This window comes from Sphingomonas asaccharolytica NBRC 15499 (assembly GCF_001598355.1).
Lineage (GTDB): Bacteria > Pseudomonadota > Alphaproteobacteria > Sphingomonadales > Sphingomonadaceae > Sphingomonas > Sphingomonas asaccharolytica.
Map to the genome: position 1 here is coordinate 1 of NZ_BCYU01000029.1, position 51786 is coordinate 51786.

Genomic DNA, 51786 nt, shown 5'->3' on the forward strand with positions numbered 1-51786 from the left:
GGTGCCGCGGGCGGATCGCTTGCGGATAGGCCCCACCCCAACCCCTCCCCTAAAGGGGAAGGGCTAATGGAGGTCCGCACCACCTGCGCCTATTGCGGGGTCGGATGCGGCATCGTCGCGCGGCGGACCGGCGAGCGCAGCGTGGAGATTGCCGGCGACCCCGATCATCCCGCCAATGCCGGCCGGTTATGCTCGAAGGGCACGCATCTCGGCGAGACGGTCGGACTGGAAGGGCGCCTGCTCCATCCGATGATCGGGACCAAGCGCGTCGGCTGGGATCGCGCGCTCGACCTGGTCGCGCGACGCTTTCGCGACACGATCGCGCGGCACGGGCCGAACAGCGTCGCCTTCTACGTCTCCGGCCAATTGCTGACCGAGGATTATTACGTCGCCAACAAGCTGATGAAGGGGTTCATCGGCTCAGGGAATATCGACACCAATTCGCGGCTGTGCATGTCGAGCGCGGTCGCCGGCCATGTCCGCGCGTTCGGCGAGGACGTGGTGCCGGCAAGCTATGCCGATCTCGACGCTGCCGATCTGATCGTTTTGGTCGGGTCGAACACCGCCTGGTGCCATCCGATCGTCTATCAGCGGATCATGGCGGCGCGGGCCGCGCGCGGGACGAAGCTGGTGGTAATCGATCCGCGCCGCACCGAAACCGCCGCGGAAGCCGACCTCCATCTGGCGATCCGGCCGGGCAGCGACGTCGCGCTGATGAACGGGTTGCTCGCCTGGTGCCGCGATGCCGGGCTGATCGATCACGACTATCTCGCTGGGCACGTCAATGTTCCCGGCGATTTCTGGGACAAGCTTGGAGAGGGGAACGATCTGTGGTCGACGGCGCGGGCGTGCGACGTCCAACCCGCCGACCTCAGACGTTTCTACGATCTGTTCGCCGCCAATCCGCGCACGGTGACGATGTTCAGCCAGGGCATCAACCAATCGGTCAGCGGCACCGATCAGGTCAACGCAATCACCAACCTGCACCTCGCGACCGGCCGGATCGGCACGCCCGGCGCGGCGCCGTTCTCAATCACCGGCCAGCCCAATGCGATGGGCGGGCGCGAAGTCGGCGGGCTCGCCTCGACCCTGGCGGCGCATATGGACTTCGCGCCCGAAAATGTGGCGCGTGTCGGGCGGTTCTGGGCCGCGCCGAACATGGCGACCAAGCCGGGATTGAAAGCCGTCGACCTGTTCCGCGGCGTCGGTGAGGGGCGGATCAAGGCGATCTGGATCATGGCGACCAACCCCGCCGTCTCGATGCCCGATGCCGGCCAGGTGCGCGAGGCGCTGGCCGCCTGCCCGTTCGTCGTGGTGTCCGACGTGATCGCCGATACCGACACCGGCCGCTTCGCGCATGTCCGGCTACCGGCGACGGCGTGGGGCGAGAAGGACGGCACGGTGACCAATTCGGAACGCTGCGTCAGCCGCCAGCGCCCGATCTTCGCGCCCCCGGGCGAAGCGCGGCCCGATTGGTGGATCGTCAAGGAAGTCGGCCGCCGTATGGGCTGGCGGTCGGCTTTCGCTTTTGACCGCCCGGTGGACGTGTGGCGTGAGCACGTCCGGCTGAGCGCCTATCAGAATGACGGCGCGCGCCGCTTCCGCCTCGACCGCGCGACGCCCGGCAATAGCGATTACGAGACGATGGAGCCGTTCCGCTGGGGTGACGACGCGTTTGCCGATGGCGTCTATCCGACACCGGACGGGCGAGCGCGGCTGGTCACCGTCACCCAGCGTGCGGGCGAGCGGCCGCTCGAGCGCTGGCCGATGACGCTCAATACCGGGCGGTATCGCGATCAATGGCACACGATGACGCGCACCGGGCTCGCCCCCAGGCTCGCACGCCATCGCGAGGAACCGTTGGTCGAGATCCATCCCGACGATGCCGCGCGGTTGGATATCGCCGACGGCGCGCTGGCCCGGGTGTCGACGCCGCGCGGCGAGAGCCTTTATCGCGTTGCCGTGACGCACGCGCAGCGGCTCGGCGAATTGTTCGTCCCGATCCATTGGACCGATCGCGGATCGACCGGCGGACGGACGGGATTGCTGCCGCGCCCGCTGGTCGATCCGCATTCGGGTCAGCCCGGCTTCAAGACGACGCCGGCGGCGATCGCGGCGGTGGCGACCGAATGGCGCGGTTTCCTGCTGATGCGCGGCGAATCGGGCGCGATGCCCGATTGTCTGTGGGCGACCCGCGTCGCGGTGCCGCACGGGACATTGTGGGAACTGGCCGGCGACGGTGACGCCGCGGCGCTCGAGCGCCTCTTGCCGCAAGGCGACCGCATCGAAGCGTTCGATCCAGCCAAGGGGTCGCGCCGCATCGCCGTCATTCGTGACGGGCGGCTGGCGGCCTTGTTGTTCGTCACGTCGGACGGCGTGCTGCCGTCGCGCGACTGGCTGATCGCGCAATTGGCGGCGCCAGCGGTGGCCCCCACCCTGCTCGCGGGCCGCGCGCCGGGCCCGAGCATCGATCGCGGTCCGATCGTTTGCGTCTGTTTCGATATCGGCGCGCGCGCGATCAGCGATGCGATCCGCGCGGACGGCCTGGCGGACGTTGCCGCCGTCGGCGCGGCGCTGCGCGCGGGGACGAATTGCGGATCGTGCCGCCCGGCGATCGCCGGATTGATCGCCGATCACGCCAATCGGGAGAGTATCAATGCCAGTCGATGACTTTCCGCCGGGCAGCGTCTGGCTGGTCGGCGCCGGCCCCGGAGACCCCGATCTGCTGACGCGCAAGGCCGAGGCGCTGTTGCGCCGCGCCTCGGTCGTGTTCCACGACGCCCTGGTCGGACCCGGCGTGCTCGACCTCATTCCCGACCATGTCCGGCTGGTATCGGTCGGCAAAAGGTCCGGACGCCATTCGCGCGACCAGGGGGCGATCAACCGCTTGTTAGTTGAGGCATCCGGCGACGGCGAGCGCGTCGTCCGCCTCAAGGGAGGCGACCCGACGCTGTTCGCCCGATCCGCAGAGGAGATGACTGCCCTCTCTGCCGAGGGGATCGCCGTTCGGATATGCCCCGGCATCACCGCGGCAAGCGCCGCCGCGGCATCGGCGGGGTTCTCGCTGTCGCTGCGCGGTCATGCGCGCCGGGTCGAATTCGTTACCGCGCACGCCGCGCCCGGCCACCCGCTCGACCTCGACTGGCGCCGGCTGGCCGATCCGCAAGCGACGATCGCCTTCTACATGGGACGCGGTGCCGCGGCCGACATCAGCCGGAACCTGATCGCGGCCGGGCTTGCCGCGACGACGCCCGTGATCGTGGCGTGCGATATCAGCCTGCCGGGCGAGATGCGGCTGCAGACCCGGCTCGAACTGCTGCCGTTCGCGGTCGCGACGATCGCCGACGATCGCCCGACATTGATCATCGTCGGTGAGGCCGTCGCGCCGCCCGGAACGGCGATGGCGCAGGTCGCCGGGACGAAAACGATCGAGGCGCAAGGTTAACGGGCAATATCGTGGCGCGCCGTACGGGACCAGAACGCATGCGTCCCGACCCGTTTTGCCGGACGAAGGCCGTCGCGCGACATAGGCGTGGCGGAATAGGTTTCCGTACGTTTCTCGCACGAACCAATCAATCGACGGCTAGACTCTGTTTCAGCAAAGCTGAAAACGACTCTAAGCCAGGGAGAAATTGGCGCACCCGACAGGATTCGAACCTGTGGCCTCTGCCTTCGGAGGGCAGCGCTCTATCCAGCTGAGCTACGGGTGCGAGCCGGGTGCGCCTAGCAAAGCATCGCCGGCCGCGCCAGCGATTCTATTTGGCGCCTATTTGGTGATCGTGACCGGCTGGAACTTGCCCAGGCCGCAGCGCGGGCCGGGGCCGGCACCGCCCGATTGCAGCACCGTGATCGTATCGACCGAGCATAATTGGTTGGTCGAGACCGAATAAGCGAACCGCTCCTCGAAGCCGAGGCTTGGACACGAATTGGGCAAGGTATTTCGCAGGATCTTGCGGTTGTTCATCTCGAAATCGATCACTTGGTCGCTGCGCACATGCGTCTCCCGCACCTGGCTCAGATTGACGCAATCGACCGCGGGACCGGTGGGGGTCGCGGGCGGGACTTCCTTGTCCTTCGCGCTCAGCGGCGCGACGATCGCGGCGGCGGCGAGGGCGAACAGCAGCGGGCGCATTTGCTTCTACTCCAGTGTCAGGCCGGGCGCGATTTGGGCGCCGGCGTCTTGGGCTTGAACGCACAAAGATCGGCAACGACGCATCGCCAGCATTCGGGCGTGCGAGCCTTGCAGACATATCGGCCGTGCAGGATTAACCAGTGATGAGCATGTAGCCGGAACGGCTGCGGCACCGCCTTTTCCAGCTTGAGTTCGACCGTCAGCGGGGTCTTGCCGCGCGCCAGCCCGGTGCGGTTGCCGACGCGGAAGATGTGGGTGTCGACCGCGAAGGTCTCCGCGCCGAACGCCACGTTCATCACGACATTGGCGGTCTTGCGCCCGACGCCGGGCAGTTTCTCGAGTTCGTCGCGGTCGGCCGGCACTTCGCCGCCATGGTCGGCGATCAATTGCTCGGACAAGGCGATGACGTTCTTGGCCTTGGTGTTGAACAGGCCGATCGTCTTGATGTGCTCCTTGAGCTTCTCCTCGCCGAGCTGCACCAACTGCTCGGGGGTGTGCACTTGCTCGAACAGCGTGCGCGTCGCCTTGTTGACCCCGACATCGGTCGCCTGCGCCGACAGCACGACCGCGACGAGCAATTGATAGGGATTGCCCGATTCGAGCTCGGTTTCGGGATGCGGATTGTCGGCGGCGAGGCGGCTGAAGAACTCGACCACGTCGGCCTTGTTCATGCGGTCCTCACTGTTGGACTCACAGGCCCAGAACTTCGGGCATGGTGTAGCGCCCGGCGGGCTGGTCGGCGAGCCACAACGCCGCGCGGACCGCGCCGCGCGCGAACATCTCGCGGCTCTCGGCGCGGTGGATCAGTTCGAGCCGCTCGCCCGGTCCGGCGAAGATCACCTGGTGGTCGCCCGCGATCGATCCGCCGCGGATCGCGGAGAAGCCGATCGTCCCTTCGCTGCGTGCCCCGCTCAGTCCGGCGCGATCGACCACCTTGAGGTCGGCCAGCGCCGCGCCGCGTCCCTCGGCCGCCGCATCGCCGAGCAGCAAGGCGGTGCCCGATGGCGCATCGACCTTGTGGCGATGATGCGCCTCGACGATCTCGATATCCCAATCGGGGCCGAGCCGCGCGGCGGCATCGGCGATCAGCCGGGTGAGGAGCGTGATGCCGAGCGAGGTGGTGCTGGTCTGCAGCACCGCGACCCGCGCGGCGGCGTTGTCGATCAAATCGTGATGCTGCGGTCCCAGCCCGGTGGTGCCGACGACGATCGGCGTCCCCGCCTCGCATGCCGCCGCCAGATTGGCTTCGAGCGCGGACGGCGCGGTGAAATCGACCAGCACGTCGGCGCCGCGCGCGAGCGTTAGCGGGTCGCCGCCGGCATCGACGCCCCCCGCCACGGTCGCGCCGAAATCGGCGGCGATCGCGGCGATCGCGCGGCCCATCCGGCCCTCGCTGCCCAGAATCCCTATCGCGGTCATGGCTGTCCCCTTGCACCAAAGTCCGGCGGCGCGACAGGGGGTAACGGCGTCACTTCGGGCGCGCCGCCCAATACCAGCGACCAGGGCTGGGGAAGGTAATCGACCGACATGTAGAAATAGAAGGCGCAGCTGCCGTCGGGGCGATAGGTCGCACCCTTCAAGATGCCGAGCGCGGTCGTGCCGCTGAACACCGGCGATCCGCTGTCGCCGCCCTTGCAGGTCGGACCGGAGACGGTGACCCAGGTCGGCAGGCACGCGCCGCCGCAGAGATCGCCCGCCGGCGCGAAATCGGTCAGTTCGACGACCGCACAGCTATAGCCGGTGCGCTCGCCGCGATGACAGACGAAGTCGCCCGCGCGGGTCTGGTCGCGGGTGCGCGATCCGGTCACCGGGCGCTCGATCGTCTTGGCGGTGTCGGCGTAAAACAGCCCGGCGAGCGGCCCCGGGACGGTGCCGATCTGGACGTCGTGATAGCCCCACCCCCATTGCCCGACGAAGCTCAACGGCACTTCGCTGTGATCGGGCGCGATGAAGCTCATCTGGTCGAGGCAATGCGCCGCGGTGGCGATGCCGTAGCGGGCGCCGTCGGTGACGACGAAGCCGCTGGTGCACAGATAGCGCTTGCCATCGTCGGGACCGGTCCCTTCGAGCCGCGCGCCGCCGACCGGCGCACCCAGATTGACGTCGACCTGGTCGACCACGCGGATGCTGACGGGGACGCCCGCTACGCCCTCGACCTTCCTGCGCCATTGCTCGACGCCGCTCTTGGCCTCGCCGCTGGTGATCAGCACGACCAATTCGCCGGTGCGCGGGTCGAGCCCCATCGCGGGCGGGCGCGAGAACATCGCGCGGATTTGCGCCTGGTGCCAGGTGACGGCCCAGATCACCTTGTCCCGCGAGGCGCGCGCACCGGTACGGAAGGTGATCGGCACCGTCATCCCGCCCAGTAGCAATTGTTCGCTGGCGACGGGGTCGCTGCCGGTCAGATAGACGTTGATGCGGAAATCGGGGCGGTGCTGGATCGAGATGCCGGCGATGCGGTCGCGATACTTCGCTTCGATCGCGTCGGTGACGGGGATGCTGGCGTCTAGCGCGGTGAGGCGGCGTTCGGCTTCATCCGGCGGGACGGCGAAGAGCTTGGCGTATTCGGCGGCGTCGCGGGTGAGGGCTTGGGTAGGGGATTCGATGACCTGCGCCGCGGCTATGCGCGGCACGAATGCGAAGAGGAGTGCCAGGCCGATTAGCAGGATACGCATACAGCCGCCGCTACTACCTCGATTTCGTCATCCCGGGCTTGTCCCGGGATCCGCCGTGCCTCAATCGATCACGCTTGAGCCTCTTGTCCAGCCCTTGCCGCCCGGCGGACCCCGGCACAAGGCCGGGGTGACGATGGGAGAGGACGCCGCCGGTGCCACAAATCACCCCGCCGCCATCGTGCCCATCGTCACGTAATCGAGCTTGCCCGTCCCCAGCACCGGCAACGCATCGACCACCCGAATATCGCGCGGCACGGCAAGCTCGGCGATTCCGTTGGCCTTGCCCCACGCCTGCAACTCCGCCGCCTTCGCCCTCTTGGCCGTAGTGAACAGCACGAGCTGCTCGCCCTTGCGCGGATCTGCGCGGGTGACGACGGCATGGTCGGCGTCCGGCCAGACCGATGCTGCATAGCCCTCGACCGCGGGCAGCGAGACCATCTCGCCGCCGATCTTGGCGAAGCGCTTGGCGCGGCCGCGGATGGTGACGAAGCCCATCTCGTCGATCGTCACGATGTCGCCGGTATCGTGCCAGCCGCCCTCGGGCGGTTGCAGAACGCCGGGCCGGTCGGCCTTCATATAGCCGGCCATGATATTGGGCCCGCGGATCGACAATTTACCGCCTTCCCAGATGCCCTCGACCGGCTCGACCTTGGCCTCGATCCCCGGCAGCAGGCGGCCGACGCTGCCCGCCTTGAAGTGCATCGGCGTGTTGACCGCGATCACGGGCGCCGCTTCGGTCGCGCCATAGCCTTCGAAGATGCGCACGCCGAATTTCTCGGCCCACACCTTGCGCGTCTCGTCACGAACGCGCTCGGCGCCGGCGAAGACGTAGCGGACCGAATAGAAATCGTAATTATGCCCCATCCGCGCATAGCCGGCGAGGAAGGTGTCGGTACCGAACAGGATGGTCGCGTTGGCGTCATAGGCCAGCGCGGGCACGATCCGGTAATGGAGCGGGTTTGGATAGAGCAGGGTCCGGATGCCGCTCAGGATCGGCAGCAAGGTGCCGCCGGTCAGCCCGAAACTGTGGAACACCGGCAGCGCGTTGAGCACCAGGTCGGACGAGTTGAAGTCGATCCGCGCCGAGAGCTGCTGGCAGTTGGACAGCAGGTTGCGATGCGTCAGCACGACGCCCTTCGGCAGCCCTTCGGACCCGCTGGTGAACAAGATCACCGCGGCGTCGTCGGGCGAAACCTTGCGGCGACGGTGGAGCCGCCCCGCCCAGCGAGCCGCGACGAGCGCGCGTAGCTTGGCGATCGTGCCGATGCCAGCGCCGATGTCCTCGAGATAGACGATTGTGCGCCCGTCGCCCTCGAGCCCCTCGACGATCGGCTCGAGCTTTCCTTGCGTGATGAAGGCGCGTGCGGTGATGATCGTGCGCACCTCGGCCGCCTGGCATGCCGCCTTCAAATTGGTCAGCCCCGCGGTGTAATTGAGCATCGCCGGCACCCGCCCGATGCGTTGCAGCGCGAAGAAGGTCGCGACCACGCCCGCGACGTTGGGCAGCAACACGCCGACCGCTTCGCTTTGCCTGGTGATCGGATCGAACGCGCGGCCGAGCGCCATGCTGCCGACGACCAGCTTCTTGTAGGTCATCGGCTCGCGCTTGATGTCCTCGACGATCGGCGACTTGCCGCCATTGACGTCCTTGGCGTCGAGCAGCGCCTGGAACAGGGTTGTTTCGGTGTCCGACGTCGCGAAGATCATGCTGCTCATCTCGTCATAGAGACGGCGCCCGGCGATCGCGCGGCGGGCGCGCGCGGTCATCTCGCCTCTGATCTCGAAGCGCCGCGGCGGCAGCACGGTCAGCGTGATCTTGGGGAACGTCTTCAACCGCACCTTGCCGCGCAGTTTGGAGAAGGTCGAATATTGCGCGCCGTCGATGCGCACCGGGATGATCGGCGCATCGGCCTTGTCGGCGACCATGCCGGGCCCGTCGAACACCTTCATCAGCGCGCCGGTGACGGTGATCCGCCCTTCGGGGAAGATCACCAAGGTGTTGCCGTCCTTGACCGCCTTGACCATCGCCTTGGTCGACATCGGGTTGGTCGGATCGACCGGGAAAGCGCGGAACAGCTTGAGCGCGGGCTTGATCCACCAGCTCGCGACCACTGCACTATGTACCGCGAACACCGGCTTGCCCGGCAGGAATACCGCGAGCAGCAAGCCGTCGAGCCACGATACGTGGTTGACCACCACGACCGCGCGCTCGCCGGGCTTGGGCATATTCTCGGCGCCATGCACCTCCACCCGATAGGCGATCTCGAGCAGGGTGCGGATCAGCCGCTTGATCACCGTCTCGGGCAGCAGCCAGCAACTGACCAAGGCGACCATCAATGTCGCGAAGCCCATCGTTGCAATCACCGCGGGGATCGCCGCGCCGTAATGCGCCATCGCGATCACCACTGCCATCACCAGCACGATGACGAGCGAATTGACGATGTTATTGGCGGCGATGATCCGCGAGCGCTCGGCGACCGGGCTGTTGGTCTGGAGCAGAGCGTAAAGCGGCACGATGAACATGCCGCCGGCAAAGGCAAGGCCGGCGAGGTCGATCAGGATGCGCCAGCTGCCCGGCGCGGCCACGAAACGCGCGATGTCGGCGCCGGGCGCGGTGACGACGAAGCCGCGCGTCGCCGGCCACAGGTCGATCATGAACCCGGCCATCAGCAGCGCCGACACCGGCACGTAGCGCGCCGACACCTTGCCCTTGAGCAGCCGGTTGACCGCCAGCGAGCCGATCGCGATCGAGATCGAGAAGACCAGCAGGAACAGCGTCACCACCGGCTTGCCCGCGCCCAGCCGGTTGGTGACCAACGGCGCGAAATCGTTGAGGAGCACCGCGCCGACCGCGAAGAACCAGCTGATCCCCAGGATGCACAGCCAGGCGTCGCGCCCGTCATGCGCGGCCTTGAGCACTTGCCACGTGCTGCGGAACACGTTGCGGTCGACCGGCACCACGCCCGGCGGCGGTGGCGCGGGCGGGATCGCCAGGCTGGCGAGGAACCCCAGCACCGCCATGCCGGTCGCAACCAGCCCGGCTTCCCAGGGCGGGATGAAATTGGGCATCAACTGGCCGCCCAGGATCGCCAGGAACGTCCCCGCCTCGATCATCCCGGTGCCGCCCATGATCTCGTTGGGGCCGAGATGCTGGGGCAGGATCGAATATTTGACCGGGCCGAAGATGGTCGAATGGCAGCCCATCAGGAACAAGACGGTCAGCAGCAGCGGTACCGATTGCAGCGCCAGGCCGGCCAGGCCCAGCGCCATGAAGACGATCTCCGCCGCCTTCACGATCCGCATCAATTTCGCTTTGTCCCAGCCGTCGGCGATCTGCCCGGCGAGTGCGGAGAACAGGAAATAGGGCAGGATGAACAGCCCGGTGGCGAGCGCCGCAAGCGACGCCGCGCCATTCTCGTCACCTTTGTAGAGCGTGAAGGTGACGAGGAAGAGCATCGCATATTTGAGCGCGTTGTCGTTGAACGCGCCGATGAACTGGACGACGAACATCGGGCCAAAGCGGCGCTTCGCGAGCAGCGAGAAATCAGGTGCGGACATGTTACCCCCGGGTGTCGGCAGGAATGGTATCGGGCGAATGTGACGTATCGGTCAACGCGGCGTCGGGCAGGTAGCGGCTGTACAGCCAGCCCACCCCGATCAGGCTGAAGCCAAGCGCGGCGAACGACGCGATGCGCAACAGTCCGTCGAGCCCTGCGGCGTCGAACAGGAACACCTTGCCCACCGCCGCCAGCATCAGGACGAGCGAGACGATGCGCCAGTCGCGCGATGCGCGACGGATGCCCCATTGCAGGAAGCCGATCGCGATGACGATGGCAGTCAGCGAGCGGCCGATATCCTCGGCCTGGCTGGTACCCGGCTCGGACAGCAGCGACCCATGAAACGCCTGGCGCAGCAGCGACGCGGCGAGCAGCAGGATGAGCGCCATTCGCATCCCGTCGCGTGCGCGGTCCGCGCCCGGCTCGGGGAAGGCATGGCGCGACAGCCACAGCAAGGCAAACGCGATGCCGTATGCCGGCACCAGCCAGGGCCCAACCCATTGATCGGTCCACAAAGAATTGTGCAGCGCCGCGGTGAACCACGCGAAGTGGAGCAACGCCGCGATGCCGAGCCCGATAGCGATCCGCCGCGTGCCCAACCGCCAGGCACCGATCGCGGCGGCGGCGAGCAAAGCCTCCCACACGCTGCGCTCTGCCATGCCGGCGGCAATGAACTGCGCCGCATCGGCGATCGCGAACACGTGCTTCCACAGCGAATGCGCGGCGATCAGACTGAGCAGGATCGCGATGATCGAGCCAATTTCTCGCAGCCGCTCGGGGAGGATGTCGCGCAACAGCAAGGCGACCAGGACACAGGCGGGTGCAGCGACGCGGATCAGCGTCATGTCGATCGGTGGCGTCGCCGTGACGAGGAAAGGCACGCCGATGATCGAGCCGCCGGCACCCGCTGCCCAGATCAGCAGCGGCTGCACCGCCCAGCCGATCGACAGCACGGCCGCCGCCGGCGCCACGGTCAGCGGCGTGCGCCGTCCTGCCAGCGCAGCGCCGGCCAACATCGCCGCCGGCACCAGCGCCAGCCAGGTAGTGGGCACGATCTGCGCCGCGACGACATAGACAAGCAGGGTCGCCATTGCGGCACTACCTTGACGTGCACCCCAATCGATCGACCAGCGGGCGAAGCTCGCCGCCGCTGCCGCCCCGACCGTCCAGCGCAACAAGGCGATACCGGCATCGCGATTCCCTACCAGGCCGACCGCGCGGCCGATCTCATTGGCGTCATAGCCTATCAACAGCGCCAGCGCGGCCAGACCGGCGACGAGCGATGCATGGCCGATGCGGCCATCGTCCGCGGCGCGGCCGAGCAGCAGCATCGCGACCGCGGCCAAGGCGATAATCGGCCCGATCACCCACACCGGCGCGGCCAGGCTGGCGCCGAGCGCCGCCAGCCCGATCGCGCTGATGCTCAGGATCGCGAACCGTGCATCGTCGCGCCGGGCGGTCGCTCGCCAGCCCCAGCCGGCAGTGCCGGCCGTAACCACCGCAGCAAGGAGCGCCAGCGGCGCGAAATCGGCGCGGGGCTGCTGGAACCAGAAATGGCCCGCCGGGATCAGCACGCCGGCAAAACCGAGCGCCGCGATCTGCGCCGCATCACTCAACCGGCCATCGCTGCGCCATAGCCGCCACAAGGCGGGCAGTCCGTAAATCGCCGACCCGCCGGTCTGCACCAGTGCCAGCGTCATACCGTCGGGGTTCGGCCACGTCGCGGCGAGCAACAGTCCCACCACGAGGCCGGCAATCGGCAGTTCGGCAATGCTGGGCTCGCGCCGCGCCAACCAGATCATCGCCACCGACAGCAAGGCGAACAGGCCCCAGTCGAGCGGCGCGAAGCCGCCCGTTGCGACGATCGCCGCCATTTGCGCGCAACCAATCAACGCGGCGATGACGCGGACCGATCGCCCGGGATCGCCAGCCATCGCGAGCGGGAAGACGATCGCCAGCATCAGCGTCAGCATCCCGACCGACAGCGCCGCCGCGACGTCGTGCAACCCGGCGGCGATCAGCAACAGGCCCCAGCCGAAGCCGCCCGCTATTGCGAGCGCGCCGAGCCACCACCAGCCCTGCCGCCGTCCGAGCATCGACAATCCGCCTGCGGTCAGCGCGAGCCAGCTCGCCAGCAATGGCACGTCGGGGGAGGCCGATCCGACCAACGCCGGCGCGACGAGGCCGCCGACCAGCCCCAGTACCGCGCTCGGCGCGCCGAATCGGATCGACAGCAACCCGGCGAGCAAGGTGATCGCGGCCAGCCCGGCGAACGCTGCCATTGGCCCGATCAGATGATAGAGGTTCGCCGCGACCAGCACCGAAGCATAGAGCGTGGCGACGCCCGCACCCGACAAAGCCTGGCGGATGCGCGGGTCGCGCGCCACGTCGTCGCGGCGCAGCGCTAGCTCGGCACCGGCGATCAACCCGCTACCGAACACCAGCCCCAGGACCACACGGACAGGCGGCGACAATAGCCCGGCGTCGATCGAATATTTGACGATCAGGAACCCCGCCACCGCGAGCGTGATGCCGCCCGCCCAGATCGGCAGGTAGCGCCCGAAGATATCCTCGAATCCGAACCGCCGCATAGGGCGATCGAGGTCTTCCGCGCCCTGAGGCGCGGGTTCGACCGCCGGCGGATGGAGAACGGCTTCCGGCGTGGGCGCCGCTACATAATCGGGCAGTGACCGCGCTTCGGGCATGGGGACGGCCTCAGGTATCGACGGCGCCTCGGCGCTGGGCTGTGGCTCGGGTATGATCCAGTCGGCTTGCTCGAACCGTGTCGGATTCGGCATATCGCTCCGCGCAATCCGCTCGCTACGATCGAGCGCCAGCTCAAGCGAGGTGATCCGCAGCTTGAGCGCGTCGATGCGCTGCCACAGAACCGCTGCCACCACCATCAGACCGATCAGCGCCAATGCCGTCATTGTCCGAGTCTCCTCCAGGATGAACGCTGGATATCATAAACTGAGCGGTGTTCAATAAAAATATTAGACACTGTTCAATTTAGCTTCTAGGCCCATTCCATGGGACGGCGATCGGATCATACGAGAGATGAGCTGGAGGCGCTGATCGTCGGCGCCGGACACACCCTGCTCGCCGAAGTAGGCTATCAGCGCTTCTCCGCGCGCGAGGTGGCGAAGCGGATCGGCTATTCGGTCGGCACGATCTACAATGTGTTCGACAGTCTCGACGATCTGATGCTGGCGATCAACGGTCGCACCTTCCTGATCTGGGCGGAGACGGTCGCGCGCAATCTGGAGAAGGCCGGCGCGGATCGCATCGCGGTGCTGGTCGCGTCCTATTTCGATTTCGCGATGAGCAATCGTAATCTGTGGATGGCGATCTACGACCACCGCCTGCCGGTCGGTGTACCGCTGCCCGAGCGCTATGCGCGCCAGCGCGGCGTGCTGACCGACATCCTGCGCGAGGAGATCGCCGCCGTGCTGCCCGACGATCGCCGCGACTGCGCTGCGGCACTTGCCCGATCATTGCTGGCGACGGTGCACGGTCATTGCGTGTTCGCGCTCAACGGCACGTTCGCGCTACTCGGCGAAGACGACCCCCACGGTGCCGCACTGGCCCGGGTCCGCGAGGTGCTGGCGGCGGCGGGCGCGGAGATGAAGAGCGGGGATGTCGGCTGACGGGCTAGTCCCCGTATTGCAGCGCGACCTGGCGGCAATGTTCAAGGTAACCGGCCTCATGCGTTGCGGCCAGATCGACGATGCTGCGCCATAGCCAGGATGGGGCGTCGACATCGGTCGCGCTTCGAACAGTCAGAGCCTCGAGCCAGGCAAGACGTTGGTCGTCGCTCAGCTGGCGCGCATGCGCATTCCCGACCACGAAGGCCAGATATTGCGCGGCGGTGACTGCCTCCTTTCGCGAGAATTGCTCGACTTCCACTTTCAGGTCCTGCGGGGCGAGCTCGCGCAACACGACCGGCTTGCCGAACAGACGGGCCGAGATCATGCGATCGCCGAGATTCGGTGCGAGCGCTTGTGCACCTGCGACGACCCGCGCCGCTGGATCGCGGGGCATCGATGCCCCGCGTCGCGCCGGCGCGACCGAGGGCACTGCTTCCTTGATGTCGACCAGCGCCAGAAACTCGTGATCGGACTTGTTGCTGGAAACGCCGAGCAACACCGCGTAGCGAAGCCGCCCCAGCGAGCTGCATCCCTTGCGCCAATAAGCGGCGTCGACGACGCGCAGCCGGCTCTTCGGCCCCAACCCGGCAAGCTCGAGCGACCGCGCAGCGATGTCCGGTTCGCGGAACAAGGCGTCGATGTCTGCCCGTTCGCCGCGCGCCAATTTCCAGAACCTCTTGCCCATCGGGATATTGGGCTCGATCCCGTCAATCCGTTCCTTTGCGAGATGCTTCCAGCGCCGCCCGATCGCCTGTTTGCGAACCGACCGCACGGCATCGGGTTCGGGCGGCGCGTCCGACGCATCGGGCGTCAGCGCCCGTGCATAGCCGTCGATCATCGCGTCGATCATATGCGCGGTGGTGATGCCCGGCAGGTCCGAACTTCGCGCGGCGGTCTCGAGCGAAAGGCCGAGCCGGATCAGATCGAGCGCGGGATTGCCGATCACGGTCTGATCGAGATCGCGGATTTGCAGATCCACCCGATGGTCCGCGTCGGCGACTGGCCCAAGGTTACCGAGGTGGCAGTCGCCGCAAATCCAGATCGCCGGACCCTGCGGAATGTCGGCGGCGTGTGGGGAAGCCGCCAACCATTCGTAGAATTTGGCGGTATTGCCGCGCACATAAGCGTGGACCGATCGCGCCATCTTGAGCGCGCGGCGCTTGTCCAGCACCGCTTGGCGTTGCGGCCGGGTCATCGTCATCTGAGCGGGCCGGATCGGCGGGGAAGCGGCGTATCGGCCAAGGCGACTGTTTCGGACATCAGGCGGTGTATACCGTTTCGTCTTCAGAATGTTCCGGACGCTGGCCGGATATCCGCCTTCGACGGGTGCGCGGCCTGGCCCAATGCGACGACGCCTCACCGGCGATTACCGCGCCTGCTAACGACTCGCAACAAAGTGACGGCTGGAACGAACCCGGGCCCGGCACGGTTGTAGGGAGGACCCAAGGAGAGACAAGATGGCCGACAAACAGGATGCGATCGCGCTTTTGAAAGCCGATCACCGCAAGGTCGAGGAATTGTTCGAGCGGTTCGAAAATGCGCGCGGCGAAGGCAGCAAGCAGAAGATCGCGCTCGACATCTGCCTCGAACTGACGGTCCACGCCCAGATCGAGGAAGAGATTTTCTACCCCGCCTGCGAAGGCAAGATCGAACAGGATCTGCTCGAGGAAGCCTATGTCGAACATGACGGCGCCAAGGTGCTGATCGCCGAGATCGAGGCCGGTGCGCCGAGCGACGAGTTCTATGACGCCAAGGTCAAGGTGCTGTCGGAACAGATCGAGCATCATGTCGAAGAGGAAGAAAAGCGGATGGAAGGCATGTTCAGCCAGGCGCGCCACGCCGGGTTGGACATGGATGCGCTCGGCGATCAGCTGCGCGCCCGCAAGGAAGAGCTGATCGCCAATTACAAGGCGAACGGGCTCACTAAGCCGGAAACCACGACTCTAACCGAGGCCAGCGTCTGACGACCGCGGCGGCCAACCCGCCACGCGCCGGGACAGCGCACCATTATGCTTGATTGCGTGGTGGTGGGCGGCGGCCCGGCCGGGCTGACTGCGGCAATTTATCTGGCGCGCTTCCATCTCGACGTGCGTGTGGTCGATGCCGGCAACAGTCGCGCGGCAACGATCCCGATGACGCGCAATCATGCCGGTTTTCCCGACGGGATCGCCGGCGCCGATCTGCTCGACCGCATGCGGACGCAAGCTCGGCACTATGGCGCGGCGTTAGTGCGGGCTGAAGTGGCCGGGCTGGAGGCGTCTGTCGACGGCCTGCTGGTTTCGGTTGGTGATGAGATTATCGCCGCGCGGAGCGTTCTGCTCGCGACCGGGGTGGTCAATCGCCGTCCGCCGATGCCCGACGATCTGCATGCAACCGCGTTGGCGCGCGGGTTGCTGCGCTATTGCCCGATCTGTGACGGCTATGAAGTGACCGATCGCCGCGTCGGCGTGCTCGGCACCGGCGGCCATGGGACGCGCGAAGCGGTGTTCCTGCGCGGATACACCGCCGATGTGACGCTGATCGCGCCGGGGGGCCAGCACGATCTTGCCCCCGGCGAGCGCGCGCTGCTGGCACAAAGCGGCGTGGCGATGATCGATGGTCCGGCCACCGACTTCGCGATTCACGGCGACGCGATCGGTGTGCGGACGCCCGGCCACGACTGGCGCTTCGATAGCCTCTATCCGGCGCTCGGCTCGGACATCAATTCGGCGCTTGCCGCGGGTCTCGGCGCGGCGCGGTCGGACGAAGGCTGCCTGATTGTCGATGCCCACCAGCGGACCAATGTTGCGCGCCTTTATGCCGCGGGAGACGTGGTCAAGGGGCTCGACCAGATCAGTCACGCTATGGGCGAAGGCGGCGTGGCGGCGACCACGATCCGCAATGATCTGGCAAGCGAGCGCGCGCTGCTGCGCGCTGCACCGCCTGGATAGGGCGACAAGCTTAGCGCTGGCTTTCGTTGCTGGCCGGCATCGCCGGCTTCCCCACGACTCGCCTGAGATCGGCTACGTGCACGTCCATGCGGCCCGGACTGTCCGAACAATGCGCCGCATAGTAAAGCAGCCACGGCGTTCGCCGATCGATCGCCGCGCCGAGGACGAAGGGCGAGCAGCCGATACCCAGCGGACGCCGCGGCATCCAACCCGATCGCGTGCGATAGGATACGAACAATCGTACGTCGGCCGTCTCCGCGTCCATGTCGCCGGCGCTGAAAACAAGCGTGCGGCCATCGGGCGTGATCGCGGCATCGAGGTCGTCGAGCGGGCCGTTGATCGCATCGCCCAGATTGACCGGCCTGGCACCGGGCGTGCGAAGATCGACCTCGTACAGATCGTGCTTGCCGCGACCGCCCCAGCCGTTTGACGAGAAGATCAGCCCGCCCGATGGTGTCGGGGTGGCGGCCCATTCCTCTTTCGGCGTATTGACCTGCGGGCCCAGGTTGCGCGGCCTGCCGAAGCGGCCGCTAACCGGATCGATCGAGACTACATAGAGGTCACTGCCGCCAAGCCCGCCGGCGCGGTCGGATTGGAAGTACACCCAACGGCCGTCCGGCGAGAAAGCGGGATCGAATTCGGCTGCATCGGTATCGAACGACACCCGCGCCGGTGCCGACCATCCTGCGCGAACGCGATGGATTTCCCAGATGTCCTGCTGATCCGCCGCGGCATCGCGTCCGATCGCGCCCCACAGAATGCGTCTGCCATCGGGGCTATGAGCGATGCGCACTTCCGCCGCGGCGGTCGATATCACGCCGGGACGAACCAGCGCGTCGCGTGCCGGCGCCAGTGCGAGCGAGACGGCCAGGATGGAGATCATGCCGATTGCCGTCGCGCCGCCCGCAGCGGCCGATGATGAATATGTGTCATCGTCAATCTATGTAATTGGTGCTGGCTGTCGGCAAGAGTGGGCTGTTTCGGTCGAAGCACATCCCGCTCAAGCGAATCGATGTCCCAGGCTCTCGTCCTTCTTCACGAACGTCGGCAGGAGCGGCCCAAACCATATCGATGCTCGAATATCCTACCCCTGCGAAGCTGAACAGCGCGGCGCCTGTCGGATGCTCGCCCATCGGAAAGGGTAGCGATACCCATCGCGACTATTTCTTGATGTCGGAGAAATACTAAACGATCCAAAATGGTGGAGCATTGGGCTAGCTTAGCATTATGGATGATTCGCGCTTCTCTTCGTTGACCCCTCGGGAGATCGAATGTTTGAAGGGCGTCGCCCAGCACAAGCGCACCAAGGACATCGCGACCGACCTGCAACTCTCCCCCAAGACGGTCGACGCGTACATCGCCAATGCGGTGCGAAAGCTCGGTTTCTCCGATCGCGATAGCGCGGTACGAGCGTTGATGAGCAGCAGCGCGATGATAGAGGGTTTTTCCTCATCGGCAATTTCCGGCGTTGAGAAGGAGATTTCGACAGCGTCTTCCTCGTGGCTCGGACGGCTACCCTGGCCGTTCCCGACACGAGAAAGGCCGACCAATGACCTGAATTATTCTGGGACCATCGCCGCCATCCTGGTCGCGGCATCGCTGATGGTGACGGCAGTGTCTCTCTACATGCTCGCCATCCGCATGCTCACCGAGCGCCTCTAGGCGCACATCCCGCATTCGATGTTTGATTGGCCGGACCAGCTGGTTCCGGCGGAGGGGGAATCATGTCTATCGCACTTATACCAACCACCAATCTTGCGACTGCCCGTAAAATCATGAGGGCGCTTGTGCCCGCCGAGGACGGGATCGACGGCGCGATCGTCGCCAATACCGACCTCATCAGTTCGATCGTCCGCGGTCGCCAGGAAACGGGGGCGGCGCTCGAGGTCGGGCATGACGCTGCCCGGTCGGCCGTCAACTCGCTGGCCCGTCTGTTCGAGGCGCGCGATGAGGCTCTCAGATGCCATCAGCTCCTCGCGGTGACGCGAGATGCATTGGGGCTGGATGGATCCGATGTGGGATGCACAATGGGCAAGGTGAGTGGGGCCCGCCGCAAGTCGAGGGCTGCGTAATTTCGTCGACCGATATAGGGATCAGATCCTATGCAGCTGTACCTCTATATCGGTCTTGTCGTCTACGTCATTGTGTTTCCGAGCCTATGCGTATTCGCATGGTTTAGGGGCGGCGCGACCGAGCGACGGGTGGCAACCTCTTATATGGTTGCCGCCATCGCCTCGATTTTCGCCGACCTGTTCGGACACCATTGGCATGGACCCAATTGGGGCGTGATCGTCGTCGACGTCATATTCCTGGTCGTCCTCGTCGTGATCGCACGCCAAAGCACAAGGTTCTGGCCGCTATGGGCAGCAGCATCTCAATTGGGGGGGTGTCTCGCGCACTTTCCCGCAATCATGAATCCGGCATTTCCCAAGGAGCTCTACGTCAGCACGCAACCCTATTGGGCGCTGCCACTGCTGGTGAGCCTGCTGATCGGAGTGATTTCCGCGCATCGGCAGCGTCGAGTGTGGGAGAAATCGGGTGGCACGAATGCCGGGCCTCGCCCGCCGATAACAACCTGATCGCCTACGCCAAATTCCTGCTCAAGACGGCGGGGCGACGGACGAAGGTGGCCTCGGACCTCCGCCTGGTCAGCGCGCAATGGAGTATCCTGCTCGACCTGTTCATCTCCGCGTTCGAGCGGCGGGCGGTGCCGACCGGCGATGCCTGTCTCGCCAGCTCCGCGCCACATTCGACCGCGCTGCGTCACCTCATCTTCCTGATGGACGCGGGTTATGTCACCCGGGTGCCGGACCCGGACGATGCGCGCCGTACGCTGGTCGGATTGACGTCCAAAGGCGTGGAGCTCGTCGGCGGTTGCCTGCAAGCGGAATTCGATGCGCTGAAGGCGGCCCTGGGGGGACGGATCGATTGAACAGCCTCGGGAGGACGGCCGGTCGCTTACGACCAGCCGCCCGCCAGCGCGCGGAACACGTCGATCTGAGCATCGGCGATCCGGGCGTCCTGCTCGGCCAGTGTCGCCTCAGTTTCGGCATAGGTGCGCTCGGCGTCGAGCCAGGTGAGCGAATCGACGGCCCCTTCGCGCTGTTGCGCACGCGTGATCGCCGCGGCACGTGCCGCTTCATCGCGCGCCGCCTTGAGCGCGGTTCGGCGGTCGAGCGCGCGGGCGTAGCTGTTCAGCGCGGTCTCGGTCTCTTCGAGCGCGCGCAACACGGTGCCATCGAAGGTTGCGAGGGATGCCTGGGTATCGGCCTTGGCGGCGGCGATCTTGGCGCGCGCGCCTTCCTGGTTGGGAAAGGCCCAGTTGATCAACGGACCGAGCAGCCAGCGCAACGGCCCTCCGCCGAACACGTCACCGATATTCGGACCGGTCGAACCGATCGAGCCGCCCAGGCTGATATGCGGATAAAGATCGGCAGTCGCGACCCCGATCCGCGCGGTGTCGGCCGCGAGCCGGCGGTCGGCGGCGAGGACGTCGGGACGGCGTTTTAGCAGCGCGGCGCCGTCGCCGACCGGAATCGGCTGGGTGATTTCGAGCCCGACGACGCGCTCTCCGGCCGCGGCGGGAAGGTCGGCGGGCGGCCGACCGGTCAAGGTCGCGAGGCGGAACAAGGCGGCCTGGCGATCGGCCTCGAGCGCCGGAATGTCGGCCGCGCGCTGTTGGCGCAGCGTGGCGATGCGCGAGACGTCGAGTTGCGTCGCGAGGCCAGCCTCGTGCCGCCGCTGGGTGAGCAGCAGTGATTTGTCGAGCAGATCGACGATCTGGTTGGCGACCTTGAGGCGGGCGGCGCCCGACGCCGCATCGGCATAAGCGCGCGTGGTGTCGGCGACGACCGCGAGGCGGACAGCATCGGTATCGGCCGCGGCGGCGGCTTCGTCACCGCGTGCCGCCTCGATTCCGCGCTTGACGCGACCGAACAGATCGACCTCGTACGACACCGACAGGCCGGTATCGATCGACCAATCCTCGCGCGGGCTGCCCGGCGCGCGCTGGCCCTCGGGCAGACGGCCATAGGTCGCGCCGGCATTGAGCCCGGTCGACGGCAGCCGGTCGCTGCGCGCGCCGCGCAACGAAGCACGGGCGCGTTCGAGATTCGCGACCGCGACGCGGATGTCGGTGTTCGACTTGAGCGCGTCGGCGATCAGCCCGTCGAGGACGGGGTCCTGATAGAGCCGCCACCAGTTGGACGCCGCCGGATCGTTGCTGAGCGCGGGGGAGTTGGCCGAGACGAACTGACCGGCCGCGGTCGGCGGGGTGATCGGGGCGACATAGTTCGGGCCTACCGCGCAGGCCGCGAGGGCGAGGGCGGAGGCGGCGAGGGAAAGCAGGCGGAGCTGGGAGAGGAATGAAGAAGCACGCTGTCCAATCGGCTTCCTACCCCTCTCCCAACCTTCGCTCGGCGCGCCGACTGCGTTGGCTTGCCAAGCTGCGGTACCCCTCTCCCCTCCAGAGGGGAGAGGGAGTGAGTTCACATCAAACGAACGCATCGAATTGCTCCTCATTCGGCCGGCTGCAGCGAACCGGACAGGTCCGGACCGGCGGCAGGCCGCTTGCCGCGCGCGCGGGCGATGCGATCGCCCAAGGCGCGGCAGACGACGTAGAAAGTGGGGGTGAACAGCAGGCCAAAGGCAGTGACACCGATCATCCCGAAGAACACCGCGGTGCCCAGCGCCTGGCGGAGCTCCGACCCCGCGCCGCTCGCGATCAGCAAGGGAACGGTACCCAGGATGAAGGCGAAGCTGGTCATCAGAATCGGCCGCAAGCGGGTCTGCGCCGCCTGGATCGCGGCACGCGCCGGGCTCAAGTCTTCCTGCTCCTCGCCCTGTTTGGCGAATTCGACGATCAGGATCGCGTTCTTCGCTGCCAGCGCGATCAGGACGACGAGGCCGATCTGGGTCAGGACGTTATTGTCCATTCCCCTCAGGTTCACGCCGACCATCGCGGCGAGCAGGCACATCGGTACGATCAGGATGATCGACAGCGGCAGGACGAGGCTTTCGTACTGTGCCGCCAGCACCAGGAAGACGAACACCACGGCGAGCGCGAAGACCACACCGGCGGTGCTGCCCGCCGCCTTTTGCTGATAGGCGATGCCGGTCCACTCGGTGCCGTAATCCGCGGGGAGGTTATCGGCGGCGAGCTTCTCGAAGGTCTTGAGCGACTGACCCGACGAATAGCCCGGAGCAGTATCGCCATCGACCTCGACCGCAGGGAACAGATTATAGCGCACGACGCGATACGGTCCGGTGCGGTCGCTGAAATTGGCGACCGAGCCGATCGGTACCATCTCGCCCGAGTTCGAGCGGGTCTTGAGGTTGGCGATATCGGCGACGGTCGCGCGGAACGGGGCATCGGCCTGCGCGGTGACGTGATAGGTCCGTCCCAACAGGTTGAAGTCATTCACATAGGCCGAGCCGAGATAGACGTTGAGCGCTTCGAACACGCGCTCCGGTGGCACGCCGATCAGATCGGCCTTGGCGCGATCGATATCGGCGAAGACGCGCGGCGTGCTGGTGTCGAAGAAGGTATAGACCTGGTTCAACCCCGGCGTCTGGTTGGCCTTCCCGATCAGGCCGTAAGACTTGGCGGCAAGGTCGGCATAGCCATGCCCGCCACGATCCTCGACCATCAGGCGATAGCCACCGGCCGAGCCGATCCCCTGGATCAGGGGCGGCGGCACGATCAACAGCCGTGCTTCGTTGATGTCGGCGGTCGCCTTGCGCGCTTCGCCCATGATGCTGGCGAGCGTGACGCCGAGTTTCTCGCGATCCTCGAACGACTTGAGCGGGATGTACGCCGCGGCCGAATTGGGCGCGAGGGTCTGTGACGGTCCGTCGAACCCGGCGAGCATCACCGCTCCCTTGACGCCCTTCAGCGGCAGGATGCGGTTGGCAACCTTGCGCATCACCGCGTCGGTGCGCTCGACCGAGGCGCCGGGCGGCAGCGAGATGACGGTCAGGAAATAGCCCTGATCCTGCGCCGGGATGAAGCCGGTCGGCGTCGCGTAGAACAAAGCGGCGGTAGCGGCGATCAGCCCGGCATAGATAGTCATCATCCGCTTCGGCTTGGCGACCAGCCGCGCGGTAAGCCGCGCATAGCCGTTGCTCATCCGCTCGAAGCCGCGGTTGAAGCGATCGCCCGCCGCCAGCACGAGCTGGTGCAGGCGGCCACCGGTCTTTTCCTCGGCACGCGGGCGCAGCAGCAAGGCGGCGAGCGCGGGCGACAAAGTCAGCGACAGCAGCAGCGAGATGATCGTCGCGGTGGTGATGGTCACCGCGAATTGCTGGTAGAACGCCCCCGACAGACCCGTCAGGAACAGGGTCGGCACGAACACCGCGCAAAGCACCAGCACGATCGCGACCAGCGCCGCGGACACTTCGTCCATCGAGGTACGCGCCGCCTCCAGCGGGCTCAGCCCGTGTTCGAGGTTGCGCTCGACATTCTCGACCACGACGATTGCGTCGTCGACGACGATGCCGATTGCCAGCACCAGGCCGAACAGCGACAGGTTGTTGAGCGAATAGCCAAGCCCGGCAAGCACGGCGAAGGTGCCGATCAGCGAGACCGGGATCGCCACCACCGGGATGATCGCGGCGCGCCATTTCTGCAGGAACACGACGATCACCAGCACGACGAGCACGATCGCTTCGAGCAAGGTGTGCATCACGGCGGTGACCGATTGCTGGATGAAGTCGGTCGGGTTCCAGATGACGCTATAGGCAAGGCCCTTGGGGAATTTCAGCGCCATCGCGTCCATTTCCGCCTTCACCTTCTCGGCGGCGGCGAGCGCGTTCGACCCGGGTCGCTGGAAGATGCCCAGGACCACGGTCGGCTTACCCGACAGATAAGTGTTGGAATTGTAATCCGCGGCGCCGAGCTCGACCCGGGCGACGTCGGACACCCGGACCTGGCGGCCGTCGGGATCCGAGCGGACAACGACATTGGCGAATTGCGCCGGGTCGGTCAGCCGGCCTTGCGTCTCGACATTGAACTGGAAGGCATTGCCCTGGGCGTAAGGCGGCTGGCCGAGCGAGCCGGCCGCGACCTGGACATTCTGTGCGCGGAGCGCCTGGACGATTTCGCCGGCGGTCAGGTTGAGGGCGGCGGCGCGGTTGGGGTCGATCCAGACGCGCATGGCATAATCGCGGCTGCCGAACAGCCGGACGTCGCCGACGCCGTCGATCCGGCTCAGCCGGTCGCGGACCTGAGTCAGCGCGTAATTGGAGAGGTAGCCGCGATCGAGCGAATTGTCGGGCGAGACCAGGTTCACCACCATCAGGAAGTCGGGCGAGGTCTTGCGCGTGACGACGCCGAGGCGCTGCACTTCCTCGGGCAGGCGCGGTACGGCGATCGCGACGCGGTTCTGCACCAGCACCTGAGCGGCATCGAGATTGGTGCCGATCTTGAAGGTGACGGTGATGGTGACATTGCCGTCGCCGGTCGATTGGCTCGACTGGTACAGCATGTTGTCGACACCGTTGATCTCCTGCTCGATCGGCGCGGCGACTGTCTCGGCGACTGTCTCGGCCGAGGCGCCGGGATAGGACGCGCTGACGGTGACGGTCGGCGGGACGATGTCGGGATATTGCGACACCGGCAGACTGATCCAGGCGATCGCGCCGACGATGGTGATGATCACCGCGATGACCGCGGCGAAGATCGGGCGCGTGATGAAGAAGCGCGACAGGCGCATGATTCCTGTTCCTCGAAGAGAGAGGCGAAAATTCCGGATGTCTCCTCCCTCGTTCGTGCGGAGCCAGCGAAGCACGAGCCGGCTCGGCGCCCGTCGATACGCTCGGGCGAACGAGGGAAGAGTGGAGACTTACTGGGCGAGCGTGGCCTGACCCGCGGGCGGTGCCGCGAGTGAGGGTGCGGTGGCAGCGGGCGCGACCGGTGCGATCTTGCCGGCGAGCGTCTGCACCTTGGTCCCCGGCTGCGCCATTTGCGTGCCGACGATCACCACGCGGTCGTTCGTCGCAAGCCCGCCGCGGATGACGCGGAGGCCGTCGACCACCGGGCCGAGCTGGACTGGCTTGGCGGCGACGCTACCGTCCTTGGCGACGACCAAGACGGTCTTGCGCGCCTGGTCGGTGACGATCGCGGTGTCCGGCACCATCAGCGCGCGGCTGCGGCCGCCGGTCGCCAGGCGCATGTTGCCGAACATGCCGGGTGTCAGGAACAGGTTCGGGTTGTCGAGCACGGCACGGCCGCGGATCGTTCCCGACTTCATGTCGAGCCCATTATCGGTGAAGTCGAGCCTGCCCTTCCAACGATAATCGCTCTCGTCCTGCAACTTGACCTCGATCGGCGACGCGGTACCGGCACCGGCGCGCTTGGCCTTGAGGAACAGCGCTTCCGATCCGTCGAAGCTGAAATAGATCGGGTCGAGCGCATTGATCGTGGTGAGCAAGGTAGCGTTGCCGCCTTCGCCCGCCGCGACAAGATTGCCGGCATCGATCTTGCGGTCGGAGATTCGGCCTGAGATCGGCGCACGGACGACGGTGAACTCGACATCGAGCGCACGGGCGCGGACGCGGGCCTGGGCGGCAGCGACCGCGGCTGTCGTCGCCTGGACGCGGGCACGCAGGCGATCGATTTCGCTCTTCGACACGCCATCGACGTCGACCAGGCGCGAGGCGCGGTCGTAATCGGCGCGGGCGAGGGCAAGATCACTGGTCGCGGTGGCAATGCCGGCGCGTGCCTCCGCCAACGCGGCGGCATAGGGACGCGGGTCGATGGTGAAGAGCGGCTGACCCGCGCGAACGATCTGGCCATCGGTGAAGTGGATCGCGGTCACCGCGCCCGAGACGCGCGGACGCACCTCGACCGAACGGCTCGGTTCGAACCGGCCGACATAATCGTCCCATTCGGTGACGTCGCGTTCGAGCGGGTTGGCAACGGTGACGGTCGGCGGCGGTGGCGCGGCCATCGCCGGCGCCGAGCGATGGACCAGGCCGTAGCCGGCGGCGAGCAAAGCGACGGGAGCAGTGACCCAGGCGGCGCGCTGCCACAGCTGGCGGCGAGCCGGCGCGCTACCCTCGAGCGGATGCGCGGTGGCGTCTTCGTTGATCGGGGTGATCATGTTCATCGGCGGAAGCTCCGGGGAAGATTGGTGCGGATCGCGTTGATCCGGAAGAGCAGGGCCTCGTACTGGTCGAGCGTGAAGCCGGCGGCGAGGAAGGCGCGGACTTCGGCGGGCGCGACGGAGAAGCCGCGATACCAGCTCAGTACGGCGATGCGGCGCAACGCCTCGAGCCGCGGATCGGACAAGGCCGTCTTGACCACGCCGCCGAATGCCCAGCGGAAGGCCCGAGTGAGCGCGCCGGGACGATGGATCGACGACAGCCGATCGCGTTGCGCGAGATTGACGACCTGCCATTCGAGCGCGGAAAAATCGGCTGGCTTCGGCGTGAAGCTGCGGGGTGCCACGGGGGACCGATCGAGCAGCGCGCCGCCGCCGGCGGGGGCGAATTCGAGATAGGCCATGGCGTGTCCTCCTTGTTGTTGGGGCCGCCGCAGGGGGCGTGCGGCGGCCCATGCCCGGCGATGGGGTGGTCGCCGGGGTGATCCGATGAAGATGTGACAAGTCGTGCGCTCCGGCACCGCATCGGGTGCTCGGGGGCGAGGGCTCATCCCTGTACTACGCAAACGCTAGAAGAGGGTGTCCGTTCGGCCGTTCATCCGGTCTCTTCCCTTTGACCCAAAGGACGACCCTTGGCCATCCATCTTCTATACCGAGCAGTATAGAAACTCGGGCGGAACGGTTCAAGGGCTAATTCTATACCGAGCGATATTTTTTGCCGCAATAGCGTAAAGCCAAACTTTATTCAGCGGCTTGGCCACACCGCAAGCGTGGTATCGACCAGCCGCTGCAAGTCCCCGCGCGAGGCACCCGCGCCGGCCTGAACCGCCATACCCTGAAGGATCGCGGTGAGGTATTTGGTGATCCCCTCCGCATCCACCGGGGTGTGGAAATCGCCTTCGGCGACCGCACGCTCCATCCGCTCGATCAGCGCCTGGTGCGCGATCCTGCCACGTTCGAGCACTTCCTGCCGGATACAATCGGCTTCGGCGCCGCAAGCGACCGAACTGATCACGCCGAGACATCCTCGTGGGTCGTCGCGGCTGGTCTGGTTCTCCAGGCTGCCCTGGAGTAAGCGCTGTGCGACGCCGCGCGCGGTCGGTGCCTCGAGCGCCTGGCCCATATAGCACAGCTTCTCGCGTTCGTAGAGGTCGAGCGCTTTGCGGAATAAGGATTCCTTGTTGCCGAATGCAGCGTAGAGGCTGGGGCGGGTGATCCCCATCGCGTCGGTGAGGTCGGTCATCGACGCGCCCTCATATCCTTTGCCCCAGAACACGCGCAGCGCCGCCGTCAACGCCTGGTCGACGTCGAATTCACGGGGGCGGCCACGGAGGACGGCTGTTTCCATATCGGTCGGTAGATAATTGCGCGGCGCAGCTTTGTCCAGACTCGCTCCCTACCCAGCTTGGGCGCCCAGCTTGGACGCCCAGCTTGGACGGTTGTCAGCGCGGTGGTTCCCGGCATAGTCGCGTTATGACGAACAGGGTCGAGGAGCTGGCGTCTGACGCCCCCATCGTGCTGGCCGATCGCACGGCGCCGGCGGTTTTCCGCGGGATCGCCGCCGACTGGCCGGCGGTGAATGCCGCCGACCCTGGCGCCTATCTGGCGCGATTCGATACGGGCAAACCGATCGCTGTGGCGATCGCGCCGCCCGAGGCCAATGGGCGACTGGGGTATAATGCTGACATGTCGGCGCTAACCTTCGTCCGCGACTCGGGAACGCTTGCCTGGCTGTTTTCACGGCTCGACACCGCCGCCCGCGCCTCAACGCCCTCGGCGATCGCGGCGCAGGCGGTGGCGGTGCCCGAGGCGCTGCCCGGGTTCGAGGCGGAGAACCGGATGCCGCTGGCGCCGGACGGTGTGGCGCCACGCATCTGGATCGGCAATCGCGTGCGCGTCGCGACGCACCATGACATGAACAGCAATATCGCCGTGGTCATGGCGGGGCGGCGGCGCTTCACTTTGTTCCCGCCCGATCAGGTTGCCAATCTCTACATCGGTCCGATCGAGTTTACACCAGCGGGCACGCCGATCGGTCTGTTCGATCCCGACGAAGCCGATTTCAGCCGCTTCCCGCTGGCGCGTGTGGCGATGGCGCATGCCCAGATCGTCGAACTCGAGCCAGGCGATGCCCTCTTCATTCCGCATATGTGGTGGCACCATGTCCGCTCGCTCGACCCGGTGAGCATCCTGGTCAATTATTGGTGGGACGAGGCGCCCGCGCCGCAGCCGGGGCTCGCGCCGCTCGACACGATGGTCCACGCGATCCTGGCTTTTTCCGGCCTTCCCGAAAATCAGCGCGCGGCGTGGCGGGCGATGTTCGACGAATTCGTGTTCGGTCCGCCGCTCGATCATGTGCCGGAGGAGCGGCGCGGCATTCGCGGGACGCTGAGCGATGAGAGCAAGGCGCGCGTTCGACGGCAATTGGGGCAGATGATGTCGCGGTAGGACTGAAGTTATCTGGCGACCGCTGCCATAGGCCGCGTCACACCGCTTGGTTCACCGCCGATCCACGTCTCGCGGACGGTATAATCGTCGTCGAGCAGGACGAGATCGGCGCGCATGCCCGCGGCGATCGTGCCGGTCTGGCCGCTCAGTCCCAGAAATGCCGCCGGTGTCGCCGACGCCATCGCCACCGCCGCTGCGAGCGGGACGCGGCCGCGTTCGATCATGCCCTTGACCGCACCCACCATGGTCAGGGTCGAGCCGGCGAGCACGCCGTCCGCGCCATGCAAGGTATCGCCATCGCGCCAGATCTCGCGACCCTGAAGCACGAAGCGTGTCTCGTCCGAGCCGACGCTCGGCATCGCGTCGGTCACCAGCATCAGGCGATGTTGCCCCTTGGCGCGGACCGCGACGCGCAGCGTGGCGTCGTGGAGATGGTGGCCGTCGGCGATGATGCCGGCATAAGTGGAATCATCCTCCAGCGCGGCGCCGACCATGCCCGGCGCGCGGTTGGCGAGCTGCGACATGGCGTTGAACAAATGGGTGAAGCCGGTCAGGCCCGCGTCGATCGCAGCGCGCACGGTCTCATAGCGCGCATCCGAATGGCCGGCGCTGACGACGACGCCCTTGGCGGCGAGGTGCGCGATCTGCGCGGGGGTAGCGCATTCGGGAGCGAGCGTGACCATCGTCTTGCCACGCTTCGCCGAGGTCAGCAGGTCGAGATAGTCGTCCTTGAGCGGCTGCAGCTTGTCGACCGAATGGATGCCGTGCCGGGCGCTGGACAGGAACGGCCCCTCGATATGGATGCCGAGCACGCCGGGCAGCCCGGCATCGATCGCGGCATCGACCGCGCGAATACCGGCTTCGACTACCGACAGATCGTCGCTGATCAAGGTCGGCAACAGGCCGGTAGTACCATAGCGGCGATGCGTTTCGGCGATCACGCGGATCGTCTCGACGCTGGGATCGTCGTTGAACAGCCGGCCGCCGCCGCCATTGACCTGGGTGTCGATGAAGCCGGGGAGCAGCAATCGGCCGCCGAGATCGACGATCCGCGCGTCCTGCGGCGGGGTCGACGAGATCGCGCAAATCTCGCCGTCGCCGATCACGACGCAGACATCGTCGCGCAGGCCGGAGGGCAGCAGCACGCGGGCATTGGTGAGCGCGGTGCGGGTCATACCGTTTCGGTCACCTTGGCGAGATGCGGAGGACGGTCGGGATCGCGGCCGCGCGCGACGGCGAGCGCGTTGGCGAGTCGGTAGAAGCTCTGGACGAGCAATAACGGCTGGAGCACCGGGTGCGCGTCGAGGCTCGGCAAGCGGAGCCCGGGCGCATCCTTCAACCCGGCGCTCAGCACCAGCGCGCCGCGCTCGGCGAATTCGGGCGCGAGGTCGGCAACGCTGTCGCGCGATTCGTCGTCCTGGCCGAGCAGCAGGACGGGAAAGCCCTTTTCGACGATCGCCATCGGACCGTGGCGAACCTCGGCGGCGCTGAACGCCTCGGCATGGAAGCCGCAGGTTTCCTTGATCTTGAGCGCCATTTCCTGCGCGATGCCGAACGCCGGGCCACGCGCGACGACATAGAGGTTGGTGGCGTTGCGCAGCGGCTCGAGTGCTGGCGACCAATCGAGCGCCCAGGCCTGCTCGAGCAGTGCCGGCAGCCCAACGAGTGCGGCGAGCAATTCGTCATCCTCCGCCCAATCGGCGATCAGATGGACCAGCGCGGCGACGCTGGTAATGAACGATTTGGTAGCGGCGACGCTCTTTTCGGGGCCCGCGGCGAGCGGCAGGAAGGTGTCCGCCAGTGCCGCGAGCGGCGAGCTTTCGTCATTGACCAACGCGACCAGCCGCGTGCCACCCGCTTTGGCCATTTCGGCGGCGGCGATCAGGTCTGGGCTGCGGCCTGATTGCGAGATCGCCAGCATCAGCGTGCCGGCATAATCGGGCGCCGAATCGTAGACCGACGAAACCGAGGGCGCGGCCGAGCTGGTCAGCAGGCGAAGATGCGTTTCGACCAGATAGCGCGCGACGGTCGCGGCGTTATCCGAACTACCGCGTGCCAGGGTCACCACCGCGCGCGGCGGGTCCTGTCGCAGCGCGGCGGCCAAAGCCAGGCGCGCGTCGTGCTGACGCAACGTCTGACGCGCGACCGCGTCCGCCGCTTCGGCGGCTTCGGCGAACATCAGCGTATTCTGGGGAAGAAGCGGCACGGAATTCTCAGGCTGGCGGGACATTGAGTTCGGCGACGAAGTCGTAAGCATCGCCCCGATACCATGATTTGGTGAATTCGACCGTACGGCCGTCCTGGGTATAGCCGCGGCGTTCGATTTCGAGCCCCGGCGAGTTGCGCGGAATCGCCAGCAACTCGGCCTGCTCATCGGTGAACAGTACCGCACGGAAGCGCTGCAGCACGCGCACCGGACGGTCGTCGCCCAATGCGTCGTAGAGCGATTCGGTCACCGCCTCGAGCCCGGACAGCGAGCTCGCCGGAACGGTCGCATATTCGAGCGCCATCGACACACCATCGGCATAGCGGATGCGGGTGAAGCGATAAACCTGGCTGCCGGGGCTGAGACCCAGCGCCATCGCCTCCTCGGGCGCGACCGTGCCTTCGGTGCGCGCCAGCCACTCGCTGTGCGGCACGCGGCCGCGCGACTGCATGTCCTCGGTGAAGGACGAGATCGTCGCGAAATTCTTTTCGACCCGTGCGGCGACGAAGGTGCCCGCGCCTTGGCGCCGGGTCAGCATCCGCGCATCGACCAGCCCGTCGAGCGCTTTGCGTACGGTGACGCGTGAGACGTTATAGGCCTGGGCAAGATCGCGTTCGGGGGGCAGCGCTTCGTCGGGGGCGAGAACCTGGCGCTCAATCGCAGAGCGCAGCACGCGCTGCAGCTGCTGATACAGCGGCGCGGTATCTCCTTCCGGCAGCTTTCCTACGCGATCGACGAACATGGCGGACAACCCCCTGACGCGGCATTCTTTAAGCCATCATATAATGCCATTTCAATACCAAAGTGCGAAATATCTGCACTGGTATTGATTTTGGTATTGCAATTTAATGACCAATGAGCCTTTATGACACTCGCAACAGACCTGATCCGGGCCAAAAATGAGACCGGACAGGGCAGACAGCGACAGTTGGTCGTACTTTGGTACAGTCCAATCCAGGGGTTGAAGGGGAAGATCATGGTCACGTTCCAAGCCAAAACGCATCGGGCGATGTTCGCCTGTACCGCAAGCGTCCTCGCGCTGACTATCGCGGCGCCTGCTTTTGCGCAGACCGCTCCAGCAGCGGCGGCGCCTGCCGATGTCGGAGGCAGCGGTCAAGCCACCACTGCCGATCCGCAGGACCAAAGCAACGACATCGTCGTCAGCGGCATCCGCGCCTCGATCCAGGCGTCGCTCGATTCGAAGCGCGCCAACGACGTCGTCTCCGAAGTCGTCACCGCTCAGGATATCGGCAAATTTCCGGACAAGAACGTCGCCGACTCGCTCGGTCGTCTGACCGGCGTCAACGTCGTCACCGGATCGGCCAATGCCGGCGGCTTCGGCGAGAATCAGTCGGTGTCGATCCGCGGCACCGATCCGACGCTCAACCTGACCTTGCTCGACGGCCATTCGGTCGCGACCGGCGATTGGTTCGTGCTCGACCAGACCAGCGGCGGGCGCAGCTTCGACTTCAGTCTGTTGCCGTCGGAAATCGTCGGCAAGCTGGAAGTCTACAAATCGTCCGAAGCCGATCTGCCCGAAGGCGGCATCGGCGGCACGATCAATCTCCACAGCCGGCGCCCGCTCGACCTGCCGGCCAATTCGTTCAGCCTGACCGCCCAGGCCAATTACAATGACCTGGCCGACAAGGTGAAGCCGCAGGTCTCGGGTCTCTATAGCTGGAAGAACCAGGCGGGGACGGTCGGTCTGCTGATCGCGGGCTATTATCAGGAGCGCGAGTTCCGGCGCGATGGTCAGGAATTCCTCGGCTACACGACCTACAACAATTTCGCTGGCACCAATCAGACGGTCACCGCGCCCAACCTCATTGGCGCGGCCTATTTCAGCCAGAAGCGCGTCCGCAAGGGCGGCACCGTCGCGCTGCAATACAAGCCCAACGATCAGTTCGAAGTGACGCTGAACGGCATCTACACGCGGATGGACGCCAACAACGTCAACCGTAACTCGATGGCGTGGATCAGCCGGGTGATCGGCAGCAACTCGACGCCGGGAATCGACCCCGTAACGCATCTGCCGCGCCCCTATGCGCTCGGCCCGTACACCGTCACCAACGGGTATCTGACCGCGGCGTCGTGGAATGCGAAGGACGTCAACGGCAATCCGATCCAGGGCCGCGTCCAGGACGACATCTTCCGCGACGCTTATTCGTCGACCTGGGTGATCAATCTGGAGACCGAGTGGAAGCCGACCGATCGCCTGACTTTGTCTGGGGAAGTGGGTTATACCAAGGGCGAGGGTGCCACCAAGGATACCTATGCCTGGGAAACCTATTGGGACACCGGCGTCAATTATGCGCTCGCGGGCAAGGGTGCGACGGTCAATTATCCCGGGCTGCCGACCGACCCCAAGTCGGCCGCGTACCTCAACAATTATTACAGCTGGTCGTGGGGCGGCCGCATCCTGTCGCCCGACAAGGAAACCTATGTCCGCGCCGACGCCGAGTACAAATTCGACGGCGATTTCCTGAAGTCGATCAAGATCGGAGGTCGCTACACCGACCACACGCGTGAGGTGAACTACACCGCTTATTCCTGGGCGGGGAACGGTCTCTATTCGGGAACCAAGGGCGTCGGGCTCGGCACGGTGTTCAACGGCGGCACGACGCCGGACGATTTCCTCGATGGCCTGATTGCTTTCCCGCCTTACTCGATCGCGGACAAGGACAAGGTGCTGGCCGAGCTTGCCACCAATGGCGGGCGGCAATTCGCTTTCTATCCGCAGGCGAGCTTCTCGGTGAAGGAGAAGACCGAGGCCGTCTATGCGATGGCCAAGCTGGGCGGGGAGAGCCAGGGCTGGCGTGGTAATATTGGCGTGCGCGCGGTGCATACCGATCTCAACACGTTGCAATATTCACCCAACGCGCTTGTCGCGAACGCAGTCAGCCCGTTCTGCGGCACCTGCGGGACGGTGACGGTCGACCGCAGCTATTGGGATATCCTGCCCAGCGCCAACCTGACCGTCAACGCGATGCCCAATTTGCTGATCCGCGCGAGCGCCGCCAAGACGATGACGCGGCCTGGCTATGCCCAGCTCGCCGGCGCCTTCACCGTCAGCGACCTGGCGCTGACCGGGACCGCAGGTGGCAATCCTTACCTTGATCCTACCCGCGCCTGGCAGTTCAACCTCGCGGCCGAATGGTATTACGGGAAGCAGTCGCTGTTCTCGGTCAATTTGTTCTACCTCGACATCGACTCGTACATCACGAGCAATGAGACCGAGCGGTTCCTGATCACGCAGCAGCATCCTGCGGGGGCGACTTTCAAGATCACGGGCCCGATCAATGGCAAGGGCGGCACCAACAAGGGTGTCGAGGTCAACTGGCAGCAGCCGATCTATGGCGGGTTCGGCATGTTGGCGAACTACACTTATGCCGATGCCAAGGCGGCGGACGGCGGCGTCATCGACGGCAATTCGAAGCACACGTTCAACGTGACGGCTTATTACGAGAATTCGCTGATCTCGACGCGCTTTGCTTACACTTTCCGCTCGAAATTCCGGTCGGGCATCGATCGCTCGACACCGATGTGGCAGGCCGATTTCGGCACGCTCGACGGGTCGCTGACGCTCAACGTGACCAAATATTTCGCGCTGACCGCTGACGCGCAGAATCTGCTCAACCACAAGCTCTATTACTTCGTCGGCGATCCCTCGATCCCGCGCGCTTATTACAACAATGGCCGCACGTTCTGGGTCGGTGGCAAAGTCCACTTCTGACCTGTCGCGCATCGGCAAGACCGAATAGGATTACCCGATGCGCACCCCCCTGTTCGCCGCCGTCATGATCTCGAGCATGCCGGCGGCGGCATGGGCGTCACCTGACCTCCCCCTGCTGCCGATGCCCGCGACGGTGACGTCACAGGCCGGCAGCTTTTCTTTTGCCCGCGCGACGATCGTCGCCGACGATGCCGGCGGTACGGCCGCCGCGCGACGGCTGGCCGAACTCGTCGGGCGGACCGGCGGGCCCAAGCTTGTATTGGCGAAGAGCGGTGCGATCCGGTTCCGGCGCGATCCGGCGATCAAGGGCGAAGAGGCCTATCGTCTGCGGGTGACACCTGCTGGCGCGACCGTGTCTGCGTCGAGCGACACCGGACTGTATTATGGCGCGACCACTTTGTGGCAGCTGATCGCCGCATCGAGCGACGGCAGGATCGGCGCGGTGACGATCGACGACGCGCCGGCGTTCACCTGGCGCGGCGTGATGCTCGATTCTGCCAGGCACTTCCAGCCGCCGGCCTATGTCAGACAACTGATCGATCGCTTGGCGATGGAGAAGCTCAACGTCTTGCAATGGCATCTGACCGACGATCAGGGATGGCGGATCCAGATCGACCGCTATCCGCGCCTGAGCGCGATCGGAGCGTGGCGCCAGCCGGCGGGCGCGGCGGGCGTCGATCCCACGACCAACAAGCCGGTGCGCTACGGCGGTTTCTACACCAAGGCCGAGATCCGTGAGATCGTCGCTTATGCCGAGGCGCGCCATGTCACGATCGTGCCCGAGATCGACATGCCGGGACACGCCACCGCAGCGATCGCGGCCTATCCCGAGCTTGGCTCGACCCCGACCCCGCCCAAGACGCCCAGTTCGGACTGGGGGGTGCTGTACAATCTGTACAACACCGACGACGCCACCTTCACCTTCCTGACTAATGTGCTCGACGAAGTGCTCGAGCCGTTTCCGTCGCGCTACGTCCATGTCGGCGGCGACGAAGGGGTGAAGGACCAATGGAAAGCCGATCCGCGCATCCAGGCGCGGATCAAGGCGCTCGGCCTGAAGGATGAGGAACAGCTGCAGGGCTGGTTCATGGCGCGGATCGGCACCTACCTTCAGCAGCGCGGGCGGCGGCTGGTTGGCTGGGATGAGATATTGGAAGGCAAGGTGCCGCCATCGGCGACGGTGATGTCGTGGCACGGCGTGTCCGGCGCGATCACCGCCGCGAAGGCCGGGCATGACGCGATCCTGTCGCCGTCGCCCGATTTCTATCTCGACCATATCCAGAGCGATTCCGGCGACGAGCCGCCGGGGCGCGGCGGGGTGATGGACTGGAAGCATATCTATACGTTCGATCCGCTGCCGGCCGTTTTGAGCGCGGACGAACGCCGGCATCTGCTCGGGGTGCAGGTCAATCTGTGGACCGAGCATGTCCGCACCACCGCCTATGCCGATCGCATGCTGTGGCCGCGCGCGGCGGCGCTCGCCGAACTCGGTTGGACGCCGGCGGCGAAGCGCGACTGGAAGGGGTTCGCGGCGCGATTGCCGGCGGAATTCGCGCGCTATCGGCGGCTGGGGCTGGGGTACAACATGACCCCGCTCGAACCGCTGGCGAGTGTCGACGGCGGGGACGGCAAAGTGACCGTCAAGCTGCGCCAGCAGGCCGATGTCGGCGTGCTGCGCTATACGATCGACGGCAGCGCACCGACCGTCGCGTCGTTGGCCTATGACGGCACGCTGACCTTGCCGGAGGGCACACGGCTGCGCGTGCGCGCCTTTGCCGGCGGGGAGCCGCTCGGGACCGGGCGCGACTGGACGCTGACCGCTGCCTTGCTCCGCACTCGCACCGCGACCGAGATGGACTTGTGCGCCACCGCCGTGCCGTTGCGCCTTGAGGATGACGGCGCGACCGGCGGCGTGCGCAGGGTCCATTGGGGCGACATCTTCCATCCCTGCTGGATCTGGAAGCGCGCGCCGCTCGACGGCATCGCCTCGCTGTCGGCGGAGGTCGGCCAGGTGCCGTTCAACTTCTCGATCGGCGCCGATCTCGCCAAAGTGGGGTTCGACAAACCGCGCACGCCAACGGGCGAGCTGGTGGTCAGGCTCGATCGCTGCGATGGCCCGGTGGTTGCGAGCATCCCGCTCGGCGACGCGACGCGCAATGCAGGCGTCAGCACGATCGCGGGATCGCTCCCGCCGCAACAAGGACGCCACGATCTGTGCATGACCTTTACTCAGACCGGCCCCAATCCGTTGTGGATGCTCGACCGGCTGACTTTGGGCCCGGCGAAATGAGCCTGACCATCGCGAGCCCGCTGGCGGGCTGGGCGACTCGATTGGCCGACGTGCCCGATCCGGTGTTCGCCGAGAAGATGCTGGGCGACGGCATCGCGATCGACCCGGTCGAGGGGCGATTGCTAGCGCCGGGCGCGGGCGTGGTGGTGTCGGTCCATCCGGCGGGGCATGCGGTGACGCTGCAACTCGATTCCGGGCCGGTGTTGTTGATGCATATCGGGCTGGAGACGGTCGGGCTGGGCGGCGAGGGATTCGCGCCCAAGGTCGCCGACAGCCAGCGCGTGGCGGCGGGCGAGTTGCTGGTCGAGTTCGATCTCGATCGGCTGGCGCGGACGGCGAAGAGCCTGATCACGCCGATCATCGTCACCAACGGAGAGGCCTTCGCCGTCGAGGATCCAGTGAGCGACCGTGCGGTCGCTGCGGGCGAGACAGTGATGTGTTTCCGGGCGCTGGACGGTGCGGTCGCGATGGCGGAGCAGGCCGTATCGACAGCAAGTCGTACGCTTGAGCTGCCGCTCGAGCACGGGCTGCACGCGCGACCGGCGGCGCGGATCGCGCAGCTGGCGGCTAGCTACTCCGGGACGATCGAGGTCGTGGCGCCGTCGGGGCGTGTGGCCTCCGCGCGCAGCGCGGTGGCGATGCTGGCGCTCGCCCTGCCGCATGGTGCGGCGATCACGGTGCGTGGCAGCGATAGCGACGGCGTTGCGGCGGTCGCCGATTTGCTCGCGACCGGGATGGGCGAGCTAAAGCCGGTCGGCGGGCTTGCAGAACCGGCGCCCAGCACTCCCGTTGCCGGACTGCCCTCGGTCCTGAAGGGCGTTACCGCGGTGTCGGGAACGGCGATCGGGCCCGCCTTTCGCCCGATCGATCCGGTAGCCGATATTCCCGAGATCGGCTCAGGTATCGAGGCCGAGCGCGCGGCGCTGATGGGAGCGAAGGATAGCGTGCGCACCGAGCTGTCGGCGGACGCTGTGGGCGAAGGCGATCGCGCGGGCATCGCGGCAGCGCATCTCGCGTTGCTCGACGATCCCGAACTGGCGATCGCGGCGGATGCGACGATCGCGGCGGGCAAGAGTGCTGGGTTCGCCTGGCGGCAAGCGATCCGCTTCTATGTCGACCAGTTGCGCGGTGCGGGCGATGCGCGCTTTGCCGAGCGGATAGACGATTTCAATGATCTCGGGCGCCGCGTCATACTCGCGATCCATGGCGCGCCAGACCAGGCGCCACCACCGCCCGGCGCGATCCTGATCGCCGAGGAGCTCTATCCGTCGCAATTGATGGCGCTGGGCGAGGCGGGGCTGGCCGGGATCGCCACCGCGCGCGGCGGGACGACGTCGCATGTCGCGATCATCGCGGCGGGGATGGGGCTGCCGATGCTGGTGTCGCTCGGCGGTGCGCTGGCACAAGTCGAACCCGGTACCGAATTGGTGATCGAGGACGGCGCGCTTCGTATCGCGCCCGATACGACGGACGTCGCGGCGGTGCGCGCGCGTGTCGAGACGCGGCGGGCGCGGCGACAGGCGGCACTGGCGCAGGCCGAGCAGCCTGCGGTCACTATCGACGGCGTGCGGATCGATGTGTTCGTCAATCTCGGCTCGGCCGCCGATGCGCGCGCGGCGGTGGCCGAGGGCGCCGAGGGCTGTGGCCTGCTGCGCACCGAATTCCTGTTTCTCGACCGCGCCACGCCACCCGACGAGGAAGAGCAACGTACCGCCTATCAGGCGATCGCCGACGCATTGGGCGAGCGGCCGCTGATCGTGCGCACGCTCGATATCGGCGCGGACAAACCGGCGCCCTATCTGACGATCGCGGCCGAGGAGAATCCGGCGCTGGGCTTGCGGGGCATTCGCCTCCAGCTCGCGCGGCGCGACTTGCTCGACACGCAGTTACGTGCGCTGCTGCGGGTCAAGGCCCAGGCGCCACTCAGGCTCATGCTGCCGATGGTCGCCGATCGCGCCGAACTGATCGCGGCGCGTGAGGCGCTGGCGCGGCATGCCGCCGATCTCGGCGTCGCGGCCCCCGAACTCGGCATCATGGTCGAAACGCCGGCGGCCGCGCTGACCGCGGCGGCGCTCGCGGCCGAGGCCGATTTCTTCTCGATCGGCAGCAATGACCTCTCGCAATATGCCCTGGCGCGCGACCGCACCAATCCGGCGGTCGCAGCAGGGCTCGACGGGCTGCACCCCGCGGTATTGCGGCTGATCGACGAAACGGTGCGCGGCGGCGTGATGCATAAGCGCTGGACCGGCGTGTGCGGCGGGCTCGCCGCCGATCCCGAAGCCGTGCCGTTGCTGATCGGCATGGGGGTGACCGAATTGTCGGTGCCCGGTGCCGCGGTCGCCGAGACCAAGGCGCTGGTTCGCATGCTTGATCTCGCCCGATGCCGGACGGTCGCCGCGCAAGCACTGAGCGCGCCCGATGGCGATGCCGTCCGCGCGCTCGTCTCTTCTCTGTCGGAGCAAGGCCAATGAAGCTCTCGCTGCAATCGCTCCAGCCGCTCGGCCGCGCACTGATGCTGCCGATCGCGGTCCTGCCGATCGCGGGTTTGTTGTTACGCCTGGGCCAGCCCGATCTGCTCGACATCCCCTTCGTCGCCGCGGCGGGCGGGGCGATCTTCGACAATCTCGGCTTGCTGTTCGCGCTCGGCATCGGCGTCGGCATCGCCAAGGACAATAATGGCGCCGCAGGGCTCGCCGGGCTGGTCTGTTTCCTGGTCGCGACGCGCGGGGCGATGACGCTGCTTCATGTGCCGCCCGACGTCACCGCCAATATGGGCAAGGATATCGCCGCGCTCGCCGAGGCGGCGTGGCGCGACAAGGCGATCTCCAAACTGGCGGTGCCGATCGGCATCGCCTCCGGGCTGATCGCGGGAGCTTTCTACAATCGCTATTCGACGATCAGGCTGCCAGATTATCTGTCGTTCTTCGGTGGCCGGCGCTTCGTCCCGATCCTGGCCGGGTTCGCCGGGCTGGCGCTCGCGGCCTTGGTCGGCTTCGGCTTCGCGCCGATCGACGCGGGGGTCGACGGGCTGAGCTATGGCGTCGTCCAGTCGGGGACGATCGGGCTGTTCGTCTATGGCGTGCTCAACCGGCTGCTGATCGTCACCGGGCTGCACCATGTGCTCAACAACGTCGCCTGGTTCATCATCGGCGATTTCCACGGCAAGACCGGCGACCTCAATCGCTTCTTCGCCGGCGATCCCAGCGCGGGCGGGTTCATGTCGGGCTTCTTCCCGGTGATGATGTTCGGCCTGCCGGCGGCGTGCCTCGCAATGTACCGCTCCGCCTTGCCTGAGCGGCGCCAGGCGGTGGGTGGCATGCTGACCTCGATGGCGCTGACCGCGTTTCTGACCGGGGTGACCGAGCCGATCGAGTTCACCTTCATGTTCCTCGCGCCCTTGCTATACTTCATGCACACGATCCTGACCGGCGTGGCGATGGCGCTGATGCACGTTCTGGGCGTGCATCTGGGGTTCGGCTTTTCGGCCGGATTCTTCGACTATGTGCTCAATTTCTCCAAATCGACCCGGCCGTTGCTACTGCTCCCGGTCGGGCTCGCCTATTTCGCGATTTATTACGGCACCTTCCGCTGGGCGATCGTGAAGTTCGACCTGAAGACGCCGGGTCGCGAGCCCGAGGAGGCGGAGGAGGACGGCACGGCCCCGCTACCCGCCGAGCGCGGGCTGGCGTTCGTCGAGGCATTGGGCGGGGCGGGTAACCTCGCCAGCATCGATGCCTGCACGACGCGGCTCAGGTTGGTGGTCAACGATCAGGACAAGGTCAGCGAGGCGCGGCTCAAGAAGCTTGGCGCCAGGGGTTTCATCCGGCCGAGCGCACAGGGGCTGCAAGTGGTGCTCGGTCCGATCGCGGATTCGGTGGCGATGGAAATGCGCGCGGCGGCCGGGCCGTTGTCCGCTGCTGTGCCGGTGGTCGAGAGCCGGCCGACCGCGGCAGCGGCCGATCCGGCGCCATGGCTCGCCGCCTTGGGCGGACGCGACAATATCTCCGCATCGGGTGCGGCATCGAGCCGCTTGTGGGTCGACCTCGCCGATCCGGCGCGCGCCGATGAGGCAGCGCTGCGGCAACTCGGTGTGCGGATGATCGCGCGGCCCTCGGCCAATGCGCTGCAACTGATCCTGGGCGCCGATGCCGCGTCGGTCGCGGCGGGACTTCAGGCGGCGTAACCGCCCCGGGCGATCGTCTCGGCCAGGATGGCGCGTGCCGGCGCGAGTTCGCGCCCATAGTGCCGCCAGCGCCCGATCGAACGATCGTTGAGCGGTTCCTGGACCTGGGCATAGCTCGGGGTCGGGGCGAAGCGCTGGCTTTCGTGGAAAGCGAGCTGGGCGGGCTCCATCGGCAGACCGATATGCGCCATCAGCGCTTCGGTTTCGCCCCGCTGCGCCGCGACGAAATTTTCGTAACGTAGTCGGTGCGGCGCGATCCCTGGCAGCTTCCGCCACTCGGCCATCAGGGTGTCGATCAGCGCATAATGGCGCGCGGCATCCTCGAGCCGGTAGCCGCAATTGAAGCCATGAGTGAAATCGTGGCTCATCGCCGAGACCATCACGTCGAGCGGATGACGCCCGACGGCGACCAACGGCGCGGCGGGAAAAGCGACGCGCAGCAGCGGCAGATACACTTCATTGAGCGGCATCTTGTCGGTGAAGAAAGACGTTCCGGGCGCGAGCAGCCCGAACGCCTCGGCCCGGGCGAGATAATGGTCGCGCAGGTCGGTCGCCAGCGTGGCGCGGGTTGCGGCGTCGAGGTCGTTGACATGCGAGGGAAAGGCTCCGCGGGTCCGTTTCGTCGCGATCGCCGCCAATTCGCCAACGAAGGGCAGCTCGCCGCCAGCGCGAAGACGCGAATGGCTCGCCAGCACTTGTTCGGTCAGCGTGGTGCCCGACCGTGGGAAGCCGAGGACGAAGATGGGTTGCGGCACATCGTCGCGAACCGGCGCGGCGGTCAGTGCGGCGAACCGGTCGGGCGCGAAGAACGAGGTCAAGTCGGCGATCAGGCGCTCGACCTCGGCGCGCGCATAGCGACGGCCCGACGCGGCGGCGAGAGCGGCCTTGCCCGTTTCGAAGTCGTGCCACGCCTCGGAATATCGGCCAGCACGATCGCGCAGGCGGCCGCGCTGGAGCAGGGCGGCTCCCGATAGTTTAGGTTCGGCGTCGAGCAGCGTCAGCCCGTCGCGCCAGTCCTCGGTACGCGACAGCAAAGCCGCGCGCTGTAAGGTGACGTCGCTGCCCTGCGCCCGCGCCAGCCGCTCGGCGCGATCGAGCATCGCCGATGCCTCATCGAACCGCCGCGCCTGTTCGAGCAACTCGGCCAGCCAGGCCAGCGGCGGCAGCGCGTCAGGCATCGCGGCGACAGCGCGGCGCAGCAGCGGCTCTGCATCTGACAGCGCACCCTGTCGCTGCAGATTCCGGCCGAGATTGGCGAGCAATTGCGGATGCTCGCCGGCCAGCGCAATCGCTCGGCGCAGATGGGCTGCGCCGGCGACCAGTTCCTCGCGCTCGGACAGGATATTGCCGAGCATCATTTCGGGTTGCGGATTGCCGGAGTCCGCGGCGATGGCGGCGCGGCAGGCTGCCTCCGCCTCGACGATCCGTCCGCCGTCGAACAGCATCATGGCAAGGTCGTCATGCGGCCAGCGCGGGCGGGGATCGATCGCGATCGCTTCGCGCAGCAGGCGTTCGGCACCGGTGTCGTCGCCGCGCGCGCGATGCGCCAAAGCGAGGATCTCGATCGCATCGAGCGATGCCCGATCCTGCGACCGCGCTTCGGCCGCCAGCTCTTCCGCCTCGGCATGGCGCCCTGACTGAAACGCGGCGCGGGCGCGGGCGATCAGATCGCTGGCGGAAGAAAAAGGGGGCATGGCGTCGGATAACGCCATGCCCCGCTCTAAGGAAGCCGATGCGAAAAGGGAGGCTCGGCTCTGGACTAGGGTATTCAGACTGCCGGCAAACAATCTGGGGGCCGGAACCGCCCGCCCTTGCGATGCAAAGGGAAGCTGGGGGCGGACGGTTCCGGTAAGACCGGGATAGTGGCGGGAGGTCGGCGCTGCGTATCCCGATCGTAACGAAAGATTGCCGGGGCAATCCTACGCGGCGAGGCGAGCGAGCCGCCCGTCGGCGCCGAGCAGGGTGACACTGGCCCCGCTCGCGCGCCGCCGCGCCAACCACTCGCGGAACAGTTCCGCGCAACTGTGATCGACTGCGGCCAGATTGCGGACGTCGATCGTCAGCGGCTTGTCGGCAGGCGCCTTATCGAGCGCGTCGCTCAATCGCGGCAGTTGGACGAAGGTCGCGGTGCCCGACAGGCTGATCGCGGCATGCTCGTCCGCTTCGTGGTGATCGACGCCGAGCTTGAGGCGCTTCACATGCGGGATCACCTCGATCAGCGACAGCCCGATCCCGACCAGCACGCCGGTCAACAGGTCTTCGGCGACAACGATCACCAGGGTGGCCGCCCAGATCACCGCGGGCAAGATACCATGATGGCGGAAGAGCTCACGGACATGCGTGACATTGACCAGTTTCCAGCCGGTCACGACCAGCACCGCGCCGAGCGTCGCCATCGGGATCTCGCGCAGCAGCCAGGGCAGCAGGGCGACGAAGCCGAGAATCCACACGCCGTGCAGGATCGCTGACAACCTCGTCACCGCACCGGCCTGGACGTTGGCCGAGCTGCGCACGATCACGCCGGTCATCGGCAGCGCGCCGGCTGCGCCGCATAACAGGTTGCCGATGCCCTGCGCGCGCAATTCCTTGTTATAGTCGGTGCGCACGCCGTCGTGCATCTTGTCGACCGCGGCGGCCGACAATAACGTCTCGGCGCTGGCGATGAACGCGATGGCGAGCGCCGCGACCAGGACCGACGGGTCGAGCCACTTCGCGAAGATCGACGCATCGGGCAGGGCGACGGCGGCGGCGATCGATTCCGGGACGTTGACGCGGGTGACATCGAGGCCGAATAGGAAGGCGACCAACGTACCGGCGACCACGCCGAGCAAAGCACCCGGCACCAGCCGCAGCGCGGCCGGACGAAATTTCTCCCAGGCGATCATCACGCCGATCGTCAGCAGCGCGATGACGAGAGCGAGTTCGGTCGCGGTTGCGTTGCTCGGATCGAGGCCGAGCAGGCGGCCCGGCATCGCGGCGAGATTGTCGAGTCCGCTCGACATCGGCTTGGCGTCGAACAGCACGTGGAACTGGCCGACCACGATCAGCACGCCGATGCCGGCGAGCATGCCGTGGACCACGGCGGGGGAGATCGCGCGGAACCAGCCGCCGAGCTTGAAGATGCCGGCGACGACCTGGATCAGGCCGGCCAGAATCAGGATCGGCCCCAGCGCGGACAGGCCCTGATCGCGGATCAGTTCGAACACGATAACCGCCAGGCCGGCGGCGGGGCCGCTGACCTGGAGGGGGGAGCCCGCCAGCGCACCGACGACGATGCCGCCGATGATACCGGTGATCAGGCCCTTTTCGGGGGGCACGCCGGACGCGATCGCGATGCCCATGCAAAGGGGCATCGCGACCAGGAAAACGACGATCGAGGCGGTGAAGTCGCGGGCGAGAAAACCGCCCGCCGGCTTGGCCATACTCATTCGGCAGCCTCCGCATATTCCTCACCCATCGCCAGGCGCTGGGCGGCGGCGAGCGCCACGGGAAGCGGGCGATCGTCGCGGATCGGCAGGAAACGCCCGGTTTCGCCGTCGAGCCCGAGCATCACGCCCTGATGGATGTCGACGAACCAGCCGTGCAGCGAGATCTCGCCGCGCGCGATCCCCGCGGCGACCGCGGGGTGCGTGCGGAGATGCGCGAGCTGGACGACGACATTCTCCAAGCTGGCGGCGCGAACGCGCTCGTTATTGGCGAGTGGGCCATAGCCGGCGCGCACGACGCCTTCGGCGGCGTGGCTGTGGCGCAGCCAGGCGGCGACATTGGGCATGCCCTCGAGCAATTCGGGGTTCATCAGCGCCTTCATCGCGCCGCAGTCGGAATGGCCGCAGACGATGATGTCGCGCACGCCGAGCGCGAGCACGGCATATTCGACGGTCGACGACACGCCGCCATTCTGCGTCGCGAACGGCGGGACGATGTTGCCCGCATTGCGACAGACGAACAGGTCGCCGGGGTCGGCCTGCATGATCAGCTCGGGGACAACGCGGCTGTCGGCGCAGGAGATGATCAATGCCTTGGGGCTTTGCCCGTCGACCGCGAGCTTGGCGTAGAGGTCGTTGCTGGGAAATACGCGCTTTTCGAAATCGAAGACGCGTCCGATCAGATCGTTCACGGCAGATACTCCTCTTGGCTGGTTGCCGGGAAGAGCTAGGGCCTGCAATTTTCCGCAGTGCAGCGCGGGCGTAAGGAAATGTTGCCGAGGTCGAGGACCCGCGTCCGGGCCCCGCTATTCGGACGGGAGAGCGTTCTTCGGTCTTCGGTCGGGCTTAAGCGAGGGGCCGGCAGGAGAATCGTTGTTCACCTCGCCAAGCGACGAAGGTCACTCCGTCTCCCATTTCTGGTCGGTCGGTTTGAAGACGATCGAGCGGCCGTAGCGCTCGAACGTCAGCGTCTTGCCCGTGATGTGCAGCGGCGTCTTCGCGAAGGCCACTTTGCCGAGGTCATTGGGGTCGAAGCGGACATGGAGGATCGACGCAGCACTGCCGTTGAGATGGAAGCTGTCGCTCGCGATGTCATAGACGTCCAGCCGCACGCGCAGCGACACCGGTTTGTCGTTGGGGGCGAGCTGGATCACGTCGCTATCGTCGGACAATTGACCGCCCGCGACGCGTCCGTCGGCCAGACCGATCTCGGCATCGAGATATTGCCGCGTCCAGCCCCGCGGCAGATCGAGTATGAGGTGCATCTTGCCGTCGCTCGCGGGTTGCTGCCCGAGAAGGGTGAATCGCGGTGGCGTGACGGGATCGCTGGTCAGATAGACGGTATCGTGATCACTGGTCCAACGGCCGCTCGCGCTTTCGTCCAGCGCACCATAGGCCAGCATGTAATCGAACCGGCCATTGGGCTGCAGCCGCAGGCCTACACCCATCTCCATCTGGCCGCCGTCATAGATTCCGACCAATTGCGGGGAGCTCGCCGGCGCGGTTTGTCCGGCTACGCGAGAAGAGGGGATCGCTATGGCGGACAGCGACAGGCAACCGAACACTGCGATCGTGGCGCGAGAGGGCCGGTGGCGGGCGATGAACCCCATTCGGGGATGCTAGGCGCCTTTTCGGCCATGGTATAGCGTCAGATGACGTCCCGCCTGTTTTCGCGCCGCAGCCGACGAAAGAGCAGGACTAGCCCGGCCAGAACGAAACAAAGCCACGGCACCGCCAGCCAGTCGATCCAGTCGGGGCCGGTCGGCGCACTAACCTGGCTGTCGGTATAGACGGCCAGCAGCATCAGCGCGACAGCGTGCGCCAAGACCAGCCACAGGCTATAGGAAGTGATTGTCCAGGAACGCTTGTCTGCGGGTTCGATCATCAATGTCCGGATCGCCGATAAGAGCGCGGCAACGACGAATATCCCGCCGCCTGCGACGAGGACCAGCCCGAACAACAGGCCGTCTAATCGGATCGCGATGTCGCTCAATTGCCCTCCCTGGCGTCGGCCCCGCTCAATGAGCCGGTCGCACGAATATCATCGGTCGAATTCAACCGTCACGTTTCTGGCCGCGCAACGCCTTGAACACCTCAGCCGGCCCGGCTGCGAGGATGGCGGCGATGACGAACGCCGACAAAAACGGCGCCAGGATGATCCCGATATACGTGCTCTTCAGCACGGATTTCTTGATCGGATCCGGCTCCATGGTCGATTCATATCAGTTTCGTCGACCGCTGGGCAGCCCGCTGGGCGCGCTACTCGGCGATCGCCGCCCCGCGCGGCAGCGTGATCCGCGCGCTGAGCCCGCCCGACGGCGCAGCGTCCAGCGCGAACTCGCCGCCATGCGCTGCAACCGCGCGCTGGACGATGGCGAGGCCGAGGCCGAACCCCTGCGTATCGCGGCCGCGCGCGTCGTCGAGGCGGACGAACGGTTCCAGCGCGCGGGCACGATCCTCCGGCGCGATCCCGGGGCCATTGTCCTCGACCGCGATCGTCACCTGATCGGGAGTGGCATCGAGACGGATGTCGACGCGCTCTCCATAGTGAAGCGCGTTCTCGACCAGATTGGTGACCGCACGTTTCAACGCGACGCGGCGGACGATCAGCTCGCAATGATCGGGGCCGTGATATTTCGCCTTGCCGCCGCGATCGACGACGTCGTCGGCAAGCGTCGCGCACATCACCGCGAGGTCGGTCGCGCTCGGCGCTTCGCCATCGGCTTCGTTCTCTCCCGATAGATAAGCGAGCAGTGACGCGACCATCTGATCCATCTCGACCACGTCGTGCTGGATCGCATTGCGCAGATCGTCCTCGTCGATCGCGTCGGCGCGCAGATGGAGGCGAGCGAGTGGCGTGCGGAAATCGTGGCCGACCGCGGCAAGCGCCTGGGTGCGGTCGGCGATCAAGGTGTGGATGCGGGCCTGCATCGCGTTGAACGCGACGATCACGTCGCGCACTTCGCTCGGGCCGCGTTCGGGCACCGCTTCGACGTCGCCATGGCCGACGCGGTCGGCGGCGCGGGCGAGATCGCGCATCGGACGCAGCATCTGGCGCACCAGCAATCCGCCGATCAGGATCAGCGCGACCGCCGGAGTCAGCGCGAGCAGGATGCGGCTGACCGCCATGTCGAGCGCGCGCACCGGCTGGCGCGTGCGAAAGGTGATCCAGCTGGCATCGTCGAGCCGGAACGCGCCGGTGATGAAGCCGTCGCGCCCCGGTGAGGTCAGATTGAGGCGGAGGTCGCGCCCGTCGAGGTCGGGCTCCCAGGCGAGCACCTGCTCGGTCAATTTGTCGAGCGACGGTGCTACCGCCGGCGATTTGGGCAGTACCGCGCGCCAGGCGACCGCATAGCGCGATGTGGTGAGCTCGGACGCCATGGTGGTGCGCTCGCCGATCGGTGCTTCCTCGATCAGCTTGCTGGCGATGACGAGATGTTCGGCGAGCCGATGCGCTTCGTCCTGGCGCACTGAGAACTGGCTGGCGCGCTCGTACAGGAAGGTGCTCGCGCCATATTCGACGAGCACCGCGAGCAGCAGGATCGCGAAGACGCGGCCGATCAGCCCCAAGGTTAGGTGGGGCAGGCGCCTCAACGCCGCTCCACCGCGACGTTGAGCATATAGCCGACGCCGCGCACGGTGATGATCGGAGCGGGCTTGCCCGCGCTCGACAATTTTCGCCGCAATCGGCTGATCAGCACGTCGACGCTGCGGTCCGAACTGTCGCCGAGCCGGGTGCGCGACAGCTCGATCAGCCGTTCGCGCGCGATCACGCGCTGAGCGTTGTCGCACAAGGCGACGAGCAGATCGAACTCGGCGCCGGTCAGCTCGACCGCGGCCCCGGTCGGCGACAGCAATTCGCGGCGTGGCAGATTGACCGTCCAGCCCTCGAAGCTGAGTTCGCCTTTCTCGCGATCGGCGGGGCCGCGCTCGATCGAATGGCGGCGCAGCACCGCGCGGATACGCGCGACCAATTCGCGGGTGCCGAACGGCTTGGCGAGATAATCGTCGGCGCCGAGTTCGAGCCCGACGACGCGATCGGTCTCGCTGCCTTTGGCCGAGATGAAGATGATCGGCACCTCGCTCGTGCGGCGAAGCTCGCGGCACAAATCGATGCCGCTGGTGCCGGGCAGCATGATGTCGAGCAGGACGAGATCGACCGGACCCTGTTCGAACGCACGCCACATTTCGGGCGCGGTCGCGGCGGGCCGGACATTATAGCCATTCTCCTGCAACGCGCGGGTCGTGAGCGTGCGGAGCGGCGGGTCGTCCTCGACCAGGACGATGTTTGGGGCGGTCATCGAACGGCCTCTATCGGTGTCATGCGCTGGACCTAGTCGCGCTGCGCTCCGCCCTCAAGCTTACCGCCCCTGGCCGGCAATGATTTGTTACGGAGCGGCAAGGCGGCGCGACGGGCCGAATGGCAGGAAGCGGGTTCTTCAAAAGGAGTCCGATGTGAAATCCGCCCTGATCGCTGTGGCCGCCGCGCTTGTCCTGCCGCTGCCCGCCGCCGCCCAATCGTTCAATGACACGCACGAAGTTGTCTGGCACCCGGCCGGCAAGACCCCCGCGGCGATCCATCGCATGCGCGATCGTCCGGCGTGCACCCCGAGCGCGGGTCACCACCAGTCGGGCAAGTCGGCTATGCCGTCGAAAAAGGCTTGCGTTGCGCAAGTAGCGAAGGCGCCGGCTGCACCCAAAGGTGGAGAACCAGCGTTCGCGCAATAATTCGGTTCCCCGACCCGCCACGTCCAAAGGCTTTCTCGCTCGCCTGACAGCTTAAGGCGTGGCGAGTTGCGCCTTGGCGACCTGTTGCAGTTGGACGGCGACCCGGGGATCGATGCCAAGATCGTCGGCGGCGCGCTCATTGGCGCCCAGCCTGGTCGGGTCGAGCCCCGTGACGCGGCCGAACACGACCAGCGCTTCCAGGTAATAGCCAAAGATGCTGGCGTGGTAATGGTCGTAGGTCCACAGATCGACTTCGCCGAACGCGACGCCGTTATAGGGATCGGGGTCGGCGATTCCGCTCGCGATCGCACGGTTCCACGCCTCGCCGACGGGGATTACGCCTCGGAATGCGGGCGACAGCGCGCGCACCCCGTCGGCCGCGCGACGCAAATCCTGCGCCATCGCCGTGATCGGCTTGCCCGACCAGGGACTGCCCGGCTGATAGACCAGATCGGCGCGGCTCCAGGTTGCCATCAGATAGACGTCGACCCGCGGATTGTTGCGGGCGAACATCGCGGCGAATTGCGGGGCATAGGTGCGGTAATCGGTCGCATCGCCCGGACGCTCGCGGTCGAGCGTGCTCAGTTCCTGGAGGACGACGACATCCCATTGCCGGGAAACCAATTGGCGGCGCTGGTTCCAGTGGAAGCCCAGCGTCTTCCCGCCATCGGTCTCCAGCGCGACCGTATAATTGAGCCCCGATTCGGCGGCGAACAATTTGAATAGCGCCGGCACGCCGCCATAGCCGTCGCCGTTGAGATCGATGACGGTGTTGTTGCGATAGCGTTTGACCGCCGAATGCGCCCCTTGCGTGAAGCTGTTGCCGATGAACAGGATCGAGCGCGGTCGAGCGGCCGTCGCGGCCTGGGGCGCGGCGACCCTGGCCGGCGGCGGCGAGACCACCTGCGCCGACGCCGGGATGGCAGCAACGGCGGCAATCGCGGAACCTAGCATGGCGCCAAACAGGGCAAGTCGCTTCATCGTCAGAACTTCTTCCCGATCTGCAGTAACGCACCTCTCTCCCGTAAACGGGAGAGGGCTGTAATACCCCCACTCACCAGACGTGAACGCGATCCTCCGGTGCCAGATACAATTTGTCGCCCGACTTGACCCCGAACGCCGCGTACCAGGCGTCCATGTTCCGGACGATGCCGTTGACGCGATATTCTTCCGGGCTGTGCGGGTTGGACAGGAGCTGGGCGCGCAACGCGCCTTCGCGTGCCTTGCCTTGCCAACTCTGCGCATAAGCGATGAAGAAGCGCTGGTCGCCGGAATAGCCGTCGATCACCGGCGGCTCGCCATGGCGTGATACATAGCGGCGATAGGCGGCATAGGCCGCTTCGAGCCCGCCGAGATCGCCGAGATTCTCGCCCAGGGTCAGTTCGCCCTTGATGTGGACCCCGGGGATCGGCTCGTAGCCGTTGAACTGCGCAACCAGCTTTTGCGCGTGCGCGGTGTAGCGGTCGGCGGATTCCTTGGTCCACCAGTCGCGCAGCTTTCCGGTCGCGTCGAACTGGCGGCCTTCGTCGTCGAAACCATGACCCATTTCGTGGCCGATCGTGGCCCCCGTCTCGCCGTAATTGACCGCAGGGTCGGCGGCGGGATCGAAGAAGGGCGGCTGCAGGATCGCCGCCGGGAAGGTCACCTGGTTCATCAGCGGGTTGTAATAAGCGTTCACTTCCTGAACGTTCATGTCCCACAGGCCGCGGTCGACCGGCTTGGGCAGCCGCGATAGCTGCAGCTTCCACTGAAAGTCCTCGGCGGCGATCGCGTTGCCGAGCGGGTCGGTGCGCGACACCGTCATCGCCGAATAGTTGATATATTTGGCCGGGTGCCCGATCCGCGGATCGAATGAGGCGAGCTTGGCGAGCGCTTCCTTGCGGGTCGGCTCGTCCATCCAGGCGGCGTTGTCGATCTTCTCCTTATACGCCGCGCGCAGGTCGCCGATCAGCTCGGTCATCTGCTTGTCGGTATCGGCGGTCCAGTGATGCTGGGCGTAGATCTCACCCACCGCCTCGCCGAGATAGTCGTTGAGCAGACGCACGCCGCGCTTCCAGCGCTCCGGCTGGCTCTGCACGTCCTGCATCGTGCGGCTGTAGAAACCGAACCGCGTATCGTCGAACGCCTTGGGCAGATATTGCGCATGGTCGCTGATGAAGCGGAACGTCATCCAATCCTTCCAGGTGGCGAGCGGCGTGGTTTCGATCGCCTTGCCCGCCGCGGCCACCGCGCTCGGCTCGGCGACGACCACGATCGGCATCTTGCCCAGGCCGATCTTGGCGAGGACGGGAGTCCAGTCGAATTGCGGCGCGAGCTTGGTCAGGCCCGCGCGGTCCATCGGATTGTAGGTCTTGACCGGGTCCCGGCGCGCCTCGGGTGTCCATTGGTCCTGTGCCAGCCTGGTTTCGAGCGCGATGATCGTATCGGCCTTGGCCGCCGCGTCGGAAATGCCGGCGAGTTGCTGGATATGGACGATATAGTCGTGATAGGCCTTGCGATACGCGACATATTTGGCGTCGGGCAGCAGATAGTAATCGCGCGTCGGTAGGCCGAGCCGGGCCTGCCCGGTATCGACCGTATAATGGGTCGGGTCCTTGGAATTGGGGCTCACCCCGATATTGATCGGCGCGGCATAGCCGGGCTCGGCCATCAGCGCGACGAGCTGGTTGGTTGTCTTGACCGCGGCGATCCGCGCGAGCCACGGCTTGAGCGGCTCGGTGCCGCGCGCCTC

41 protein-coding genes and 1 tRNA gene are annotated in these 51786 nt (G+C 66.4%); 15 read left to right on the top strand and 27 right to left on the bottom strand.

What is annotated here, in order from left to right:
* Positions 1-66 precede the first annotated feature (66 nt).
* Together SAS01S_RS09865 and cobA are read left to right on the top strand one after the other, a co-directional pair.
* Positions 67-2670 carry a nitrate reductase gene (locus SAS01S_RS09865; RefSeq protein WP_066807517.1) on the top strand — a complete coding sequence of 868 codons (2604 nt, stop codon included), beginning with the start codon at positions 67-69 and terminating at the stop codon, positions 2668-2670.
* Positions 2657-3445: a uroporphyrinogen-III C-methyltransferase gene (cobA, locus tag SAS01S_RS09870; RefSeq protein ID WP_066807518.1), complete on the top strand. Its 789-nt coding sequence runs from the start codon at positions 2657-2659 to the stop codon at positions 3443-3445. The genes SAS01S_RS09865 and cobA overlap by 14 nt, the downstream gene beginning before the upstream one ends.
* Positions 3446-3633: 188 nt before the next feature.
* Here cobA and SAS01S_RS09875 read toward each other — a convergent pair.
* From SAS01S_RS09875 to SAS01S_RS09905, 7 genes are all read right to left on the bottom strand, one after another.
* Positions 3634-3710 (bottom strand) — tRNA-Arg (locus SAS01S_RS09875).
* A gap of 56 nt (positions 3711-3766) precedes the next feature.
* On the bottom strand, positions 3767-4132 hold the full coding sequence (locus SAS01S_RS09880) for a hypothetical protein (protein WP_066807519.1): 366 nt from the start codon (positions 4130-4132) through the stop codon (positions 3767-3769).
* 17 nt (positions 4133-4149) lie between these two features.
* Positions 4150-4803: an endonuclease III gene (nth, locus tag SAS01S_RS09885; protein ID WP_066807520.1), complete on the bottom strand. Its 654-nt coding sequence runs from the start codon at positions 4801-4803 to the stop codon at positions 4150-4152.
* A gap of 19 nt (positions 4804-4822) precedes the next feature.
* A complete protein-coding gene (gene dapB / locus SAS01S_RS09890; RefSeq protein ID WP_066807521.1) occupies positions 4823-5551 on the bottom strand; it encodes a 4-hydroxy-tetrahydrodipicolinate reductase in 729 nt (242 codons plus the stop codon).
* The gene (locus SAS01S_RS09895; RefSeq protein ID WP_174544954.1) at positions 5548-6807 is read right to left on the bottom strand and encodes a chymotrypsin family serine protease; all 1260 of its coding nucleotides are present in this window, start codon (positions 6805-6807) and stop codon (positions 5548-5550) included. The genes dapB and SAS01S_RS09895 overlap by 4 nt, the downstream gene beginning before the upstream one ends.
* 162 nt (positions 6808-6969) lie before the next feature.
* Complete coding sequence (locus tag SAS01S_RS09900; protein ID WP_174544955.1) at positions 6970-10365, bottom strand: acyl-[ACP]--phospholipid O-acyltransferase; 3396 nt, start codon at positions 10363-10365, stop codon at positions 6970-6972.
* A gap of 1 nt (position 10366) precedes the next feature.
* A complete protein-coding gene (locus SAS01S_RS09905) occupies positions 10367-13294 on the bottom strand; it encodes a DUF2339 domain-containing protein (RefSeq protein ID WP_066807522.1) in 2928 nt (975 codons plus the stop codon).
* Between the two features lie 99 nt (positions 13295-13393).
* On the opposite strand from SAS01S_RS09905, the gene SAS01S_RS09910 reads away from it, so the two are divergent.
* Positions 13394-14011, top strand: a complete 618-nt coding sequence (locus SAS01S_RS09910) for a TetR/AcrR family transcriptional regulator (protein WP_066807523.1) — start codon at positions 13394-13396, stop codon at positions 14009-14011.
* Between the two features lie 4 nt (positions 14012-14015).
* Here SAS01S_RS09910 and SAS01S_RS09915 read toward each other — a convergent pair whose 3' ends face one another.
* Complete coding sequence (locus tag SAS01S_RS09915; protein ID WP_369405733.1) at positions 14016-15212, bottom strand: DUF2252 family protein; 1197 nt, start codon at positions 15210-15212, stop codon at positions 14016-14018.
* A gap of 256 nt (positions 15213-15468) precedes the next feature.
* Here SAS01S_RS09915 and SAS01S_RS09920 point away from each other — a divergent pair, with 256 nt between their 5' ends.
* Together SAS01S_RS09920 and SAS01S_RS09925 are read left to right on the top strand one after the other, a co-directional pair.
* Complete coding sequence (locus tag SAS01S_RS09920; RefSeq protein WP_066807524.1) at positions 15469-15975, top strand: hemerythrin domain-containing protein; 507 nt, start codon at positions 15469-15471, stop codon at positions 15973-15975.
* 45 nt (positions 15976-16020) lie between these two features.
* Positions 16021-16941, top strand: coding sequence for an NAD(P)/FAD-dependent oxidoreductase (locus tag SAS01S_RS09925; RefSeq protein WP_066807525.1), 921 nt, complete (start codon positions 16021-16023; stop codon positions 16939-16941).
* 10 nt (positions 16942-16951) lie between these two features.
* Here SAS01S_RS09925 and SAS01S_RS09930 read toward each other — a convergent pair whose 3' ends face one another.
* Positions 16952-17824 carry a TolB family protein gene (locus SAS01S_RS09930; protein ID WP_066807526.1) on the bottom strand — a complete coding sequence of 291 codons (873 nt, stop codon included), beginning with the start codon at positions 17822-17824 and terminating at the stop codon, positions 16952-16954.
* 344 nt (positions 17825-18168) lie between these two features.
* On the opposite strand from SAS01S_RS09930, the gene SAS01S_RS09935 reads away from it, so the two are divergent.
* The 4 genes from SAS01S_RS09935 (at position 18169) to SAS01S_RS09950 (ending at position 19873) form a co-directional block, all read left to right on the top strand.
* Positions 18169-18603 carry a helix-turn-helix domain-containing protein gene (locus tag SAS01S_RS09935; RefSeq protein ID WP_066807527.1) on the top strand — a complete coding sequence of 145 codons (435 nt, stop codon included), beginning with the start codon at positions 18169-18171 and terminating at the stop codon, positions 18601-18603.
* Positions 18604-18716: 113 nt separating this feature from the next.
* On the top strand, positions 18717-19013 hold the full coding sequence (locus SAS01S_RS09940) for a hypothetical protein (protein WP_157082756.1): 297 nt from the start codon (positions 18717-18719) through the stop codon (positions 19011-19013).
* 30 nt (positions 19014-19043) lie between these two features.
* On the top strand, positions 19044-19520 hold the full coding sequence (locus tag SAS01S_RS09945; RefSeq protein WP_066807529.1) for a hypothetical protein: 477 nt from the start codon (positions 19044-19046) through the stop codon (positions 19518-19520).
* A gap of 47 nt (positions 19521-19567) precedes the next feature.
* The gene (locus tag SAS01S_RS09950; protein ID WP_157082757.1) at positions 19568-19873 is read left to right on the top strand and encodes a helix-turn-helix domain-containing protein; all 306 of its coding nucleotides are present in this window, start codon (positions 19568-19570) and stop codon (positions 19871-19873) included.
* 26 nt (positions 19874-19899) lie between these two features.
* On the opposite strand, the gene SAS01S_RS09955 is transcribed toward SAS01S_RS09950, so the two are convergent.
* The 5 genes from SAS01S_RS09955 to SAS01S_RS09975 form a co-directional block, all read right to left on the bottom strand.
* Positions 19900-21447, bottom strand: coding sequence for an efflux transporter outer membrane subunit (locus tag SAS01S_RS09955; protein ID WP_084238779.1), 1548 nt, complete (start codon positions 21445-21447; stop codon positions 19900-19902).
* 11 nt (positions 21448-21458) lie between these two features.
* Positions 21459-24653, bottom strand: a complete 3195-nt coding sequence (locus SAS01S_RS09960) for an efflux RND transporter permease subunit (RefSeq protein ID WP_066807531.1) — start codon at positions 24651-24653, stop codon at positions 21459-21461.
* Between the two features lie 129 nt (positions 24654-24782).
* On the bottom strand, positions 24783-26048 hold the full coding sequence (locus SAS01S_RS09965) for an efflux RND transporter periplasmic adaptor subunit (protein ID WP_066807532.1): 1266 nt from the start codon (positions 26046-26048) through the stop codon (positions 24783-24785).
* On the bottom strand, positions 26045-26446 hold the full coding sequence (locus tag SAS01S_RS09970; RefSeq protein ID WP_066807533.1) for a hypothetical protein: 402 nt from the start codon (positions 26444-26446) through the stop codon (positions 26045-26047). The genes SAS01S_RS09965 and SAS01S_RS09970 overlap by 4 nt, the downstream gene beginning before the upstream one ends.
* A 341-nt stretch (positions 26447-26787) precedes the next feature.
* The gene (locus SAS01S_RS09975) at positions 26788-27390 is read right to left on the bottom strand and encodes a TetR/AcrR family transcriptional regulator (RefSeq protein WP_066807534.1); all 603 of its coding nucleotides are present in this window, start codon (positions 27388-27390) and stop codon (positions 26788-26790) included.
* 125 nt (positions 27391-27515) lie between these two features.
* Here SAS01S_RS09975 and SAS01S_RS09980 point away from each other — a divergent pair, with 125 nt between their 5' ends.
* Positions 27516-28490, top strand: coding sequence for a cupin-like domain-containing protein (locus tag SAS01S_RS09980; RefSeq protein WP_066807535.1), 975 nt, complete (start codon positions 27516-27518; stop codon positions 28488-28490).
* Between the two features lie 8 nt (positions 28491-28498).
* On the opposite strand, the gene nagA is transcribed toward SAS01S_RS09980, so the two are convergent.
* Genes nagA through SAS01S_RS09995 form a run of 3 tightly spaced genes read right to left on the bottom strand, consistent with a single transcriptional unit; the run spans position 28499 to position 31438 of the window.
* On the bottom strand, positions 28499-29665 hold the full coding sequence (gene nagA / locus SAS01S_RS09985) for an N-acetylglucosamine-6-phosphate deacetylase (RefSeq protein WP_066807536.1): 1167 nt from the start codon (positions 29663-29665) through the stop codon (positions 28499-28501).
* Complete coding sequence (locus tag SAS01S_RS09990) at positions 29662-30720, bottom strand: SIS domain-containing protein (protein WP_066807537.1); 1059 nt, start codon at positions 30718-30720, stop codon at positions 29662-29664. The genes nagA and SAS01S_RS09990 overlap by 4 nt, the downstream gene beginning before the upstream one ends.
* On the bottom strand, positions 30704-31438 hold the full coding sequence (locus tag SAS01S_RS09995) for a GntR family transcriptional regulator (protein WP_066807538.1): 735 nt from the start codon (positions 31436-31438) through the stop codon (positions 30704-30706). Before SAS01S_RS09995 ends, SAS01S_RS09990 begins: the two co-directional genes overlap by 17 nt.
* A 234-nt stretch (positions 31439-31672) precedes the next feature.
* Between SAS01S_RS09995 and SAS01S_RS10000 the strand changes: the two genes are divergently transcribed.
* The 4 genes from SAS01S_RS10000 to nagE are packed head-to-tail and all read left to right on the top strand — an operon-like array spanning position 31673 to position 40902.
* Positions 31673-34429, top strand: a complete 2757-nt coding sequence (locus tag SAS01S_RS10000; protein ID WP_245656830.1) for a TonB-dependent receptor — start codon at positions 31673-31675, stop codon at positions 34427-34429.
* A 37-nt stretch (positions 34430-34466) separates the two neighbouring features.
* Positions 34467-36719 carry a family 20 glycosylhydrolase gene (locus SAS01S_RS10005; RefSeq protein WP_157082758.1) on the top strand — a complete coding sequence of 751 codons (2253 nt, stop codon included), beginning with the start codon at positions 34467-34469 and terminating at the stop codon, positions 36717-36719.
* Entirely contained in the window at positions 36716-39190 is a 2475-nt protein-coding gene (gene ptsP / locus SAS01S_RS10010; protein ID WP_066807539.1) for a phosphoenolpyruvate--protein phosphotransferase, read from the top strand. Before SAS01S_RS10005 ends, ptsP begins: the two co-directional genes overlap by 4 nt.
* Complete coding sequence (gene nagE / locus SAS01S_RS10015) at positions 39187-40902, top strand: N-acetylglucosamine-specific PTS transporter subunit IIBC (protein ID WP_066807540.1); 1716 nt, start codon at positions 39187-39189, stop codon at positions 40900-40902. Before ptsP ends, nagE begins: the two co-directional genes overlap by 4 nt.
* Here the strand turns inward: nagE and SAS01S_RS10020 are convergent.
* From SAS01S_RS10020 to SAS01S_RS10050, 8 genes are all read right to left on the bottom strand, one after another.
* Positions 40890-42614, bottom strand: coding sequence for a tetratricopeptide repeat-containing sulfotransferase family protein (locus SAS01S_RS10020; protein ID WP_066807541.1), 1725 nt, complete (start codon positions 42612-42614; stop codon positions 40890-40892). The two genes, nagE and SAS01S_RS10020, sit on opposite strands and share 13 nt — an antisense overlap.
* Positions 42615-42821: 207 nt before the next feature.
* Positions 42822-44324 (bottom strand): SulP family inorganic anion transporter, encoded by a 1503-nt coding sequence (locus SAS01S_RS10025; protein ID WP_066807542.1) that lies wholly within the window; start codon positions 44322-44324, stop codon positions 42822-42824.
* 2 nt (positions 44325-44326) lie between these two features.
* Positions 44327-45019, bottom strand: a complete 693-nt coding sequence (locus SAS01S_RS10030; RefSeq protein ID WP_066807543.1) for a carbonic anhydrase — start codon at positions 45017-45019, stop codon at positions 44327-44329.
* 207 nt (positions 45020-45226) lie between these two features.
* A complete protein-coding gene (locus SAS01S_RS10035; RefSeq protein ID WP_157082759.1) occupies positions 45227-45937 on the bottom strand; it encodes a hypothetical protein in 711 nt (236 codons plus the stop codon).
* Between the two features lie 38 nt (positions 45938-45975).
* Entirely contained in the window at positions 45976-46320 is a 345-nt protein-coding gene (locus SAS01S_RS10040) for a hypothetical protein (RefSeq protein ID WP_066807545.1), read from the bottom strand.
* A 61-nt stretch (positions 46321-46381) separates the two neighbouring features.
* Positions 46382-46537 (bottom strand): hypothetical protein, encoded by a 156-nt coding sequence (locus SAS01S_RS22495; RefSeq protein WP_157082760.1) that lies wholly within the window; start codon positions 46535-46537, stop codon positions 46382-46384.
* A gap of 49 nt (positions 46538-46586) precedes the next feature.
* Complete coding sequence (locus SAS01S_RS10045; protein WP_066807546.1) at positions 46587-47921, bottom strand: ATP-binding protein; 1335 nt, start codon at positions 47919-47921, stop codon at positions 46587-46589.
* Positions 47918-48628 carry a response regulator gene (locus SAS01S_RS10050; RefSeq protein WP_066807547.1) on the bottom strand — a complete coding sequence of 237 codons (711 nt, stop codon included), beginning with the start codon at positions 48626-48628 and terminating at the stop codon, positions 47918-47920. Before SAS01S_RS10050 ends, SAS01S_RS10045 begins: the two co-directional genes overlap by 4 nt.
* Before the next feature lie 154 nt (positions 48629-48782).
* On the opposite strand from SAS01S_RS10050, the gene SAS01S_RS10055 reads away from it, so the two are divergent.
* A complete protein-coding gene (locus tag SAS01S_RS10055; protein WP_157082761.1) occupies positions 48783-49055 on the top strand; it encodes a hypothetical protein in 273 nt (90 codons plus the stop codon).
* A 51-nt stretch (positions 49056-49106) separates the two neighbouring features.
* Here the strand turns inward: SAS01S_RS10055 and SAS01S_RS10060 are convergent, their stop codons facing one another.
* Both SAS01S_RS10060 and SAS01S_RS10065 read right to left on the bottom strand, forming a co-directional pair.
* On the bottom strand, positions 49107-50036 hold the full coding sequence (locus SAS01S_RS10060) for an SGNH/GDSL hydrolase family protein (protein ID WP_066807549.1): 930 nt from the start codon (positions 50034-50036) through the stop codon (positions 49107-49109).
* Positions 50037-50109: 73 nt separating this feature from the next.
* Positions 50110-51786 (bottom strand): M13 family metallopeptidase (locus tag SAS01S_RS10065; RefSeq protein WP_066807550.1); only part of this gene is annotated, 1677 nt, incomplete at its 5' end.

Excerpts from the sequence above, each read along its gene's own strand:
- nth (WP_066807520.1), bottom strand. The coding sequence starts at position 4,803 with ATGAACAAGGCCGACGTGGTCGAGTTCTTCAGCCGCCTCGCCGCCGAC.
- cobA (WP_066807518.1), top strand. The coding sequence starts at position 2,657 with ATGCCAGTCGATGACTTTCCGCCGGGCAGCGTCTGGCTGGTCGGCGCC.
- SAS01S_RS10000 (WP_245656830.1), top strand. The coding sequence starts at position 31,673 with ATGGTCACGTTCCAAGCCAAAACGCATCGGGCGATGTTCGCCTGTACC.
- nagE (WP_066807540.1), top strand. The coding sequence starts at position 39,187 with ATGAAGCTCTCGCTGCAATCGCTCCAGCCGCTCGGCCGCGCACTGATG.
- SAS01S_RS09910 (WP_066807523.1), top strand. The coding sequence starts at position 13,394 with ATGGGACGGCGATCGGATCATACGAGAGATGAGCTGGAGGCGCTGATC.
- SAS01S_RS09915 (WP_369405733.1), bottom strand. The coding sequence starts at position 15,212 with ATGACGATGACCCGGCCGCAACGCCAAGCGGTGCTGGACAAGCGCCGC.
- SAS01S_RS09940 (WP_157082756.1), top strand. The coding sequence starts at position 18,717 with ATGAGGGCGCTTGTGCCCGCCGAGGACGGGATCGACGGCGCGATCGTC.
- SAS01S_RS09980 (WP_066807535.1), top strand. The coding sequence starts at position 27,516 with ATGACGAACAGGGTCGAGGAGCTGGCGTCTGACGCCCCCATCGTGCTG.
- SAS01S_RS09880 (WP_066807519.1), bottom strand. The coding sequence starts at position 4,132 with ATGCGCCCGCTGCTGTTCGCCCTCGCCGCCGCCGCGATCGTCGCGCCG.
- dapB (WP_066807521.1), bottom strand. The coding sequence starts at position 5,551 with ATGACCGCGATAGGGATTCTGGGCAGCGAGGGCCGGATGGGCCGCGCG.
- SAS01S_RS10050 (WP_066807547.1), bottom strand. The coding sequence starts at position 48,628 with ATGACCGCCCCAAACATCGTCCTGGTCGAGGACGACCCGCCGCTCCGC.
- SAS01S_RS09995 (WP_066807538.1), bottom strand. The coding sequence starts at position 31,438 with ATGTTCGTCGATCGCGTAGGAAAGCTGCCGGAAGGAGATACCGCGCCG.
- SAS01S_RS09965 (WP_066807532.1), bottom strand. The coding sequence starts at position 26,048 with ATGAACATGATCACCCCGATCAACGAAGACGCCACCGCGCATCCGCTC.
- SAS01S_RS10035 (WP_157082759.1), bottom strand. The coding sequence starts at position 45,937 with ATGGGGTTCATCGCCCGCCACCGGCCCTCTCGCGCCACGATCGCAGTG.
- SAS01S_RS09975 (WP_066807534.1), bottom strand. The coding sequence starts at position 27,390 with ATGGAAACAGCCGTCCTCCGTGGCCGCCCCCGTGAATTCGACGTCGAC.
- SAS01S_RS09970 (WP_066807533.1), bottom strand. The coding sequence starts at position 26,446 with ATGGCCTATCTCGAATTCGCCCCCGCCGGCGGCGGCGCGCTGCTCGAT.
- SAS01S_RS09960 (WP_066807531.1), bottom strand. The coding sequence starts at position 24,653 with ATGCGCCTGTCGCGCTTCTTCATCACGCGCCCGATCTTCGCCGCGGTC.
- SAS01S_RS10060 (WP_066807549.1), bottom strand. The coding sequence starts at position 50,036 with ATGAAGCGACTTGCCCTGTTTGGCGCCATGCTAGGTTCCGCGATTGCC.
- SAS01S_RS09905 (WP_066807522.1), bottom strand. The coding sequence starts at position 13,294 with ATGACGGCATTGGCGCTGATCGGTCTGATGGTGGTGGCAGCGGTTCTG.
- SAS01S_RS09895 (WP_174544954.1), bottom strand. The coding sequence starts at position 6,807 with ATGCGTATCCTGCTAATCGGCCTGGCACTCCTCTTCGCATTCGTGCCG.
- SAS01S_RS10005 (WP_157082758.1), top strand. The coding sequence starts at position 34,467 with ATGCGCACCCCCCTGTTCGCCGCCGTCATGATCTCGAGCATGCCGGCG.
- SAS01S_RS09990 (WP_066807537.1), bottom strand. The coding sequence starts at position 30,720 with ATGTCCCGCCAGCCTGAGAATTCCGTGCCGCTTCTTCCCCAGAATACG.
- SAS01S_RS09930 (WP_066807526.1), bottom strand. The coding sequence starts at position 17,824 with ATGATCTCCATCCTGGCCGTCTCGCTCGCACTGGCGCCGGCACGCGAC.
- SAS01S_RS09920 (WP_066807524.1), top strand. The coding sequence starts at position 15,469 with ATGGCCGACAAACAGGATGCGATCGCGCTTTTGAAAGCCGATCACCGC.
- SAS01S_RS10025 (WP_066807542.1), bottom strand. The coding sequence starts at position 44,324 with ATGGCCAAGCCGGCGGGCGGTTTTCTCGCCCGCGACTTCACCGCCTCG.
- SAS01S_RS09955 (WP_084238779.1), bottom strand. The coding sequence starts at position 21,447 with ATGCGTTCGTTTGATGTGAACTCACTCCCTCTCCCCTCTGGAGGGGAG.
- SAS01S_RS09925 (WP_066807525.1), top strand. The coding sequence starts at position 16,021 with ATGCTTGATTGCGTGGTGGTGGGCGGCGGCCCGGCCGGGCTGACTGCG.
- SAS01S_RS22495 (WP_157082760.1), bottom strand. The coding sequence starts at position 46,537 with ATGGAGCCGGATCCGATCAAGAAATCCGTGCTGAAGAGCACGTATATC.
- SAS01S_RS09900 (WP_174544955.1), bottom strand. The coding sequence starts at position 10,365 with ATGTCCGCACCTGATTTCTCGCTGCTCGCGAAGCGCCGCTTTGGCCCG.
- ptsP (WP_066807539.1), top strand. The coding sequence starts at position 36,716 with ATGAGCCTGACCATCGCGAGCCCGCTGGCGGGCTGGGCGACTCGATTG.
- nagA (WP_066807536.1), bottom strand. The coding sequence starts at position 29,665 with ATGACCCGCACCGCGCTCACCAATGCCCGCGTGCTGCTGCCCTCCGGC.
- SAS01S_RS09865 (WP_066807517.1), top strand. The coding sequence starts at position 67 with ATGGAGGTCCGCACCACCTGCGCCTATTGCGGGGTCGGATGCGGCATC.
- SAS01S_RS09945 (WP_066807529.1), top strand. The coding sequence starts at position 19,044 with ATGCAGCTGTACCTCTATATCGGTCTTGTCGTCTACGTCATTGTGTTT.
- SAS01S_RS10020 (WP_066807541.1), bottom strand. The coding sequence starts at position 42,614 with ATGGCGTTATCCGACGCCATGCCCCCTTTTTCTTCCGCCAGCGATCTG.
- SAS01S_RS09935 (WP_066807527.1), top strand. The coding sequence starts at position 18,169 with ATGGATGATTCGCGCTTCTCTTCGTTGACCCCTCGGGAGATCGAATGT.